The organism is Halobacterium sp. MBLA0001, assembly GCF_049705385.1.
GTDB classification, from domain to species: Archaea; Halobacteriota; Halobacteria; order Halobacteriales; family Halobacteriaceae; genus Halobacterium; species Halobacterium salinarum.
The window spans coordinates 1,604,069-1,656,234 of sequence record NZ_JBNAMQ010000007.1 but is presented as its reverse complement, the minus strand read 5'-3'; the positions used below and the strand labels follow the sequence as shown (position 1 = coordinate 1,656,234).

Genomic DNA, 52,166 nt, shown 5'->3' with positions numbered 1-52,166 from the left:
AGCTCCTCGTCGATCCGCATGAACTTCCCGCCCACCATCTTCAGCCCCTTCGTTTCCAGTCGGGTGACGATGTCGCCGATGAGCCCGCGCTGGACGCCGTCGGGCTTGACCATCACGAACGTGCGCTCGTCGTGATCGGTCATTGCGTCTCCTCGACTTCCTCCTCGTCGGTCCACTCGACGTCGCGTGGCTCCCGGCCGAGGTCGGCGTTCTTCTCGCACTTCGCCGAACAGAAGTGCACGGTGCTACCGTCGTTGTGGACGAACATCGTTCCCGTCCCGGGTTCGATGTCGTCGCCACAGTAGTCACAGCTTCGAGTCTGGACCATTACTGACCACCGATGGAGTCCGCTTCGCGGGCCGTTTCCTTGAGCTGGATGACGTCACCAACTCGGACGGGGCCCAGGACGTTCCGCGTGATGATGCGGCCCTGGTTGCCACCCTCCTGGATGCGACACTTCACCTGCATCGCCTCGCCGTGCATCCCGGTCTTTCCGACGACCTCGATGACCTCGGCGGGCGTGGCGCCCTCTTCGGATTCCTCTGCGCTCATGGCTGGTTATTGGAGGTCCTCGACTTTCGTCGAGATGTCCTCGATTTCGTCTTCGGCGTCGCCGGCGGCGACGACGGCGGCGGCCGCGGAGCCAACCTCGAGGCCGGCGGCGTTCCCGAGTTCGTCCTGTGTCTCCACGAAGACGACCTCGATGCCTTTCTCTGCGGCGAGCTCCGGGAGGTGCATGACGATCTCCTCGGGGGAGACGTCCTCGGCGACGAACACGATGTCGGCGTTGCCGCGCTCGATCGCTTTCGTCGTCTCGTTGGTACCTTTCTTCACGCTGCCGGTGTCGCGAGCGACCTCAAGGGATTCGAGGGCTCGCTCCTGGAGGTCTGCTGGAACGTCGTAGTCTACGTATACTGGCATTTGTGTTCACCTATCCCGCGGACGGGCTTGCGCTCTTGGCCGAGTAAAGACCTTGCGGCCGCAAGCATCATCGACCCCCGCAGGCTGTATCCCAACAGTGGGTCGCCCGCCCGTAAAAGCGCTTTCAATGCCGGGCGGCCGTGCCACGGCTGCACAGCCGCGGACGAAACGCCCTTTGGCGTGGTCGCCCAACCGCCGGCGCATGCACCTCTCGTCCGCGCGCGCCCTGCTGGCGGAAGCCGAGCGTGCCAACGAACGCCGCATGCTCGTGCTCGCCGGCGACCGTGCCGCGGGCGTTCGGACCGCCGACACGCTCCTCGACGGCCTCCCCATCCCGCTGTCCGAAACCACGCTCGTCGCCACCCAGGACGCGCTCGCCTGCGAGCACGTGCCCACGCGGAACGCCGACCGCCTGCTTGGCACCACCCAGCGCGCCGTCGTCGTCGATCTCCACGAGGACTGCCGGCCGAACGCGCTCGGGCGCGTCGTCGGTGCTGTCGACGGCGGCGGCCTGCTGGTTGTGCTCGCGCCCCCGCTGGCCGAGTGGCCGACCCGCGACGGCGCGTTCGCCGCGGGATTGGCCGTCCCGCCGTTCGACGCCGCCGACGTCACCGGCCGGTTCCGCCGCCGGCTCGCCGACACGATGCGCGCACACCCCGGGATCGCGATCTACGACGTGGACACCGACACCCTCAGCGACGACGGCCGCACTCGGCCCGCCCCCCGGCTCCCGGACCCCGACCCGGACCCACAACCGACGGCGGACGTTCCGGCGGCCGCCATCGACGCCTGCGTGACCCCCGACCAGGCCGCCGCACTCGCGTCGTTCGCCGCGCTCCGCGACCCCGGCCACGCCGTCGTCGCGGACGCCGACCGCGGCCGCGGCAAATCGAGCGTGGCCGGCCTCGCTGCGGCGTGTCTCGCCGCCGAGGGCCACGACGTGCTCGTGACAGCGCCCCGCCGCCGGAACACCACCGAGCTGTTCGCTCGCGCCGGCGCGTTGCTCGCCGACCTCGGCGCGCTCGCCAGCGACGGCGACACCGTCGAAACCGCCGCCGGCGGCCGCATCCGGTTCTCGAAGCCGCCGGCGGCCGCCGACCTCCCGGGCGACCCGGACGCCGTCTTCGCCGACGAGGCCGCCGCCATCCCCGTGCGCCTGCTGGAATCGCTGCTGGACTGCCAGCGGCTGGCGTTCACCACCACCGTCCACGGCTACGAGGGTGCGGGCCGCGGCTTCGACGTGCGGTTCCGGGACCGCCTCGCGGACGCCACGCAGACGGTCCACGAAACGTCGCTGACCGACCCCATCCGGTACGCCGGCACTGACCCCATCGAACCGTGGGCGTTCCGCGCGCTCCTGCTCGGCGCGCGGCCCGCCGTCGAGCCACTGGTCGCGGACGCCACGCCCGACACCGCCGCGTACGTCGCGCTCTCGGGGGCCGACCTCGCGGCCGACGAGCACCTGCTCCGGGAGGCCTTCGGGCTGCTCGTCTCCGCGCACTACCGGACCGAACCCAACGACCTGGCGCGCCTGCTGGACGCCCCGAACCTCACGATGCGCGCGCTGGTCGCGGACGGGCACGTCGCGTCCGTGGCGCTGCTCGCCCGCGAGGGCGGCCTCGCCGACGACCGCCGGGCAGCCATGTACGACGGGCAGCGCGTGAAGGGAAACATGATCCCGGACGTGCTCACCAGCCAACTCCGCGACGAAGCGGCCGCCACCACGGTCGGCTACCGCGTGCTGCGCATCGCAACCCACCCCGCAGTGCGCTCCCGGGGTCTCGGATCGCGGCTGCTTGGCGAACTCCGGGCGGAGTTCAACGGCCACGCCGACTGGCTCGGCGTCGGCTACGGCGCGACGCCGGCGTTGCTGTCGTTCTGGGCGGCCAACGGCTACAGCACGGTCCACCTCTCCACGACGCGCAACGACACCAGCGGCGAGTACTCCGCGATCATGCTCGACGCGCTCTCCGACGCCGGCCGCGCGCTCCACGACCGCCACGCCGGCTGGTTCGCCGACCGCATCGGCGGCGTGCTCTCGGACGCGCTTCGCGACCTCGACGCGGACGTTGCCCGCGGCGCGCTGCGGGCCTGTGCCACCACCCCCAGCCTCGCCCTCAGCGAGCGCGACTGGCGCACCGTCGCCGGTGCCGCCCACGGCCCCGGGATGTACAGCGTCGACCCCCGGCCGTTCCGCCGGCTCGCAGTCCACCACCTCGTCGCCGGCGACGCCGACCTGCTTTCGCCCGACGAGCAGCGCCTCCTCGTCGGCGCGCTCCTGCAAGCCCGGCCGTGGGACGGCCTCGCCGACGACCTCGGCTATCACTCCGCGAGCCAGGCGATGCGCGCGCTGGGCGACGCGCTCCAGGCGCTCGTGGCGGCCCACGGCACCGCGGCCGCCCGCGCGGAAGTCGCGCGGTTCACCGAAGACTGAAGCCGACAGCCGCCCCCACGGGCGTATGGACGCGCTCGTCGCCGCAGCGTTCGCCGCGCTCGTGCTCGGAGTCGCCGGCAGCCTGGTGCCGCTGCTCCCCAGCGGGCTGCTGTCGCTCGTCGGGGTGGGACTGTACTGGACGCAGACCGGGCGACCGAGTGTGCTCGTGGTGGGTGCCCTCGCCGGCCTGGCGACGCTTGCGATGCTCGTTGACTGGCTGGCGGGCGTCATCGGCGCGCGCGCCAGCGGCGTCGACACCCGGACCGCGGTGTTGGCGGGCGGCGTCGGATTCGCCGCGATGCTCGTCTCCGGGCCGGTGGGGCTGCTAGCCGGCGTGGCCGGCGTCGTGTTCGTCGTCGACCTCCGGGACAGCATGGACATCGCGGCGAGCGCGCGGCGCGCCGGCTACGCGACCGTCGGCGTCATCGGGTCGGCCGCCATGCAGGTGGTGTTGACGGTGGTCGTGCTCGTCGCCGTCGCCTGGGTACAGTTCGCCTGACAGCCGCGGACGGTCAGGGATGCGTGAAGTACGCGACCGACGCCCCGCCGTCGCGGTGGGCGTCGACGCGCGCGAACCCGACGCGCACGAACTGCACGATCTCGTCGGCGTCTCGATCCGCGAACCCGGGCTCGGCGTACCCCGTCACGTCGCCGTCCATGGTCCGCAGCCGGACGTCGACGTTGTGCTCGGCGGGCACCCACTGCACCACGTCGACGCCCTCCTCGCGCACGATGTCGATGTCGGCGTCGAGGAACGCGAAGCGCTCGCCGTCGTATCGCACCGGCCCGTAGCCCTTCAGCCAGACGCGGTCGCCGGCCGCGGGCAGATCGGTGGCCTCCACGAGCACGCGCTCCCCGACGGGGATCTCGCGGTCACCCCGGTCGGGGTGCTCGGGGTGGACCTGTGGTGTCGCCTCGTCCGGCCCGTCGTCGACCGGGACCTCGACAGCCTCGTGTGACTCCTCGGGTCCCTCGCCGCGCGCCTCGAAGCCGTCACGAACCAGGAACTGCCGGGGGGCCGTGTCGTCCACGAGATCACGGTTGTTCGCGTACACCGCCGACATCGCCAACTCGACGTCCGACGACGACGTGCCCAACTCCACCATCGCGTCCACGACGGCCGCCCCGCGGATGCCCCGGCGGCGGATGCTCTGCATGGTCGGCGCGCGCGGGTCATCCCACCCCTCAAGCTCGCCCGCGGCGATGCGCTCTTTGATCGTCGATGTGGACATCGCCACGTCGTAGGCGTCCAACTGCACGTGCCCCCAGTGCACGACCTCGGGGTACTCCCAGCCGAAATACTCGTAGAGGAACCGCTGGCGCTTCGCGGAGTCCTGGAGGTCGATGCCGCGAATGATGTGCGTGACGCCCGTGCGGTGGTCGTCAACGCCCGACTGGAAGTCCAGCATCGGCCAGCAGCGGTACTCGCTGGCTGCGTCCCGGGGATGGGGGGTGTCGACCATGCGGAACGCAACCCAGTCCCGGAGCGCGGGGTTCTTGTGCGTGATGTCGGTTTTCACGCGCAACACCATCTCCCCGGAGTTGTACTCGCCGTCGACCATCGCCTCGAACTCGTCGGCGACGGTCTCGGGGTCTTTGTCCCGGTGGGGACACGCCTCACCGCTGTTTTTCAGATCGGAGAACTCCGCGCCCGGGCAGCTACACGTGTACGCGCCGCCCATGCCGATGAGCCGGCGGGCGTGCTCGTAGTACGTCTCCACGCGGTCGCTGGCCGTCAGCACCTCGTCGGCCTCGAACCCGAGATACGAAAGGTCGTCGAGGATCTGGTCGTACGCGTCGAGGTCCGGGCGCTTCGTCTCGGGGTCCGTGTCGTCGAACCGAACGACGAACGAGCCGTCGTATCGCTGCTTGTACGTCCCGATGACCGACGGCATCCGGGCGTGGCCGACGTGCCACGGGCCGTTGGGGTTCGGCGCACACCGCATCCGCACCTCGTCGTACGCCTCGGCGTTCGGCAGGGCCGGCAGTGCGTGGTCGTCGCCCTCGTCTTCGCTGTCCAACTCCTCGACGTCCTCGGGGGCAAGTTCTGCGAGGCGCGCGCGCTGCTCGTCGTCGCTCATCCCGTTGACGTCCTCGATGACGGGCGCGATGACGCCGGGAATCTCGTCGCCGTGCGCTCTGAAATCGGGGTGCTCGCCCATCATCGGTCCCATGATGGCTCCGACCTGTGCGTCGCTGCCGTGTTTCAGCGCGTTGAACAGCGCGGCCCGCTCTGCCGCCCGGCGGACCCGCTCGCGGAGTTCGTCGTCCATACCACCGACTCCACGCTGCGGGGTGAAAATCCCGCTGGATTCGCCTGCATCGAAACCGCGGTGTCGACACGAGGCGGTGTTTCCCGGCGGTACCGCCCACACTTACCGGTGCCGGCTACTGGTTCTGTCTCGCCGTCGCGACGTACGCCACGTACAGTAGCGGCGCGAGCACCGGAAGTACGACCCAGAGACCGGGGTCACTGACGGCGTCCAGCACTGACTCGGCCGGCTGCTGGAGCACCGCCCACGCTAGCGCCGCGCCCAGAACCATGCCGACGAAGACGACCCCACCGAGGTACGGCCGTTGCTTCAGGAATTCATTGAACTCGTTCATCATGTGCGCCGCTGCTCTCGATAGCGTAATAGCTGCTGCGGGTCGGCCACCGCTGCCCGCGGCGACCCTGTGACGGATGGTCTAGTACCCGCGCTCGATGAGGTAGTCCGCGATCTGCTCCAGCCGGTGGCGGGCCTCGTTCTCGGGGAGCACCTCGAGGTGGGCTTTCCCCTCTTCGACGAGGTCCTCGGCGAGATCGCTCGCGTACTGGATGCTCCCGGCGTCCTGGAGCGCTTGGACGGCCGCTTGCACCGCCGCCTCGGTGACATCCGCCGGGTCCTCGGCGTCGAGCAGCCCATCGACGTCGACGCCGTGCTCGGCGGCGTGCAGCGTGATGATCGTCGTCTTGTCCTCAACCAGGTCGGACCCGCGTTGCTTGCCGAGTTCCGCCGACGGCACCGTGAGGTCCAACACGTCGTCCTGAATCTGGAAGGCCTGCCCGACGCGCAGCCCGTAGTTGTACAGCGCCTCAACCGTCTCCTCGTCGGCGGAGAGCAACAACCCCGGCAGGGTCGCGGCGGCCGCGTACAGGACGGCGGTCTTCAGCTCCACCATTTCCAAGTACTCATCGGTGACCACGTCACCCCGAGTCTCGAAGTCGATGTCCATCGCCTGCCCCTCACAGATGTGGGTGCACGTCTCCGCCAGCGTCCGCATCGCGCGAAGCCCACGCTCGGGCGGTGCGCCGGTCTCCAGCATGATCTCGAACGCCTTCGAGTACAGCGTGTCCCCGGCGAGAATCGCGGTCTCGGTGTCGTACTCGCGGTGGACAGCCGGCGACCCCCGGCGCAGGTCGTCGTCGTCCATGATGTCGTCGTGGATGAGCGTGAACGACTGGATCACCTCGATCGAGACCGCCGCCGACATCACGTCGACGTGGCCGCCGATGCAGTCCGGGAACTCCCGGTAGGGGGGCGTGTCGCTCGTGTCGGCGAGCGCCTCCGCGGTCAACAACAGGACCGCCGGCCGCAGCCGCTTCCCGCCGGCTTCGAGGATATACCGGGACGCCTCGTAGAGGCGCTCGGGCTCCGCAACCGGGAGGTCGTCGTCGATCGCGTCGTTGACCTGCTGGCGGCGCTCACGGACCGCCGCGAGCACTGCCCGTTCGCGCGCTTCCTGGGACATTACTCGACGAGCTGGATGGTGTTGCCGTTCTCTGTCATGTGCAGGTCGCGGCCGATCTTGTACCCCTGACTCTTCGCGAGCTTCGCGTACGGTGCCATCCCCTTCATGTCCTGGTGGGCCGGGATCAGGTGCTGGGGCTGCAACGCGTCCAGCATCTGGTAGTGGCCCTCCTCGCGGAGGTGGCCCGAGACGTGGATGTCGTCGTAGATGCGCGCGCCCTGCATGCGCAGCAGCTGCTCGCTTTGGTAGCGCTGGCCCTTGTTCGTCGGCTCGGGGATGACGCTCGCCGAGAAGATGATCTTGTCACCGTCCTCAATGTCGTACGGCGTCTCGCCGCGCCCCATGCGAGTCAGCATCGCCTGTGGCTCGCCCTGGTGGCCGGTGACGATCGGGAGGAAGTTCTCCTTGCCCTCGTTCATGACGCGCTTGAACGCGCGATCAACGGACTTCCGGTGGCCGAACATCCCGAGGTCGTCGGGGAAGTTCACGCGGCCCATGCGCTCGGCGGTGCCCGAGTACCGCTCCATCGAGCGCCCCAGCAGGATCGGCTCGCGGCCGATCTCCTTCGCGAACTCCACCAGCGAGGACACCCGCGAGATGTGACTGGAGAACGTCGTGGCGACGATCCCGCCGTCGTAGTCCGCGACGCTTGTCAGTACGTCTTTGAGGTGGCGACGGGCCGTGCTCTCGGATGGCGTCCGCCCCTTCTTGCCGGCGTTCGTGCAGTCCTCGATGTAACAGAGGACGCCCTCGCCCTCGCGGCCGATCTCGCGGAACCGCTCCATGTCGATCGGGTCCTCCAGGACCGGATCGTGGTCCATGCGCTTGTCCAGGCCGTAGACGACTGCACCTTCCGGCGTGTGGAGCACGGGGTTGATCGCGTCGATGATGGAGTGTGTGACGTGCACGAACTCGAGCTCGCAGCGGTCGCCGATCTCCATCGTGCCGCCGGCCTCCATCTTCACGAGGTCGTTCTCGACGCCGAACTTCTGCTCGCTCTCGATCTCGCCTTTCACGAGCTCGATCGTGAACGGGCTGCCCACGATGGGCGCGTCGTAGCGGTGTGCGAGCTTCGAGATCGCCCCGATGTGGTCGAGGTGGCCGTGTGTCGGCACGATCGCTTTCACGTCGCCTTCGAGGTCGGACATGACGCGGTCGTCCGGGATCGCGCCCATGTCGATCAGGTCGAGGCTGTGCATCTTCTCTGTCTCGACGTTGTCGTGAACCAGGACCTTCGAGAGGTTGAGGCCCATGTCGAAGATCACGATGTCGTCGCCCGCGCGCACGGCAGTCATCTGCCGCCCGACTTCCTCGTAGCCGCCGATTGTTGCAATTTCGATTTCCATGGTTCTGAAGCACTGAAACCCGCGTTTCGCGTGTCTCGAAACAGTCGCGCACTGGCTGCGTCCACCCGCGGCGTCTTGCAGCCGTCGGCTGCCACAGCATGCCCGCCCGCGACGTCTTGCTTGTGGCGGGTTACGCTCCACGCTGTTAAAAACAACGGGGATTGTCCGCCGACCCCAGGAGACGGCGTTACCGCCCGTGGAACGCTTGTGTCTGCCGCCTAGCCGTTGATCCGCGTTCCCACGTCGTCGCCGGCAACGAACGCCTCCATGCCCGCCGGCCCGAAGACGTACGCCGGCGACCCCAACGCGAGCAGCGCCCGCACCTTCCCCGCCATGCCGCCCGTCACGTCGGTGGCGTCGCTGCCTCCGAGCGCGCCGGCCGCATCGCTGAACGCCGTGATCGACGGGATCACCGTGCCGTCGTCGTCGAGGACGCCGGGCACCGTCGAGCACAGTCCGACGCGGTCGGCGTCGACCGCCCGCGCGAGATGGGTCACGATCTCGTCCCCGCTGAGGATGGTCGCGCCCGCGCCGGCGTGCGGGATGATGTCCCCGTGCAACACCGGCACGAACCCGTCGTCCAGGAGCGTCTCGATCGCCCCCGTCGGAAACTCCAGCGCGCCGTCAGCGGTCCGGTGCGCGACTGACGCCGGGTGCACGGGAACGGCTGCCACGCCGGCGTCCGCCAGCGCCCCGACGACCGCCGTGTTCAGCGCCTCCATCGTCCCCGCAATGTCGCGGATCGCGGCCGCATCCTGGACGCCATCGGTGGCCGACACGTCGTGTGCGGCCGCGCGCGGATGCCCGAAGCTGCCCGCACCGTGCACCACCACGAGGTCGTCGATGTCGCCGTCCGCGAGCGCGCCCGCAAGCCCCGCAAGCCGGTCGTCGGCGACCGTCTCGGGCTGGTCTTTCTCCGTGATCACGCTCCCACCGAGCTTGACAACGACGGTCATTCGACGCGCACGCCCTCCCGCGCGAGGTCCGCGCGAAACGCCGCCTCGCAGTCCGGCGTCAGCGACAGCGCCGTTTCAGCACCGCTGCCCGCGTCGAGGGCAACGATCGACCCGCCGCCGCCGGCGCCCGTGAGCTTCGCCCCGTCGGCGCCGCCGTCCCTGGCCGCCCACACCATCGCATCCAGTGTGCGACCGGAGACGCCGAGTCCGGACAGCAGCCCGTGGTTGATGTCCATCAACCGCCCCAGTGTCGCCACGTCGCCGTCCGCCAGCGCCGCCTCCCCACGGCGCACGAGGTCGCCGATCGCGGTGACCGTGTCCGCGACGAACCCGAACTCCTCGCGGAGCGCGCGCACCCCCGCCACGAGTTCGCCCGTGTCGTGGCTGGTGCCGTCGTAGCCGATCACGAACGGCAACGCCGGCGCGTCAAGCGTGGTGCAGTCGTCGCCGGACACGCGCACTACCCCGCCCATCGCCGAACAGAAGGTGTCCGCGCGCGACGCCTCGCCGTCCTGGACGGTGTGCTCGACCTGGTACGCCCGGTCGGCGACCTCGCGGGCGTCCAGTTCCACGCCGAGCTCTCGGGTTGCCGCGTCGATCCCGGCCACGACCACTGCGGCCGACGACCCGAGCCCCGCCCCCAGGGGGATCTCGCTGTCGATGGTCACGTCGAAGCCGGCCGTCGGCGCGTCCGCGGCCGCCCGCGCCTGCTCGACGGCGGCGTCGACGTACCCCATCGCCGCGTCAACGATCGGCGCGGGCACGTCCACGTCCGGCGTGCCGCCGGCGTCGCGGTCGCCGCTGTACTCCACGGTGAACCCGTCGATGGACAGATCGCCCGAACACACCCGAAGGCGGCTGTCCTCGCGCTCGGAGACCGTCACGTGTGCGCGGCGCTCGATCGCGCACGGAACCGCCGGCTCCCCGTACACGACGGCGTGCTCGCCGAACAGGTAGACCTTCCCCGGCGCACTCGAAGTCGTGGTCATACCCTGCGTGTGCACCGGGTGATTACAGGGCTTCCGGAACGCCGCCGAGTGACCACCCCGACGTGGGGCGGTTAGCCGCAGGCTTATCACCGCTTACCGTCTACGCGGGGACATGCGTCCGGTCATCGACCACGTCCCGTTCGCGGGTGCGTCGCTGGATGTGCTCGTCGAGCGGTTCGAAACTGCGGGCTTCGATCCCGAATACGGCGGCGAACACCCCGGCGTGGGCACGGAGATGTCGATGCTGGTCTTCCCGGACGGCTCGTATCTCCAACTCGTCGCCCCGGCCCGCGAGGACCCCGGCTGGTGGCGCGAGTTCTTCGCCAACGCCGACCCGATCGCCGGCCCCAGCGGCTGGTGTGTCGAAACCGGCAGCGTCCACGGCGAATGCCAGCGCGCCATCGACCACGACGTCGAAGTCCACGGGCCGCGTCGCGGGTTCCGCGACCGCCCCGACGGCGTCACCGTCGAATGGGACGCCGCCGCCCTGGGGCCCCGCGACCACCACCTGCTCCCGTTCCTCATCACCGACCGCACCCCACGCGAGTACCGCGTTCCCGACGCCACGAACTTCGGCGCGCCCATCTCCGGCGTCGACTGCATCGTGCTCGCAGTCCCGGATCTCAGCGACGCCATCGACTGTTTCACGCAACTCTATCGCCTCCCCACGCCGGACCACGACTACGACGACGACTTCGGCGAACTCGTGTCGTTCCCCGGCCAGGACGTCATCCTCGCCGAACCAACCACGGGCTGGGCTGCCGACCGCGTTGACACCTACGGACCGGTTCCAGCCGCTGTCTTCCTCACCGCCGACGTCGACGACGCCCGCCACCGCCACCCCCTCGACGGCGGCCGCGAGTGGTTCGGTCGCCGCGTCCGCATGATCGAGGGGTTCGACGGCTACCTCGGCGTCATCTCCCGATAACCAGCGCTCGCGCTACTGACAGCTCCACCGCGGCTCGCAGAAAAGTCACCCCGTGGGTGAGCGCGCTTACAGGCCGTCCTCGAAGTCGTCGAGGCCGTAGGTCGGCTCCGCACCGCGCCGATCGAGCGTCTCGTTGGCGAGCAGCCAGTACACCACGGACAGCGCGCGGCGGCCCTTGTTGTTCGTCGGCACGACCAGGTCCACGTTCCCGGTTTGGTTGTTGGAGTCGCACATCGCGATCACGGGAATGCCGACCGTGATCGCTTCTTTGACAGCCTGCGAGTCACCGATCGGGTCGGTGACCACGAGGACGTCCGGCTCGATGTAGCCGTCGTAGTCGGGGTTCGTCAGCGTCCCCGGGATGAAGCGCCCGGTGCGGGCGCGCGCACCGACGGCCTCCGCGAACTTCTCCGCGGGGAACCGCCCGTACTGGCGACTCGACGTCACCAGGATCTGCTCGGGGTCGTAGTTCGCCAGGAAGTCCGCCGCCGTCCGAACGCGGTCGTCGGTCCGCGACACGTCAAGGACGTACAGGCCGTCGGTTCGGACCCGGTGGATGAACCGGTCCATGTCGTTGGTCTTCTGCTGGGTCCCGATGTGAACGCCAGCGCCCAGGTAGTCCTCGACGGGGATCAGGAGGTCGGCCTCCTCATCGGACATCACGTCCTCGGTCGCCGTGGACTCCGGCGCGGGCTCGTCGGCCTCGGTATCGGGGGTCTGTTCGTCTGTCTGGGCCGTGCTCTCGGCGTCTGCCGCCGCTTCGTCGGGGGCGTTCTCCTCGAGTTCGGCCTCGGTGTCGGATTCGTTCTCGCTCATGCTTCGTCCGCGATGCGGATGAGTTCGTTTAGCTTGGCGGTTCGCTCGCCGCCGACCGCGCCGGTCTTGATGAACGGCGCGTCGGTTGCAACGGCGAGGTGTGCGATGGTCGTGTCCTCGGTCTCGCCGCTGCGGTGGGATACGACCGCGTCGTACCCGTTGCGCGTGGCGAGCTCGATTGCGTCGACGGCGTCGGTCAGCGTCCCGATCTGATTGGGCTTCACGAGGATGCTGTTGGCAGCCCCCGCGTCGATGCCGCGCTGCAGGCGCTCGGTGTTCGTCACGAACAGGTCGTCACCACACACGAGCGTCTCGTCGCCCACGCGATCGGTGAGCTCCGCGAACGCCTCGAAGTCGTTCTCGTCGAGGGGGTCCTCGACGTACGCGAGGTCGTACTCGGAAACCAGTCCTGCGACGTATTCGATCTGTGCCGCCGTCGACCGGCGGTCGTCACCGAACACGTACTCGTCTCCGTCGTATCGCTCGGCGGCCGCGAGATCAAGGCCCAACCGGACATCGAACCCGAACTCATCGGCGACCTCCGCGGCGGCACCTGCCACCACGTCGAAGGCGGTGGCGTCGTCGATCGACGGCGCCCACGCGCCCTCGTCGCCTTTCGCCGCCGGCACACCGTCGTCGTCCAGGCGGTCTTTGACGCGCTGATGGACGGCCGCGTTCGCGAACACGGCCTGCCGAACGCTCGGCGCGCCGGTCGCCGCGACCAGGAACTCCTGGATCGCGGTCGCGTCCGCGGCATGCGCGCCGCCGCCGAGGACGTTCCCCAACGGAACCGGGAAGTTCCGGCCGCGAAGCGCCCCACCCAAATGCTGGTAGGTGTGCACACCGAGGACGTCCGCCGCTGCCTTCGCAGCAGCCATGCTGGTCGCAACGGCGACGTTCGCGCCGACCGCCGAGAAGTCAGTGGTGTCGTCGGCGGCGTGCAGCGCCGCGTCGACGCCGCGCTGATCGCCCGCGAACTCACGCCCCTCCAATCGGGGCGCGATACGCTCGCGGCCGGCCGCGATCGCCTCCCCGACGGGAAGCTCGACGGCCTCGTGCTCGCCGGTGCTTGCGCCCGACGGCGCGGCCGCACGACCGAACCCACCGTCGTCGGTGGTCACCTCCGCCTCGACGGTCTTGTTCCCGCGTGAATCCAGGATCGGACGGTATCGGACAGCCTCGATGCGCGTCATCTCAGGTCCCCTCCCGCCGAACAGTGAACGGAAGCGCGTCCGCGTCGTACTCCTCGGCCGCGATGAGGATCGGCTCCGTCTGATCGGTGTCAACCAGCACGGGCGCGCCGTACGCCACCTGCAGGGCTCGCGCCCCGATGATGCGGGCTTTCTCGTACCGGCTGAAATGCTGTGAGTCGCTCATTATTACTGGTATGGGGAGACCACGTCGACGAGGTCCTGGTGGGCGATCAGCATCCGGCGACAGCAGTGCCGGTCGACGCCGAGGTCATCCAGCACGTCCGCCGGGTCCTCGTCGCCGTCGTGGGTTTCGGCACGCGCCTTGAACGCTTCCCAGTGTTCGCCGACGACAGTACCGCAACTGAAACACCGGACTGGTACCATCATGCTCTGGTCACCTCAGCGGTAGGACTTCTGGTAGCGCGCCCGAGCCCCGGGACCGCCCCACTTCTTGGACTCGCGCTGGCGCACGTCGTTCACCAGGAGGCTGCGGTCGAACTCGCGGAACGCGTCACGGAGTTCGGCGTCGCCGTAATGCTCGACGAGCCCGCGCGCGATGGCGGTCCGCACCGCGTCCGCCTGCCCCGCGAACCCGCCACCGGCGACGTCGATGTCGATGTCGACGTCCCCGCGGAGGTCGCTGCCCGAGATGCGGAACGGCTCCAGCATCTTCAGGCGCGCCATCTCCGGCTCGACGAGTTCGACGGGCTGGGAGTTGATTCGCACGCGACCCTCTCCGTCGCTCACGGTTGCGCGAGCGACAGCCGTCTTCTTCTTGCCTGACGTATTGGTTACCATGTGACGTTCGCCCCCAGTTCCTCGGACACTTCGCTGAGGGTGACGAAGCGGATTGTTGACAGTCGGTCCAGCGACGTGCCGTCAAGCACGTCGCCGTCCTCGTCCATCGGGTTCCCGACGTACACGCGGACGCTGTCGAGCGCCTCCCGACCGTCGTCCTGCTTGTACGGCAGCATGCCGCGGATGGCACGCTTGAAGATGCCGTCGGGGCGCTTCGGGTAGTACGGTCCGCGGTCGGACCCCAGGTTGGCGCGCGTGCGGTACGTGGAGAACACGTCGTCCTCCGTTCCCGTGATGACCGCCTGCTCGGCGTTCACGACGGCAACCCGGTCGCCGGCGAGCGCGCGCTCGGCGACGTTGCTCGCGACGCGACCCATGATGCAGTCGCGCGCGTCCACGACGACGTCGGCGTCGAATTCTGCGAGACTCATCGAATCACCCGCACATCGGTTCCGTCTGGGTTCTGTTCAACTGCCTGTTCCAAGTGGACGGCCTCACCGTCGGCGTGCTCGATCTTCGTCGCCGCGCTGCTGGAGAAATCCACGGCAGCGACGGTGACGGATTTTCGGAGCGCGCCGGACCCCAGGACCTTCCCGGGGACGATGACCGTCTCGTCTTCACTTGCGTACCGTTCGATACGACTCAGGTTCACCTCGGCGTGCGTGGATCGCGGCTTCTCCAGCCGGTCGGCCACGTCATGCCAGACATCCGCACCCGAATCGCGGGCGACGGATTTCAGTTCGGCGATGAGACTGCTGAGTCTCGGGCTTGTCTTGCTCATGCTCCTAACTCTCGGAAATTCTGGTGAGAAGTCGAATGCAGGGAGCAGGATTTGAACCTGCGAACCCCTACGGGACAGCGCCCTGAACGCTGCGCCTTTGGCCAAACTTGGCTATCCCTGCTCGGTCGCGTCGACCTTACACTTCTCTGTAGCCCCCGCCCCTTCTTACCGATTACGATTGCCGGACCCGTCGCTCCCGGGGCAGGAACGGACGCCGGCACGGTGTTGAGGGGGGAGACACGCATTATTGATTACAGTTGAACTGCCTGTTCGAGTTCGTCCGCGCGATCAACCAGGGTGTCGACCGCACGCAGCACCAGCTCTTCAACGGGCATCGAGCCGTCCGATTCGACGTGGAACACGAACGCACCGTCGACGTCCTCGATTTCGACCTCCTTGCCGGGATACCGGGTGGTCAGGTCGTTGTCGAAGTCGTCAGTCGGCACTAGTTCGTCGTCCTCCTCGATGACGCCTCGAAGCATCTGGGGGTCGTCGTCCGCGTACTCTGGGCTGTCACCGACCACGTGTACGCGCTGCAGGTGTCGGTAGCCCACCGCCACCCCGCCCTGGTGTTTGGCGTGGTCGCGGCCATGCCCCATCACGGCATCCGCCTCGAGCTCGAGGCGCTGGTCGTCTTTCAGCTCGATGATCGGGATGTTTTCGTCGGCCGCCTCGACCTCGGGGTCGTTGCTCACGAGGTCGCCGGAGTACGCGGTGCCCGGACCCTCGACGTCGAGGGCGAGCGTAACCGCTTCGCCCGCCGCGTAATCCTCGGGTGTCGTCAGTGGCACGAGCCCGAGCCGCAGGCCGAGTTGCTCGTCGAACATCACACTGGAGTTCTCCACGAACCGCACCGTGTCGATGGACAACGTCGGCACGTCCACGAGGATGGCGCGACGAATGCCGTTCGCGAACGCGGGCGTGATGTTCCGAACGACAAACCGGGCTTCCCGGTCGTCGCGGTCGACGAATTCGACGTCGAAGTCCTGGCTACTCATGATCTAGTACCCGCTGTTCTTCGGCGGTCGCGTCCCGTCGTGGGGGATGGGCGTGACGTCCTCGATGCGACCGATTTCGAGGCCGGCGCGGGCGAGCGCGCGGATCGCTGCCTGCGCGCCCGGACCCGGGCTTCGCTGGAGGTTCCCGCCCGGACCGCGGACCCGGACGTGGACCTTCTCGATGCCCTGATCGAGTACTTCCTCGGCGAGCTGTTCTGCCATCTGCATCGCGGCGTACGGCGACGCCTCGTCCCGGTTCTGCTTGACCACCGAGCCGCCACTGGACTTCGCGAGCGTTTCGGCGCCCGTCTGGTCCGTGACGGTCATGATGGTGTTGTTGAACGAGGCGTGAACGTGCGCGATGCCCCATTTGGTGTCGTCAGCCATACGTTATCACTCCTGAGCACCGGCGCGAGCCGGGTGCAGTTCGTCGGTGAGGTCGCTCGTTTCGTCGAACGCGAGGGTGTTCTCCTCGCTGACCGGGACCGTGTACGACGGCTCCGTGACGCGGCTGCCGTCGACGGTCACGTGGCCGTGGGAGACGAACTGACGGGCCTGCCCCATCGTGTTCGCCAGTCCCTCGCGGTAGACGACCGTCTGGAGGCGGCGCTCGAGGACGTCCGTCACTTCGAGCGACAGCACGTCGTCCAAGCGCTCCTCCTCGGAGAGGATGCCGATGCGCTGCAGGCGGGCGACGAACTCCTCGCCGGAGACCGTTCCGGTCTGTCCGAGGAGTCGCCGCGCCTCGCGGCGGTAGTCGCGCAGCTCGGACTGTGCCCGCCACAGCTCTTCTTTGTTCTTCAGACCGTAGCGCGAGAGGAGATCGGATTCCTCGGCGATGCGCTCGCCCTGATAAGGGTGATTCGGTGTCTCGTAGAACTTGGTGTTCTCGCCGGGCAGCGCCATTACTCCTCACCTCCGTCGGCTGCGTCGTCTTCTGCCTGTTCTTCCTTGATCGCCTCGACGTTGACGCCGATGGTGCCCTCGGTACGACCGGTGGACTTCGTGCGCTGACCGCGGACTTTCTGTCCGCGCTCGTGACGGATGCCCTTATACGAGCGGATCATCCGCATGCGGTTGATGTCCTGATCGCGGGTGAGCTCCACGTCGGTACCCGTGATGTGCTGGTTCTCGCCAGTGTAGAAGTCGTTCTGGCGGTTCGCCAGCCACGCCGGGGCGTGCTCGGTGAAGCTATCGACGGCGTCGGTGACGCTCTCGATGGCGTCGTCTTCGAGGCCGCCCATGGTCGCGGTTCGATCGACGCCGGCTTCGTCGGCGACGATTCGCGCGACTCGGCGACCAACGCCGCCGAGCTCCGCGAGAGCACGCTCGACGGTCTTCGTCCCGTCGAGGTCTGTCTGGCCAATGCGGACGAAGTACTGAATGTCTTCGTCCACGTCTTCTTGTTCTTCCGAACTCATGATTGGGTTGTCTGTGAAAGGCGTCGTGGCGGGGATTTGAACCCCGGAGGCTTACGCCACAGAGTTAGCAACCCTGCGCCTTGACCAGGCTAGGCTACCACGACAGGCTTTCGAGTGTATCTTCGCCCTCTCGGACTCGGGGCCTGGGCCCCTACAGTGACTGCACTCGTGGACAATCGGCCACACCACTTAAACACTACGAAGCGCCGATCCGCGATCGTGGGTGCGTGTCTCCCACTCATGCGGGCCGTGTGTGCCGACAGCACGCCACCGGTGATCGTCCGGGATCGTCGCTGACACAACCCTTATCGGACGCCCCACCCCTACGCCGATGCATGAACGACGACGACGTCATGGAGCTGCTTGCGTCTGTCACGGACCCGGCGCTCGGCGACGACATCGTCTCCCTGGGGCTGGTCAACGATCTCTCGGTCGACGACGGCACCGTCACCATCTCGCTGGCGCTCGGGGCCCCGTACTCCCCCGCCGAGACCGAGATCGCCGCACACGTGCGAGAAACACTTGAGGCCGAGGGGCTGGAAACGGATCTCACCGCGGCGATCCCCGACCGCTCCGAGACCGAGGTGCTGCCCGGCGTCAAGAACGTCGTTGCGGTCGCCTCCGGCAAAGGTGGGGTCGGCAAGTCCACGGTCGCGGTCAACCTCGCCGCGGCGCTGTCCGACCGCGGTGCCCGCGTCGGCCTCTTCGACGCTGACATCTACGGCCCCAACGTGCCCCGCATGGTCGACGCCGACGACCACCCACAGGCCACCGAAACCGAGACCATCGTGCCCCCGGAGAAACACGGCATGAAGCTCATGAGCATGGCGTTCATGGTGGGCGAGGACGACCCCGTGATCTGGCGCGGCCCCATGGTCCATAAGGTTCTCACGCAGCTCATCGAGGACGTCGAGTGGGGGTATCTGGACTACCTCGTCGTCGATCTCCCGCCGGGAACCGGGGACACCCAGCTCACGCTGTTACAGACGCTGCCGCTGACCGGCTCGGTCGTCGTCACCACGCCCGAGGACGTGGCCGTCGACGACGCCCGGAAGGGACTGCGCATGTTCGGCCGCCACGACACCACCGTGTTGGGCGTCGTCGAGAACATGTCGTCGTTCGTCTGCCCGGACTGCGGCGGGACCCACGACATCTTCGGCGCGGGCGGCGGCGAGGAGTTCGCCACCGCCAACGAACTCCCGTTCTTGGGGTCGATCCCGCTCGACCCCAGCGTGCGCGCTGGCGGCGACAACGGCCAACCCGTTGCACTCGACCCCGACAACGAGACGGGAGCGTCGTTCCGCACGTTCGCCGCGGAGACCGCGGACATGCTCGGGCTCGTGCAGCGACGGGGGGTTGGCGAATGACCGATCCCGACGACGCCGAGAAGCGCGCCGTGCTTCGCAGCGTCGCCGACGACCTGCGCGACGAGGACGGCGATCAGTCGACGGAGGCCGAGCGCATCGCCGCGCTCGTTCATCGAGTCAGTGACATCTACGATGACGACGCCGACGTGGACGCCCAACACGTATATCTCAACATGCGAAACATCCTCCAGATCTCCGAGCAGGGCGGCATCGACCGATAACGCCGCGGGGGTGTGGTCGCGTCCCTGCGGGCGCCCTCGGGCGGTCTTTCATCATTTTTCTGTGATAATGGATGGCAAACGATTTAGTGGCGACCACGCGTACGATGCCATATTGGTCCACGGCTGGGCCAGACCAGATTATGACTGACGACGAACTCATCTGGCGAATCGCAGGGGGTTCCGGAGACGGGATCGACTCGACAAGCCAGAATTTCGCCAAAGCGCTGATGCGCTCGGGCCTCGACGTCTTCACGCACCGCCACTACCCGTCGCGGATCCGCGGCGGCCACACGTACGTGGAGATCCGGGCGCGGGACGGTACCGTAACCTCCCGCGGTGACGGCTACAACTTCCTGCTCGCGCTCGGCGACTCGTTCGCCCGCAACCCGAGCGAGGAGGCCGTCTACGGCGACGAGGAAGTGAAGCCGCTCACTGAGAACCTCGACGACCTGCGCGCGGGCGGCGTCATCATCTACGACGAGGGGCTGCTCGACGACGAGGACGTCGGCGACCTCGAACAGCAGGCCGACGCCAACGACTGGCATCTCTACCCGCTTGACCTGCGCGGGCTCGCCAAGGAACACGGCCGCGAGGTCATGCGCAACACCGCGGGCGTCGGCGCCACCGCGGCGCTCATCGACATGGACCTCGACCACATCGAGGACCTGATGAGCGACGCCATGGGCGGCGACATCCTCGAACAGAACCTCACGGTGCTCCGCGACGCCTACGAGCAGGTGTCGGAAATGGAGCACACCCACGACCTATCGGTGCCGACCGGGAGCCACGACGAGCCACAAGTGCTCATGTCCGGGAGCCACGCGATCGCGTACGGCGCGATCGACGCCGGCTGCCGGTTCATCTCCGGGTATCCGATGACGCCGTGGACGGACGCGTTCACGATCATGACCCAGCTGTTGCCCGACATGGGCGGGGTCTCCGAGCAGGTCGAAGACGAGATCGCGGCGGCGGCGATGGCGGTGGGTGCAAGCCACGCCGGCGCGAAGGCGATGTCCGGCTCCTCCGGCGGCGGGTTCGCGTTGATGAGCGAGCCCCTGGGCCTCGCGGAGATGACCGAGACGCCCCTGGTGTTGCTGGAAGCCCAGCGCGCCGGGCCGTCCACGGGCATGCCGACGAAGCCCGAGCAGGCCGACCTGGAGCACGTGCTGTACACCAGCCAGGGGGACAGCCACCGCGTTGCGTTCGGCCCCAAAGACCCCAAGGAGTGTTACGAGCAGACCCGCACGGCGTTCGAGATCGCGTACGACTACCAGATCCCCGTGATCCTGCTGTACGATCAGAAGCTCTCCGGGGAGTACCGGAACGTCGACGCGTCGTTCTTCGACCGCGAGCCGGCGGCGGACCTCGGGACGACGCTCTCCGAGGACCAGATCCCCGACGCGCCACACGACCCGACGGGGAAGTACCACCGCTACCAGCACGACGTCGAGGACGGCGTCAGCCCCCGGACGATCCCGGGGCAGTCCGGCGGTCGGTATCTCGCCTCCGGCAACGAGCACTGGCCGAACGGCCACATCAGCGAGGACACCGACAACCGCGTGGCGCAGGTCGAGCGCCGCCTCCAGAAGCTGGCGGCGATCCGCGACGACCTCGACGAGCGCGACCAGCAGACCCACTACGGCGACGAGGACGCCGACATCGGCCTCATCGCGTGGGGCAGCCAGGAGGGCACCGTCGAGGAAGCGGTCCACCGGCTGAACGACGACGGCAACAGCGTGAAGGCGTTGGGGATCAGCGACCTCGCGCCGTTCCCCGTCGCGGAGACGCGGGCGTTCGTCGACAGCGTCGACGAAGCCATCGTCGTGGAGATGTCCTCCACCAAGCAGTTCCGTGGCCTCATCCAGAAGGAGGTCGGAGACATCGGCGGGAAGCTGTCGAGTCTCCTGAAATACAACGGCAACCCGTTCGAGCCCGCGGAGATCGTCGAGGCCGTTGAGATCGAACAGGCCGGCGACGGCGCGGAGCCGGCCGCCCAGACCACACTCGAACCCGCAGCAGGTGACTGATAATGAGTAAGGCATTCAGCGCGATTGATGAGGACCGCGAGGTCGACCGGGACGCGTTCACGCCCGGCGTCGAACCGCAGCCGACGTGGTGTCCTGGCTGTGGTGACTTCGGTGTCCTGAAGGCCCTGAAAGGGGCGATGGCGGAGCTCGGCAAGGACCCCGAGGAGATACTGCTTGCGACCGGGATCGGCTGTTCCGGGAAGCTCAACAGCTACTTCGACAGCTACGGCTTCCACACGATCCACGGGCGCTCCCTGCCCGTGGCCCGCGCCGCGAAGCTGGCCAACCACGACCTGGAGGTCGTGGCCGCCGGCGGTGACGGCGACGGCTACGGGATCGGCGGCAACCACTTCATGCACACCGCCCGGGAGAACCACGACATCACGTACATCGTGTTCAACAACGAAGTGTTCGGCCTGACGAAGGGCCAGACATCGCCGACGAGCCCCAAGGGGCACAAGTCCAAGACCCAGCCCCACGGCTCCGCGAAGTCCCCGATCCGACCGCTCTCGCTGAGCATGACCTCGGGGGCGTCGTACGTGGCGCGAACCGCGGCCGTGAACCCCAACCAGGCAAAGGACATCCTCGTGGAAGCCATCCAGCACGACGGCTTCGCGCACGTGGACTTCCTGACGCAGTGTCCGACCTGGAACAAGGACGCCAAGCAGTACGTCCCGTACGTGGACGTCCAGGAGTCCGACGAGTACGACTTCGACGTCACGGACCGGCGGGAGGCACAGGAGCTGATGACCGAGACCGAGGAAGCCCTCTACGACGGGACCGTGCTGACCGGCCGGTACTACCAGGACGAGCAGCGGCCGTCGTATCAGGCCGAAAAGCAGTCCCGCGGGGACATGCCCGAGGAACCGGTTGCAAAGCGGTACTTCGACGACGACTACGAGTGGGAGCGCTCGTTCGACGTCATCGACCGCCACAAGTAACGACACCGGGTCGTTTTGATTGTCGGCTACGTGTCGCAGTGTTGGCGGTAGCGCCGCTCCAACGGTGGTTCCGTGTCGTTCCGCTGTCGGTTGACGATTCGGAAGATATTTTTTCACACGAACCAAATATCCTGACGTGAGCACTGAATCGACAGAAGAGCGAATCCTCGCCGCGCTCGAAGAGGACGCGCAAGCGTCGTATGCGGCCATCGCGGAGCGTGCGGACGTCTCCAAGCCGACCGTCCGCAAATACATCGACCAACTCGAATCGGACGGCGTCATCGTCGGCTACTCCGCCGACGTCGACCCCAAGAAGCTGTCCGGGCAAAGCATCGCGATGGTCGGGATCGACGTGGCCTCCGAGCAGTACGTGGAGGCGACCCGCACACTCCAGGAACTCGACTCCGTGCAGGCGTTGTACTCTTCGAGTGGCGATCACATGCTGATGGCGGAGGTACGGGCCGCCGACGGGGATGCGCTCGGTGACGTGATCAGCGACGAGGTTTTGGCTATCGACGGCGTCACGGCCGCCCACCCCTCGTTCCTCCAGGAACGCCTCAAGTGAGCGTCGTGGCGCTGGCGAGCACAGCATCGATGCGAGCGACGGCTTCGCGCACAGCGTCGGTACTCACCGCAAACGACGCCCGCACGTACTCGGTTGCGTTCGCACCGAAATCCGGGCCGGGCGTCACCGCGACGCCCGCGGTTTCGAGGAGCGCGTCGGCAACAGCGGGCGCAGCACCCAGCCGCGACACATCCAACAGCATGTAGTACGCGCCCGCCGGCGTGTATCCGGGGTCGAACCCCCAGCGCTCGGCGGCAGCACACAGGATGTCGCGGCGCGTCCGGTAGTCGGCCCGCACGCCGTCGAGCCAGTCGGTCCCGTGTCGGATGGCCGCCTCAGCGCCGGCCTGAACGAACGACGGCGCGCAGATGAGTGTGTTTTGGGCGATCGCGTTGATCGTATCGACGTACCGGCGCGGGCACACCACCCAGCCCAGCCGCCACCCCGTCATGCCGTAGCGCTTGGAGACGCCGTCGATCACGAACGCGTCGTCGGTGTACTCCAGCACCGAGTGCGCGGCGGCGTCGAACGCCAGCCCGTGGTAGATCTCGTCGGAGACGACGGCGGTGTCGGTGCGGTCGGCGAGGGCCACGAGCGCCGACAGGCTCTCCCCGTCGATCACGGCTCCGGTGGGGTTGCCGGGGGAGTTCAGGAGCATGGCGGCGGTGTCATCGCCGATCGCCGCGTCGTAGTCACTGACGGCGGGCTGGAAGCCGGCGTCGGGCGCGGGACCAACGGTGCGCACGACCCCGTCGGCGAGCCGCACGAAGTTCGGGTAGCAGGCGTAATGTGGGTCACTGAGAACGACCGCCGAGCCGGGGTCGACAGTGGCCAACAGCACGGTCAGGAGCGCCGGCGAGGAGCCTGGCGTGACGACGATGCGCTCGGCCGGGACCGAAACGCCGTATTCGGCGGCGTAGTAGCCGCTGATCGCGTCACGAAGCGACCGCCTGCCGCGCGAGGTCGTGTAATCGTCGTCGCCGGCGCGCAGCGCGTCGACTGCTGCCTCGGTGGCCGCGGCTGGGGGTGCGAAGTCGGGTTCGCCCACTTCCATGTGGATCACGTCCGCACGGTCGGCGGCGCGTTCGAGGACATCCATCGCGGCGAACGGCGTGACCGCAGCCGCGCGCTCCGAAGGCATGCCAGCAGGATCGCGGCCATCCCTCATAATCGTTCCTGCGGGACGCGTGTGCTATCACGGCACAACCCGCGGGTCCCGAACCCCCTGAAGTTTTGCGCGCCTGGTGCGTAGCGGACGTATGCAGACGTTCAAGCGCGATCTGCGAGTGGACGCGCCCCTGGAGTCCGTGTGGGCGTTTCACTCCACCGTCGACGGGTTGCTGGCGCTGACGCCCGAGTGGGCGAACCTCACCGTCGAGGACGTGGTGTGGCCACAGGGACAGCGCGACGGCGACGAACTCGTGGCGGGGACGCGCATCAACATGGCCGTCGAGCCGTTCGGCGTCGGCCCCAGGCAGACCTGGACGTCCGTCATCACCGAGCGCGCGACCGAAGACGACCACGCGTACTTCGTCGACACCATGGAGAACGGTCCGTTTCCCGAGTGGGAGCACACCCACTCGTTTTACGCCGACGGCGACCAGACGGTGCTCCGGGATCGCGTCGCATACGAGCCGCCGCTTGGCGGCTTAGGCGCTGTCGGTGCGCCCCCCGTGCTCTGGGGCATGTTTCGCTTCCGGCACCGCCAAACCCGCGCCACCTTCGGCGAGGCGTAGTCGGCGCGCAGTCGCCGCCAGCCCCCTCGCACCGCCCCGTACGCCGACACGGTCACAGGTCACTGCGGTACAGCGGTGACGCCGGCGGCGTGGGATCACCACACACGCCGGCGTCCGCACCGGCCTCCTCGACCCCGCTTGCGAGCCGCTGGATCTCCCACTCGGCGTCGTGGCCGGCGTCCTCGTGGGCTGCGAGCACTCCCCGGGCGTCCCGGAGCCGATCGAACGCCGCTTCGAACCCACACGAACACGACACCAGTATCTCCCCCGTTGGCATACCCACCGGTTCGCGTTCGGACGGCATAACCGTCTCGGAGCCGGCACAGCCCAGCCCCGACGCATCGCTGTCGTTTCAGTGATGCAGAAGGATCCGACCGCGGACTTCCTGAAGCCGGTGGAGGGATTTGAACCCTCGGCCTATTCCTTACGAAGGAATCGCTCTACCGCTGAGCTACACCGGCGCGCCGCGACACACCGTCGCGTGACGACCACTCGTCGCACTCGTTGGTAGCCGCATGCGAGAAATAAGGCTTGCGAATCACCGCCGCGACAGCGACACGTCAAGCACCACGTTGAACTCGTGGGGGGCGTACGACCGCACCGTGTGGCGGGTCGCCACAGTCACGTCGTACGCCGGCCGGGCTGCCGCGCGGATCGCGGCCTCCCCGGCGTCGAACCGGCCGTCCTCGTGTTGGATGTCGTAGAAATGCAGCGTGCACTCGTCGCCGGCCAGCGCCACCGCCGTCTCGAGGAACTCGTCGGCAGTGTGTGGCAGGTTCATCACGATGCGGTCCGCCCAGCCGGTGTACTCGCCGGCGACCTCGCGCACGTCGCCGGCAACCCCCGTGACGCGGTCCGCGACGCCGTTGCGCGCGGCGTTCGCTTGGAGGTAGTCGATGGCGGTCTCGTTGACGTCCGTCGCAACCACCCTCGCGCCCGCCGACGCCATCGGCACCGCGTACGGGCCGACGCCGGCGAACATGTCGAAGACGTGCTCGCCGGCGGTGACCTGCTCGACGACGCGGTGGCGTTCGGTCGCCAGCCGCGGCGAGAAGTACACCGCCGCCACGTCCAGTGCGAAGGCGTGGCCGTACTCGCGGTGGACCGTCTCCGTGGAGTCCCCCGCGATCACGTCCCACTCCCGGACGCGCTGCTCGCCTTTGATCTTCGAGGCGCGGTTCAACACCGCCTCGACGGGGATGTCGGACTCCACGACCGCGTCCGCGATGGCGTGCGCGCGGTCGCTGTCGTCCTCGTCGACGATGACGATGTCGCCGAGGCGCGCGTACGACGGGTCGAACCCCAGGATGTCCGCGGGCGTCGTCTGCGTCCGCCGGGGCGGCGCGTCGAACGACACCACCGACAGCGCGTCCGGCACGGCGGCGGCGTCCGTGACGGGGATGTGCAGCGCGCCATCCGCGGCCGCGATGGCGTGCGTGTCGTCGATCAGGTCGGCGTCGGCGAGCCGCTGTCGGGTTGCTTCACCGTCGTCGACGGGCACGCGAACGCAGGGCACTGCCATGGTGCCACGTCGGCAAGCACGATGCTTACGGGTGTCGTTCTCGCGGCGACTCGAAACCCATACGACGCCGCCCGCCCAACTCGGGGCATGCTCACGTTCGTCGGGCTCGGCCTCTACGACGAGGCGTCGGTCACCGTCGCCGGCCGCGACGCCATCGCGGCGGCCGACCGCGTGTTCGCCGAGTTCTACACCAGCCGGCTGATCGGCACCGATGTCGCCGCCCTCGAAGCCCACCACGACACCACCATCGAGCGCCGGGACCGCGCGGGCGTCGAACAACACCCCGAGCCGATCCTGGACGCCGCCGCCGACGGCGACGCCGTGTTCCTCACGGCTGGCGACACGATGATCTCGACGACACACGTCGACCTCCGGATGCGCGCCGCGGACCGCGGCATCGACACGCGAGTGATCCACGCGCCGACCGCCGCGTCCGCCGCGGCAGGCCTCACCGGCCTCCAGAACTACCGCTTCGGCAAGGCCACGACGCTGCCGTTCCCGTGGGCGCACGGGGCCGACGGCGTTCCCGGATCGGTCACCGACACCATCGAGGCCAACCGCGAGCGCGGCCTGCACACGCTGGTCTACCTCGATATCAAGGTCGATCACCCCCGTGTCGACGGGGACGCCTACATGACCGCCAGCCAGGCGGCCGACCTGCTCGCGACCAACTGGGACGCGGACGCCCTCGGGGTCGTGGTCGCGCGCGCCGGGGCGCCGGACGCGACGGTGCGGGCCGACCGCCTGGGTGCGCTCGCGGACGCGGACTTCGGCAGCCCCCTGCATCTGCTCGTCGTTCCGGGGTCGCTGCACCACGTCGAGCGCGACGCGCTCCGCGAGCTCGCGGGCGCGCCGGCGGACGCGCTGTAGGTCAGTCCAGCGCCGGCTTCAGATCCAGGACCGGCGAGCCGTGCGCCATATCCACCCCCCGGATTGCGAGTGTTCCGTCCGCGGCGTCGACGGCCAGCAACTCACACGGCGTGATACACACCGGGTTGGGGCGGGCCGGCGACCGCGTGGTGAACACGCCCCGATCGCCGTCCCGGACCGCCAACACGTCCCGGTCGGCGTCGTCGGCCCACCACACAACCACCACCCGGTCGTCGGGTTCCAAACCCACAAGCCCCCCGCGAAACGACTCGTACACCTGTACGTTCGCCGCGTACGGCGTCTCGACGCCCTGTCGCGGGGCGTCCGCGGCTGTCTCGAAGCGGGTGTCGGCGTACCCGATGGGTGTCGCGTACATCACACCCACCCCTGGCGGCGTGTCCTCAGCCGGCGGCTCACAGTCCGCGGTGCGCCCATATTTGTGCGTGGAGCAGCCAGCCAACAAAAATACCCGGGGTCGCCGCGCCGGCCCGCTACGCCGACCGATCCATCGGCGACGACTCGGGGTTCAACACTTCGATCTCGTGGCCGTCGGGCGTCTTCGTGAACGCGTAGTTCATGTCGCAGGACGCCGGGTCCCGGTAGTCAGCCGTCTCCCGCTCCAGCAGCGTCGCCCAGTCGTCCTGGAGGGAGTCGGCGCGCACCGCGAGGTGCCCCCACCCGTCGCCGAACGTGTACGTGCGGTCGTCGTAGTTGTACGTCAGCTCCACCGCCATCGCGGCGTCGCTGGCCGCCGGCGGCTTCATGAAGTAGTTCGCGAAGCTGTCGGCCTCCCAGCGGCCCGTGTGCTCGTACCCGAAGACGCGCGTCCAGAACCCGAGGTGCTGGGTGGCGTCGGCGACCCGCACCATCGTGTGGTCGATGCTCCAGCGCTGACCGGCGTCGCCCGCCACGAGTTCGATCTCGTGGCCGTCGGGGTCTTTCACGAACGCGTAGCTGCCACCACAGGACTCGGGATCGCGGTAGTCCGCGACGCCACCAGCCAGCAGCTCCTCGTAGGCGTCGCTGACGTCGTCGACGCGCACCGCGATGTGTCCGAACGCGTCGCCGTTGTCGTAGTCGGCCGTGTCGTGGTTGTACGTCAGCTCCAGCAGCGCCGCGTCGTCGGCGGGGTCTTCGGGGCCGATGTAGACGTTGGTGAACGTGTCGGCCTCCCAGCGTGCGTGCTCGACGTAGCCCATGTGGTCGCCGTACCAGTCCAGGGACGCATCGAGGTCACCGACACGCATCATCACGTGATCGAGCGTGAACGCGGTCATGTCAGTGGGCAGGCGTGGCGCGACAAAAAACGCGTCGAACCCGACACGGTCACCGGCCGCGGCCGACCACCGCCACGTAGCCCGCGGCCAGCCAGAGCGCGCCCGCGCCCACCGGAACCCCGGTCAACGACGGCTGTGCCGTGACCGCCGCTGCAAGCGACACGACGCTGCCACCGGCGAACGCGAGCACGCCGGCGGTCACACGCCAGTCCACGTCCAGCGCGGCCGCGGCGACGCCGCCACCCCACAGCGCGACCGCGGTCGGCCACGCCCGGAGCGCCGGCGGCACCGTTCCGACCGACCGCAGGTACGTCGGCAGCCCGACGACCGTCATCGATTCCGGATACACGAACCCCACGGAAAACAGCGGATAGACGCCGTTCGACCAGTCGACGATGACCCACGGCACCACTCCCGCGGCCAGCGCCACCGCCACCACCCGGCGGCGCGCCGTCGGCATCGGCTAGCGCCGCGCAACCACGCGCAGGACGTCCTCGTCTTCGAGGACGTGATCGCGGCCCACCTGCTGGTCGTCGTGTTGGGCCGACGGCCCGGTGACCCGCGCGAACCGGAACCGCTCGTCGAGGGTGCCGCCCAGCTTCTGCACGGCGTCGTCCACGGTCTCGCCGCGCCGGATGATGAGCGGCTCCTCGCGGTCGACGCCCCGCCCCGGCTTGTCCATGTAGATCCGGATGAGCCCGAGCGCCCGCCACATCCGCTCTTTCAGCACGTCCAATCCCTTCTCCTCGGCGGCCGAAATGAAGATCGCGTCGTCGGGGCTGACGCCGTGATCGCGGAGGGCGTCCTTCATTGTCCCCGCGTACGACGGCTCGATGAGGTCGACCTTGTTGACGGTGACCAGCGACGGCATGTAGACGCGGTTGTCCATCACCCCGTCGATCAGCCGGTCGACAGACGGGTTGCCACGGATCGTCACGTTGGCGTTGATGAACCCGCGCTCGCGCAGGATTCCCTTGACCGTGTCGCTGTCCAACTCCAGCTCCCCGGACGTGTTCACGTCGATGCCGTCCTTGCCTTTCCGGCGCACGGTCACCGACGGTGGCTCGGCGTCGACCCGGATGTTGACGTTGTACAGCTCCTCGGCGAGGCGGTCGTACTGCTCGATCTCGAACGCCGACAGCACGAAGATCACCAGATCCGCCCCACGGATCACCGAGAGGATCTCTTTCCCGCCGCCGCGTCCCCCCGCCGCACCCTCGATGAGCCCCGGCACGTCCAGGAGTTGGATGTTCGCGCCGCGGTACTCCAACATCCCCGGGTTCACGTTGAGGGTGGTGAACTCGTAGGCGCCGACCTCGCTGTCGGCGTTGGTCATCGCGTTGATCAGCGACGACTTCCCCACGCTGGGGAATCCAACCAGGGCCACGGTCGCGTCGCCGTGCTGTTCGACTGCGTACCCGCCGCCACCGCCGCTGCCGGACTGCTGGGCTTCGAGCTTCTCCTTTTGCTCCGCGAGCTTCGCCTTCAAGCGGCCGATGTGGGCTTCTGTCGACTTGTTGTACGGCGTGTTCGCGATTTCTTCTTCGAGCGATTCGATGTCCTCCTCAAGCCCCATCACGTGCCCGTAGACAGCAAGCGCCGAAAAGCGCTTTCCTCCGCAGTCCGGTGGGGTCGTTTCGACACGTTAATACGCCGGGTGAAGCCATCGCATAGTGGTGGGTGACCCTGCTGCGTACCGCGACAGCACGCAGATCGTGCTCCCAGTGGGGACGCTGGAGGACATCGAGGTGGACCTCGAAGCCGAGTTCATGGTCTCAGTGTTCCGGCCGACCGACGCGGAGATCGTCCGCATCATCGGGAGTCCGGTCGTGATCAAGGAGGTCACCGAGTTCCTCACGCGCCACGGCGTCCACATGCCGTGAGCGATTCGATCCGCGGCGGCGACCGGGCCGCGCCCCGCTCGAAAGACAAGGGTTAAACCCGCGGCGGCGGTTTCTCGGAGTATGGCTGAGACGATCGAAGTGCTCGTTGCCGGTGGGCAGGCCGACCCTGGCCCGCCCCTCGGTCCCGAGCTCGGTCCCACGCCGGTCGACGTACAGGCGGTCGTCCAGGAGATCAACGACCAGACCGAAGCGTTCGACGGGACGGAGGTCCCGGTCACCATCGAATACGAGGACGACGGCTCGTTCTCCATCGAAGTCGGTGTTCCGCCGACGGCCGCGCTGGTGAAAGACGAAGCTGGCTTCGACACGGGCTCCGGAGAGCCCCAGGAGAACTTCGTCGCGGACCTCTCCATCGAACAGCTCAAAACCATCGCCGAGCAGAAGAAACCCGACCTCCTGGCGTACGACGCGCGGAACGCCGCCAAAGAGGTCGCGGGGACGTGTGCGTCCCTCGGCGTCACCATCGAAGGCGAGGACGCCCGCACGTTCAACGAGCGCGTCGACGACGGCGACTACGACGACGTGCTCGGCGACGAACTCGCGGCCGCGTAACGCCGCCCGAGGAGTTTCTGCGCCGTTCGGTTCGCGTACTCGATAGCGGCGTGTGTCCGCGGGTCGCGCTCCCACGCTTGCTTCGCTTCGACGCTTTTAAGCCCGGGATCACCGTCTGTAGAACCGAGACAGGCTTCGCCTGTTTCACTGACCCGTAGGAGATCCGACCTTCAGAGGGTCACCCACTACGGAGGTGAAAGATGGCAGACAACGATATAGAAGAGGCCGTAGCTCGCGCACTTGAGGATGCCCCACAGCGGAACTTCCGTGAGACGGTAGACCTCGCAGTCAACCTGCGCGACCTCGACCTCAACGACCCGTCGCAACGAGTCGACGAGGGCGTCGTGCTGCCGTCGGGCACCGGACAGGAGACGCAGATCGTGGTTTTCGCAGACGGCGAAACCGCGGTTCGCGCGGACGACGTCGCTGACGACGTCCTCGACGAGGACGACCTCAGCGACCTCGCAGACGACACCGACGCCGCGAAGGATCTCGCAGACGAGACGGACTTCTTCGTGGCGGAAGCACCCATGATGCAGGACATCGCGGGTGCGCTCGGTCAAGTGCTTGGTCCGCGCGGGAAAATGCCGACCCCGCTCCAGCCCGACGACGACGTCGTCGACACAGTCAACCGCATGAAAAACACCGTGCAGATCCGCAGCCGCGACCGCCGCACGTTCCACACGCGCGTCGGCGCGGAGGACATGTCCGCCGAGGACATCGCCAGCAACATCGACGTCATCATGCGTCGGCTGCACGCGAACCTCGAAAAAGGCCCGCTGAACGTGGACTCCGTCTACGTGAAGACAACGATGGGGCCTGCCGTGGAGGTTGCCTAGGATGTCCGCCGAAGAACAACGCACCACCGAGGAGGTTCCCGAGTGGAAGCGACAAGAGGTCGCCGAACTCGTCGACCTCCTGGAGACGTACGACAGCGTCGGCGTGGTGAACGTCACGGGCATTCCGAGCAAGCAGCTCCAGGACATGCGCCGCGGCCTGCACGGGCAGGCGGCGCTGCGCATGAGCCGGAACACCCTGTTGGTTCGCGCGCTCGAAGAAGCCGGAGACGGCCTCGACACGCTCACCGAGTACGTCGAGGGCGAAGTCGGCCTGGTCGCGACCAACGACAACCCCTTCGGGCTCTACCAGCAGCTTGAGAACTCGAAGACGCCGGCCCCGATCAACGCCGGCGAGGTCGCGCCCAACGACATCGTCGTGCCGGAAGGCGACACGGGCATCGACCCGGGGCCGTTCGTCGGCGAACTGCAGACCATCGGCGCGAACGCGCGCATCCAGGAGGGCTCCATTCAGGTGCTCGATGACTCCGTCGTCACCGAGGAAGGTGAGACGGTCTCCGACGACGTCTCCAACGTCCTCTCGGAGCTCGGCATCGAGCCCAAGGAGGTCGGCCTGGACCTGCGCGGCGTGTTCTCCGAGGGCGTGCTGTTCACGCCCGAGGAGCTGGAGATCGACGTCGACGAGTACCGCGCGGACATCCAGTCCGCGGCGGCGTCGGCGCGCAACCTCTCGGTCAACGCGGCGTACCCGACCGAGCGGACCGCACCGGACCTCATCGCGAAGGGCCGCGGCGAGGCGAAGAGCCTCGGCCTGCAGGCCAGCGTCGAGAGTCCGGACCTCGCGGACGATCTCGTGAGCAAGGCCGACGCCCAGGTGCGGGCGCTCGCCGCGCAGATCGACGACGAGGACGCCCTCCCGGAGGAACTGCAGGACGTCGACGCGCCTGCGGCGCCTGCCGGCGGCGAAGCGGACACCACTGCGGACGAACAGAGCGACGAAACACAAGCGTCCGAGGCTGACGACGCCGACGATTCCGACGACGATGACGACGACGACGACGGGAACGCTGGCGCCGAGGGCCTCGGGGAGATGTTCGGATAATAACAATGGAATACGTCTACGCAGCACTCATCCTGAACGAGGCTGACGAAGAGCTGACCGAAGACAACATCACCGGCGTCCTGGAGGCCGCCGGCGTCGACGTCGAGGAATCCCGCGCGAAGGCCCTCGTGGCCGCGCTGGAGGACGTCGACATCGAGGAGGCCGTCGAAGAGGCCGCCGCCGCGCCTGCCGCCGCACCTGCGGCGTCCAGTAGCGACGACGAGGCAGCCGCCGACGACGGCGACGACGACGAGGAAGCCGACGCTGACGAGGCCGCCGAGGCCGAGGACGCTGGCGACGACGACGACGAGGAGCCCAGCGGCGAAGGCCTGGGCGACCTCTTCGGGTAACCCGGTCGCGTCGCGCGCCGACAGCCACGATCACATCGTTTTTTAGCCGCGTGCCACTCGGGAAGCCACGGCGCTGCGCACGCGTAGATTGAAGACGGGGAGCGCGGGCAGCTGGGCGTGATGGATGTCGCTGGTGTGCGCGTGTTGGTGACGCCGATGGGCGCGCTTGCAGTGCTCGCTGCGGTCGCGGCCGGCGTGGCGCTGGGGACGTGTTCGGGGCTGGTGCCCGGCGTGCACGTGAACACGCTGGCGTTGCTGCTGGCTGCGGCCGCGCCGCTGGCCCCGGGACCGCCACATCTCGTCGGTGCGGCGCTGCTGGCGGCGGGTGTCACGCATTCCATCCTGGACGTGGTCCCGATGCTCGCGCTCGGGGTGCCGGACGCGGCGCTGGCGGTGAGCGCGCTGCCCGGCCATCGGCTGGTGCTTGGCGGTCGCGGCCGGGAGGCGCTGCGGGTGTCTGCCGTCGGGAGCGCGACCGCCGTCGTGGTCGCCGTCGCATTCGGGGTGCCGGCGACGTGGCTGGCGGTTCGGGCGGCACCAGTGGTGTACGCTCACCTCCCGGTCGTACTCGCCGTGCTTGTCGTGGTGCTCGTCGCGCGCGAGCGGTCCCGACGCGCGCGGTTCGGCGCGGTGCTCGCCGTGGCTGCCAGCGGCGCACTGGGCAGCGTCGCGCTGCCGATGCAGCCCGACGCTGTCGTACCGACCGGTGACGTGTTGTCGCCGCTGTTCGCGGGGTTGTTCGGTGCGCCCGTGTTGTTGGCGGCGTTCCGGGGGGATGGGATCCCCGAGCAGGCCGACGCGCGGATCGCGGTGCCGCCACGCGAGGTGGTGCGTCCGGGCGTGGCGGGCAGCCTCGCGGGCGCGGCGGTCGCCTACGTGCCAGGGGTGTCGGGCGCCATCGCCGCAGTGTTCGCGCTGGATCTGACGGGCGACGACAGCGGTGACCGTGCGTTCGTCGCGGCGCTCTCGGGGGTGAACACGGCCAACACCGTGTTCGCGTTGTTCGCGCTGTTCGCGATCGGTGACCCCCACACTGGCGTGCTCGTGGCCTTCGAGCGCGCACGCCTCCCGCGGACGCTGCCGGTGTTGGTGGCGAGCGTCGTGCTCGCGGCCGCCGTCACGGCGGCGATGGTTCCGGCTGTCGGGGACCGGTACTTCCGGGCGGTGCGTGCCGTCGACCACCGCCGACTGACGGCCGGCGTCTGCCTGCTGTTGGTGGTGGTGGCGTGGCTGTTCGGCGGCGGAACGGGCGTAGGATTGCTCGGCGCGGCGACCGCCGTGGGGGCGATCCCACCCGTGTTCGGCGCGCGGCGCGTCCACCTGATGGGCGTGCTGTTGGTGCCGATCGCGCTCGGAACGGCGTAGGTGGATCGCCTATGGGCCCGCGAGGACGGTGGCGGTCGTCGCCAGCGTGGCGAACTCGCCGCGGAGGTGGGCGAGCGCGGTCCGGTGCACTACGCTGGGGGGCAGTCGCTCGCCGTCCAGGGTGCGGTCGTGGGTCGCCGTCGCGTCCCGCACGAGCGTCACGTCGAACCCGCGGTTGTCGGCCATCCGAACGGTGGTCGAGACGCAGTGGTCAGTGGTCAGGCCACACACCACCAGCGAGCCGATGTCGCGGTCGCGCAGCCATCCTTCGAGGGCGGTGTCGACGAACGCGCCGTTGACGGACTTCACGAACTCGGGCTCGTCGGCCGCGGGCGCAAGCCCGTCGGTGTACGCGAACCCTGGCTCGCCCTGCCGGAGCGGCGACGTCGCCTCCGTGGAGTTGTGACGCACGTGCGCGACCGGGGCGGCGGCGTCGCGCCACGCCGCCAGCAGCTCCTCTGCGTGTGCCTCCGCGTCGGGGTTGTTGCGGTCGCCCCACGCCGGATCGGCGAACCCCTGCTGGAAGTCCACGAGCACGAGCGCGGCGCGCCGCTCAGTCATCCCCGGACGCCGGCGGCTGGCTGCCCACAACCGGGTCGATGCCAGCGGTCGCTTTCGGGTGTTCGCGCGTGAACGTCGCGGGGCACTCCGTGGGGGCCTGGGCGTCGTCCTCGCGGAACAGGTACTGCACCCACTCGCGGTCGCCGTCGACGCCGAGATCCCCGAGGTCGGCGTGCGGGCACTGACCGTCGTACTCCTCGATGCGGTTCTGGATGGCGGCGCGGGCGCGCTGGCCGGCGTCGGTGTCGGCGGTGATCCCCTCGAACAGTCCGGCCGGCTGGAACGTGATTTCGAGGCCGACCGGACAGTACCGCGAGTAGCGGTCGTGGGCGGCGTAGAAGGGCGCCCGGCACGTCGGGAACAGCGGCTCTCCCCCGAAGCAGAACTCCCACCCGGGGCTGTCGGTGTCGGTCGGCACGTCGGCGGGCCACGGCTCGGGATCGTGGACGTGCAGCACGCTCAGGATGTGCCACAACGCCTCGTGGTAGTCGGCTTCGCTGAACTCGTCTTCGGGGGGCTTCCAGAACGTCACGAACGAGACGCGGGCGTCCCGACTGCCGTACTCGCCGAGATACTCAAGCAGCGCGTCCCGGAACCCGAGCAGTGCGTCGGGATCCGTCAGCGACGGCACGACCGTGTACAGCGGCTCGCCGTTGGCGACCGATTCGGCCCCGAAGTGACACGGGAACGGCGTGCCGTCGCGGTCCCCGGTCACGCTCTCCGAGAACGTCTCCCAGTGGCTGCGCACCCAGTCGGGGTAGTCGCCGGCGGCGACACGGTCGGCAAGCGTCTGCTGATCGACGACCGCCTGGAGTTCCGGCTCGTTCATGTCTCCAGGTGGGGATGCTGTCCGATTAGGTGTTGTGATCGGTGGCGTGGTGGATCCGTCAGCGCCGAACCGTCGCGCCGTCGTCGGTGTCCTCGACGGACACGCCGAGGGCTTCGAGGCGGTCCCGGAGGTCGTCGGCGCGCTCGTAGTTGCCCGCCGTGCGCTCCTGTTCGCGCACGTCCAACACGAGGTCGATCACGTCGTCGGCCAGCGACACCGCGTCTTCGCCCGCGCCGTCGTCGAACTGGAGGCCGAGCACGTCCCCGCCAAGCGTTTCGAACGCGTCGACGGCGTCGTGGAGCCCCTGGTAGTCGTACGTGTCGGTGCCGTCCACGTGGCGGTTCACCGCCGACGCCAGTTCGAGCAGCGCGGACACCGCTGCCCGCGTGTTGAAGTCCGCGCGCATCGCGGCCGCGAAGTCCCCGCGCGCGTCGGCGACCGCCGTCCGGAGCGCGTCGTCGGCGGGCTTGGCGTGGGCGGCCACGCTGTCGATGGCGTCGGCCGCGCGCTCGTGGGCGCGCTGGAGGCGCTCCCAGCGCTGGGTGGCCTCGCTGACGGTGGCCTCGGAGTACGTCTGGCGCTGGGTGTACGACGTCGACACCAGCAGCATCCGGACCACGTTCGGGCCGCGCTCGGCCACCGCGTTCGACACGGTGAAGAAGTTCCCCAGGCTGGAGGACATCTTCTCGCCGTCGGTCTCCAGGAGTCGCACGTGCAGCCAGTGGTCGGCGAACCGCTCGCCGGACGCGGCCTCGCTTTGCGCGATCTCGTTTTCGTGGTGGGGGAACACCAGGTCCTGCCCGCCGACGTGGATGTCGATGTGGTCGTCCAGGTGGGTCATCGCCATCGCCGAGCACTCGATATGCCAGCCGGGCCGCCCCTCGCCCCACGGCGACGCCCACGTCTGGCCGCGCTCGCCGTCCAACGGGGGCAGTTCGTCGTCTCGGTGGGTGTTGGCGTCGCCGGGACTGACGCCGCCGGCCTTCCAGAGCGCGAAATCCGCCGGGTGGCGCTTCTCGGCCTGCTCGGCGTCCGGTCCCTGTGGGTCGAGTTCGTCGACCTGCTGGCCGGAGAGCGCGCCGTACTCCTCGAAGCGGCGCACGTCGAAGTAGACCGAGCCGCCGGCCTCGTAGGCGTAGCCCGCATCGACGAGGTCCCCGATGAGGTCGATGATCTCGGGGACGTGCTCGGAGACCCGTGGGTAGACGTCCGCCCGCGCGAGGTTCAGCGCGCGCATGTCGTCGATCACCGACTGCGTGTAATGGGCGGCCACTGCGGCCTCGGTGTCACCGAGCCCGTCAGCACCGACGCGCGCGACGATCTTCTCGTTGACGTCCGTGACGTTCTGCACGTGCCGCACGCCGTACCCGGCATGCGAGAGCCACCGCGTCATCACGTCCGACTGCACCCACAGCCGCGCGTGCCCGAGGTGGGCGTCGTCCGAAACCGTCAACCCACACGTGTACACGAGCACGTTCTCGGGGTCGTCTGGCTCGAACGCCTCCTGCTCGCCGGAGCGGGTGTTCGACACGTACTGCGTCATCCCCAGAACGTACGGCGGCCAGCGCTTCAAGGCGTCGGAATCGTCGCTCCCACGGGCGGCATCGGGACGCGATCCCGTCGCGGTCCGCGACGTTTCCGCCGTGCGGTTAGCGCCGTACCGCCGGTCGGTTTATTGCAGGACCTGCGACTGGCAAGCTGCGTTTAAATACCCTGCGTGCGAAACAGCGGTGTGAGCGAGGAGACTGATCCCACGGCGGTGCTCTCGATGCTCGACGACGAGCACGCGAGAGCCATCCTCGCCGCTGCAAGTAGGGACCCAATGTCTGCGACCCAGCTCAGCGAGACGTGTGACGCATCGACCGCGACGGTGTATCGCCGGATCGACGACCTCACCGAACTCGGACTGCTTGAGGAGTCGATCAACGTCCGGTCGGACGGCAACCACCACAGCGTCTACCGCGCCACGCTCACGCAGTTCACGCTTGAGCTGGACGACGGCGAGTTCACCACCGAAGTCGAGTGCGAGACCGAAGACGTCGCCGACCGATTCACACGCATGTGGGAGGGATTATGATCTGGTTTCCAGCAATCGTCATCGTCTCGATGGTGTCGACGCTCGTGGGGTTGTTCATTGGCTACCAAGCCTACCGGGGGTTCAGGCGCCACCAGAGCACGTCAATGCAGTATCTCTCCGTCGGCCTCATCCTCCTGACCGCCGTGACGAACACGGCGGCGTTCGTCGGCACGGGGCTGCTCCGGCTCGACGTCATCAACGGCGGCCTGCAGCAGCCACTCACGCTGACCGTGCGACTCCTCCAGTTCGCGGGGTTGGTGTGTATCGCGTACTCGCTGTACCGCCGGCCGTCGTAGCCGGTCGCTATCGGCAGGCGACCGCGGCGGCGCTGGCAAGCAACTGGCTCCGATTGAGGGCGCCCGAGGAGAGCCGATACTGTACGCCGCCGCAGGCCCACGACACCCGCCTGGTGTGCCCCGTCACCAGGTAGCTGGCGGGCTGCCCGGCCACCGTGACCTGTGCGCCGGCGTCGAGTGCCGGACCGCCCGGCGGGGCGGTGAACTTCGTCATCGTGGCCCGGTGTGCGCCGGGCGCGCTGTACTCGGCGGTCACCTGGCGGTGGGCAGCGCCCGACGTCCGCCCGGAGTCGAAGCTGTACGCGGCGGGCAACTCGGGGTCGGGGACCGACAGCCTGCTCGCGTCACGCAGCGCCGGCAGTGCGTCGAAGCGGCGGGTCGTAGTGTCGACGATCTCCGTCGTCGCGTCGGCCGGCGGCGTCCAGCTGAACGGCTTCGCGGACAGATCGGCGTTGAACGTGACGTTCTCCAGGTGCGACCGCAGGTGGTACGTGGTCGCGTTGCTGGTCACGGTCGTGACCGTCCGCAGCGGGTAGTAGTACCGGGCGTCGAGCCACAGCGTCTGTGTCATGTCCGCTGCTGCGTCGGTCGCGGGTGTCAACCGGAACCCGTGGGCGTTCCGGCCGGCGACGGTTCGCGCGCCCAGATACGAGACCGCGTAGCCGGGCACGTCGGTCGTGTTGTCCGTGGCGTCCGCGTCGGCTGCGGGGATCGCGGGCAGCGGCGACACGCCCTGGGATGGCACCGTGACCGTCGATCCGTCGTGGGCTGCCGCGACGACGCGCTCGTAGAAGCCCGCCTGATCGACGACTGATACCGCCGCGTCGTTGTGCGGCGCGCGTGTGACGCGGTTCCTGCTGGCGTCGTAGGCCATCGTGCCGTGCCCGGTCACCAGTGTCACGTCGCCGGCCGTGGCGTTCGGCTCGCGCACCCGGCTGAACCGTCGCAACGAGTCCCCCGCCAGCGAGATCCGGAGGGTGGTCGTCGTGTGGCTGCTCGTGTTCCCGAACCTGATGCCGGACACCTCCGTGGCCGACACCGATTCGATGTCGTTGAGTCCGGCCGCGACGGCGGTGCTCGGCGGTGCACCGGTGTGGTCGTCCGTGAGGACGAACACGCACCCACCGAGCACGACGAGGGCGAGGATCAGGCAGAGCCGAACGGACACCATTGCATCACATATCTGTGTCATGTGATTTAAAATAGGCGAAAGACCCCCGTTTTTGGGGCCAAACGCACCGTTCCCGAAGCCACTAAGGCTGTGTCGGCCATACGAACGAGCATGCAAGCGTTGGTCATCGTCGGACACGGATCACACCTCAACCCGGGCTCCTCGGAGCCCGCGTACACGCACGCCGACACCATCCGCGAGTCGGGCGCGTTCGACGAAGTCCGGGAGGCCTTCTGGAAGGAGGAGCCGTCCTTCCGGAACGTGTTACGGACACTGGAGTCCGACGAGGTGTACGTGGTCCCGCTGTTCATCTCCGAGGGGTATTTCACCGAACAAGTCATTCCGCGGGAGCTGCGACTCGACGACTTCGATCCCGACGACTGGGACTCCGACGGCACCGACGCCGACCACGTCACGCTCGAAGCCGACGACGTCGAGAAGACGATCCACTACTGTGGGCCGGTCGGAACGCACGACTCGATGAGCGAGGTCATCGTCCAGCGAGCCAGCTCCGTCACCGGCCGCGAGGAGTTCGGCGACGACTTCGGCCTCGCGGTCGTCGGACACGGCACCGAGCGAAACGAGAACTCCGCGAAAGCCATCTACTATCACGCCGACCAGATCCGGGAGATGGGCGTGTTCGGCGAGGTTCAGGCGGTGTTCATGGACGAGGACCCGGAGGTCGACGATGTCACCGACTTCTTCGACACCGACGACATCGTGGTCGTGCCGTTGTTCGTCTCCGACGGGTTCCACACCCAGGAGGACATCCCCGAGGACATGGGGCTGACCGACGACTACCGCACCGGCTACGACATCCCCACGGCGGTCGATGGCCACGACATCTGGTACTCGGGGGCGGTGGGCACCGAACCGTTGGCCGCCGACGTGGTCCTGGAGCGCGCCGCGGACGCCGGTGCCCCGGTCGGTGACGCCGTCGACGCCGTCCGCGAACAGACCCGGGGCGCGAACGCGGCTGCGGGGGACTGATGTCGGTCGCAGACGCACTCGTAGACGCTGCTGATGCCGACGGGATCGACTTCGACGGACTCACCGTCGCCGCGGGCGACGACGGCTACCAGTTCCGGACGCCGGACACGGACGCCGTCCTGACTGCGGCCGATCTCCGAGAGCACGCCGACTCCCCGTACGTGACCAACTGGTACTACTGGGAGCACGACATCGGCGGCCACGACACCCCGCGGCGGGCGTTTCTCCGGTGGCTGGAGGGCGGCGACGACCGCCCCGTCCCGGAGCGCTACGACGCCCTGGATTCGGGACACACCCGCCACTGGGGGGAGCTCGCGGTCACCGTCACCCACGGCGATGCGGCCGGCAGCCGGCGCTACGACGTTCGGCACGCCGACGACGTCGACGCGGACACCGACACGCTTGCGACGTACACGGATCCACGTGACGCGCGCGAACTCGTCAAGCACGACGACGACGACGGCTATCGCCCGCTTTCGACTGCGCCGTCGCTTCCCCACGGCTGGGCGTTCACCGACCTCGACGGCGGCGCGCTGGTCGACACCATCGACTACGTCTATCCGGCAACGGTCGCGAACTGGCACCGCGAGCGCGAGGGCAGCCTCGACGTCGATCACTGGGCCGACGTTGCCGACCGCCAGACCGGCATCTACGGGATCGTCTCCGACCTCGACGAGGACGCCCTCGAATGGGCGGCCGAAGCCTGCTGTGTCGACTCCCAGTGTCTCAAGCGCCGCGAGTGGGACCGCGACGAGGACGACGCCCTGGACGTGCCCCGCGGCGACGGCGAGTTCCCGTGTCGAGAGCCCTGCTCGCTGTTCGTCGCGGCCGCCCGCAAGTTCACCACGCTCGAACGCGAGGACACCCGAGAGTACACGTTCGAACTCACGCCCGCGGAGAAAGAACAGATCGAGGACATCATCGGCGCGGTCGCCGACGACCGCACCGACGACATCCGCGAAGCCGACGTGTACGAGGGCGCGAACCGCTACCGCACGCGGTTCCTGCGCGCCAAGCGCATGGACGACCACGGGCTCTCGGGCACGCCGACGTACCCCGAAGACCACGACGACGACGGTGACGACGGCGATCACCACTAGCCGGGGTCAGCGCAGCAGCTCGTAGGCACCGACGCCACAGCCCGCGAGCACGCCCGCAACGCCCACCACGACAGCGCCGGCGTCCGGCACCGCCACCGCGATCGCGCCGGCGGCCGCGACGACCGCCACGACGACTGCCACCGGGATCACGGCGTGGCGGAGCGACACACCCGTGTCGGGCTCGGGGCGGGACTGTTTTTCCGTGAGCGTGTCGTCGACGGCCACGTCCGGCCCGCCGTCTTTGCGCTCCTGGGTGATCGACACGGTCACGTTCTCCGACTCGGCCCCGTGTCCGGTGACCAGTCGGAGCGTGCCGTCGGCGGGCCCGGCGTCCCGGGGGGCCACCACGTCGACGGTGCGGGTCTCGTTCGCCGCGACGTACACCTGGGTCTCGCTGACGGTGGCGATGTCCGCGAGCCGCTCGTCGGGCTGTACGTGCACGTGGAGGGGTTGGCCGTGGTTGACGAACGAGAGGACGAACGACCGGTCGGTCTCCAGGGTCGTGGCTTCCGGAGCGAGATCGCGTGGCCGCTCGCGGTTCAGGTGGACCGACAGCGTGTCCGGCACGTGCCAGCGTCCGCCCTGCGGGCTGAAAAAGATTCCCCGGGTCAGGCCGACGCCGACTCGGCGTCGTCGCGCATGTCCGGCGGGAGCAGGTTCGGGATGCCGTCCTCGATCGGATACGTTTCACCGCAGTCCGTGCACGTCAGCGTCCCCGCCATCACTTCACCGTCCTCCGTGGCGTCCGCGTCAAGCGTCAGGTCGTGTTTGTCAAGCGGACAGCAGACGATGTCCAGCAGATCCTCTTTCATACGTGCATGCTGGCGCGCGGTCGGCAAAAGCGTGCGGGTTCCAGGCGTGGTTACTGGAAGGGGTTCTGCCGGACGATGGACTCCTCGCGGCCGGGACCGACGCCGAGCACGTACGCTGGCGTGTCGAGTTCGGCTTCGACGTACTCGACGTACGCTTGGGCGTTGTCGGGCAGCGCGCTGTAGCCGGCGTCGGCGACGACCGCCGGATCGAACGCCGACCAGCCGTCGAAGGACTTCATGACGGGTTCGCAGTCGCGCCATGCTTCGGTGGTCGCTGGGAGCGTGTGGATGCGCTCGCCGTCACGCTCGTAGGCGTGCCCGACGTTCACCTCGTCGAGCTCGGCGAGCACGTCGAGGTGGTTGATGGCGATGCCGGTGAAGCCGTTGGCGCGGGCGGCGTGGCGGAGCATCGGCATGTCCAGCCAGCCGACGCGGCGCGGGCGGCCCGTGACAGTGCCGTATTCGCCGCCCTCCTCGCGGATGTATTCGGCCTGGTCGCCGTCCAGCTCGGTGGGCATCGGGCCGCTGCCGACGCGGGAGAGGTAGGCTTTGATGATGCCGACGATCTCACCCTGGCCGACGGTGGTCGGGCCGAGACCCGACCCCGTGGCGGCGTAGCCCGCCGTCGGGTTCGAGGACGTGACGTACGGGAAGTTGCCGTGGTCGATGTCGAGGCTGGTGCCCTGTGCGCCCTCCAGCATCACGTTGTCGCCGTCGGCGATGCGGTCGGCGAGGTAGTCGCCGGCGTTCACGGCGAGGTCTTCGTCGCGGATGCGGTCGGCGTACGCCAGACACTGCTCGTGGATCGCGTCGATGTCGAACGCGCCGTCGGTCTCGCTGGCGTCGAAGCCGTAGACGTCCTCGTAGATGGCGCGCTTGGCGTCGACGAGGTATTCGAGGCGGTCACGGAGCGCGTCCTCGTTGAGGAGGTCGCCGACGCGGACGCCGCGGCGACCGATCTTGTCCTCGTAGGTCGGGCCGATGCCGCGGCCGGTGGTGCCGATCTCGCTGTCGGAGTCGGCTTTCGCGGCCTCCTCTGCGCCGTCGAGCTCGCGGTGGAACGGCAGGATGACGTGTGCGCGCTTGGCCAACCGAACGTCGGGGTCGAGGCCGCGCTCCCGGAGCGCGTCGACTTCCTCGAACAGCGTTTCGGGGTTGATCACGCAGCCGTTCCCGAGGACGCCGGTCTTCCCGCGCACGACCCCGGACGGAACCAGCGAGAGTTTGTACTCTTCGCCGCCGGCGACAACCGTGTGGCCGGCGTTGTCGCCGCCCTGGTAGCGAACGACGACGTCTGTGGCGTCTCCGAAGAGGTCGACGACCCCCCCTTTGCCTTCGTCCCCGAGCTGGGCGCCGACGATGGTGACGGTCATGCTCACGCCTTTCGCCACGGTCGTGATACCAGTTACGGTCTCACGGACTCGCTTGGACACGTTCGTGAATATTCGTGTGGAATCCGTCGTGTCAGACCACGTAGCAGAACCGTTAATTGTTACCACCGTCGTAGTACTGTGTGTCGCTGTCGGTTCTCCTGCCGTGACAACATTTAAAACCCCGCCATGACTAGTTAACAAATGCCATGATAGATCGACTTGAGAAAGAAGTTGATATGCTCGAACGCCATCTGGAAGTCCTCCGCATGGTCATCGAGAGCGAGCCCATCGGCATCGTAAAGATGTCCAACGAGACCGGCTACCCGCATCACAAGGTCCGCTACTCGCTTCGCGTCCTCGAAGAGGAGACCCTCATCGAGCCGTCGAGCCAGGGCGCAATCACCACCGACCGCACCCACGAATTCGTCGAGGAACTCGACGGCAAAGTCGACGAGATCATGGACAAAATGGAGTCCATGAAGATCGACGCGGCCGCAGAGGCCGAATAACACCTCCGTCTTCTCCGACTACAGCTCCGGCACCGTCAGGTGGAACGCGTCGTCCCGATCCTCCACGAGACACAGATGATAGCCGGCTTTCCGACCGACGTTCACGAAGCTCTCACGGTCGCTGCGCGACAACAACCCGCCACTGGCGGTTGCGTCCCCAGCGGTCTCAAGCGCCGCCGGCTCGAAGAACGACCCGGTGACGTACATCGCCGCCGCGAGGTGATCGGTCCCCTCCCTGATCGCGGTGGCGTCCGACACCAGCGCCGCCATCTCCTCGGCGGTCACCGGATCCCGGCCCGTGTTGATGTCCGCGACCACCAGCGCGTTGCCCATCCGATCCCGCAACACCACGTCGAACGTGCGGGAGATCGTCGTCTCGTCGTCCGGGCTCACCTCCACCGTTCCGCGCAGCTCCGCGCGGTCAACGCTGGGAAGCGCCGCGTACAGCTCGCTCAACCCGCTCTGGTGGCCGGACTCCCGGATCTCGTAGGGGAGCGCTCGCACCGTCCATGACACGAACGTGTACGCCGCGGAATCCGTCAGAAACGACTCGAAGGCAGTTCCATCGACCGTCGCCGCCGACGTGTCGAACTGCGTGTGGTGGTCGACGCGGAGGTTCCCGTTGACCGCGTCCGGATCCGTCGTGGCGTCGAGTTCGTCGAGCGTCGGCTTCCCCTTCGAATCGTAGCGCACGAACAGATCCGTCCCCGCGAGCGCGTCCTCGGCGCTCAACGTCACACCAGCAGTGCCGGCGTCCTCGGTTGCGTCGGCCGGCTCGCTTGCCGCCACCTCCTCCTCCAGGGACGACACCGTCTCCTCAAGCGAGGCGACCTCCGCCTGCAGCTCGTCGCGCTCGCGTTCGAGCGTCGAGACCGTCGATCGGAGGTCGTCACGTTCGTCTTTCAGCGTGTCGATCCGCTCGCTCGCCGCCTGCAGTTTCTGCTCGCGCTTCTTGACCGCGCGTTTGAGCTTCTCCAGCGTCGACTGCCGCCCGCCAGCCGCCGATGATGACGACGAGGTCGACGGTGCCGACGCGTTCGTCGTCGACGCTGACGCCCCGGACCGTCCGGCCGGCTGCTCACCCTCGCTGTCAGCCGGACTGATCGTCGGCACTGACGTGGTCTCCTGCCACGCCTGCTCCCCGTCCGCCGGCTGGCTGGCGCTCCCTGGCGCGCCCGAACCCTGCGCCGCCGTCGACGCGCCGCCGTCGGCGTCCGCGGCCCGCTCGGCGCTCGTGGGCGCTGTCGGCGACGCCTCGCTGGTGGCTGCCGCCGACGCCCCGCCGTCGCTGGCCGCCGACTGCACTCCGTCTTCGCCGGCCGGCGGTGACGCGTCCTCGGTCGTGGCCTCGCTGTCGGTCGACGCGTCGTCGGCGGCGGTGGTCGTGTGGGCAGCCGTTTCGGCCGGTGTGTCGTCGCCGTCGTCCGGGCGCTCGGGGAGTTCGGTCACGCTCACCGGGGCCTTCACGACCTCGTAGACGCCGACCTCGTCGTCCGCGCGCTCGAAGGCCTCGTCGCCGGTGTGGAGCTCCTCGCGGGTGCCGATGAACGCGGCGCTCATCGAGCGGCCGCCGTAGTAGACAACGTAGTAATCCCCGGAGAGGACGTTCTCCGAGAGCTCGATGTATCCCGTGAAGTTCGCGTCCGTGAGTGTCTGGCTGGCCTCGGACAGCGGCGTGTCGTTCGTGTAGTATTTCGCCTGCGTCTCGCCGTCCTGGTGGCGCATCGCGTACAGCAATGCGACTGACTCGTCGGGGGCTTCGTACACCGTCCCGTCGGCGTCAGCGACACGGTCCATGTCGCCGTCGAAAACGCCGATCACGCGGCCGTTCAGGAAGAACAGCCACGTCCCATCGGCGTCGACCGCGCCGGAAAAATCGGCGTCCGCGAGGTCGTGGAGCTGCCCGACGCCCCCGGAGAACGGCCGGGAGTCCCAGGACTCCACTCGCTCGACTGTGCGTGCCTGCATGTCCGGGAGAATGCGAGGGCTGCGTATAAGCCTTTTCGGGCCGACGAGCACCCCACTGTGTGCCCCTGTGGACCGGCCGGCTACAGCTGGTTCGAGGCGTCGTCCGCGAGCTCCTCCATTCGCTTGCTGATGCGGCCAGCACTGGAGAACTCGTCTTCGCTCATCGCGGCCGCCAGGGCGTTCCCGAGCAGGAACACCGCATGCTTGTGCTCGCTTTTCGATTTGTGTACGTGCGACGGTTCAACGTCCAGTTCCTCGTACGCGGCGAACGCGGTCTCGTCGACGTGGTCGAACCCGAGGAACTGGTCTTTGATGTTCACCATCTGTTCGTGGAGTTCGAGGAGCTCGTCTTTGTGCATGCTCTCAGCGTAAGGAAGTCGTGTGTTTAAGGGTTGTTCCAGAGTGGGTGCCACGTCAGAAGACGTATTCGTCGTCGTGGCCCATCATGCCGCCCTCGCTTTCGAGGCCAGCACCGTCTTCGTCCTCGCTGGGGCCGCTGGTCTTGTAGGCGCGAATACCCGAGGACAGCAGCTGTTCAATCGCCTCCTCCCGGCTCACGAACTCCCCCTGTTCAACGAGCTGGGCGATCTGCATCTCGATCTGGTCGGGGATGTTGACTTCGACTGTAGGCATCCTAACGACCGACGCTTCGACGCCTCCCTTGATAAGCTTGACGGGCACCGCTTTTCGTCGTCGGAACGTTCACCCTGCGGAGGCTGAACTCAGGTTCGTCTCGACCCATCTGAGTCTCCGGATTCCGGTAGGAATACGTGATGGCGACGACTACCCCGGTGTATGACCGTCGAGGACGTAACCGACCTCTACCAGGCGTTCGGGGACGACCGCATCCCCCCGGGCCAACGCGAAACCACCAAGTTCCCCGTGCTCTCGAAAGGCGACACCCCGAACTGGGACCGGGACACGTGGACGTTCACCGTGACCGGTGCTGTCGACACCGAGCTGTCGCTGTCCTACGACGAGTTCCGTGCGCTCGACACGGTCACACAACGCCAGGACTTCCACTGCGTGACCGGCTGGTCGAAACTCGACTGCGAGTTCACCGGCGTCCCGTTTCCCGAACTGGCCGCCGCAGCGGGTGTCACCGACGACGCGGTCCACGTGCTGTTCCACGCCCTCGACGGCTACACCACGAACCTCCCGCTGGCGGACTGCATGCGCGAGGAGGTGTTGTTCACGTGGGCGTTCGACGACGACCCGCTACCCCCCGAACACGGCGGCCCGCTGCGCGTCGTCACCCCACACAAGTACGCGTACAAGGGCGCAAAGTGGGTGGACGGCGTCGAGTTCCTCACGGAACCCCAGCGCGGCTACTGGGAGAAGCGCGGCTACTCGAACACCGCCGACCCGTGGGCCGAAGACCGCTACAGTTAGGCCGGGACAACAGGGTATTTCACCCAGCAGTGCAAACCGTTGATAATGAGTTCGCTTGCCGGGGAAACGACCGCTGACGGGCCGGTCGTTGCGACGAGCTGCCGGGTTGCGGACGTCTCCACGCGGGCGTTTCTCGCTGCCCACGCCGAACCGGGGTTCCACTGGGCCGACCCCGACGGACTCGAACTGTCCGGGGCTGGCACCGCCGCGTCGGTGACTGCAGCGGGCGGCGACCGGTTCGCGGCCGTCCGCGAGTGGTCGACGGGGCTGTTCGCCGATCTCACCCACGACGGCCCCGACGCCGCACGCCCGCGACTGTTCGGCGGGTTCTCGTTTTTCGACACCCACACCGCCGCCGGCGTCTGGCAGGGGTTTCCGCCCGCACGGTTCGTGCTGCCGGCGATCCAGCTCACCAGCGTCGGCGACGAGACGTGGCTGACCGCGATCGAAGCCGGCCCGGACGCCACGGTGGCGTCCGCGTCGGCATCGCTGGCCGACGCCCGCGACGCCGTCGACTCGCTGCCCGCGATGCAGGCCGCCGGACCACGCCCCGGCGTCACTGACACCACGCCGACGCCGGGCCGGGACGCCTGGACCGCCGGCGTCCAGGACGCCGTCGACCGCATCCAGTCGGGGCCACTCCGCAAGGTCGTGTTGGCGACCGCGCTGCGCGCGGACCTCGCCGAACCGGCGACGCCGTGCGCCCTCCTCGAACGGCTGCGCCAACGCTACCCCGCGTGTTTTCGCTTCCTCGTCGCCCCCGCCGACGGGGGGGTGTTCCTCGGCGCGACCCCCGAGCGCCTGGCGTCGCTGCGCGGCGGCCGCGTGGAGACGGTGGCGCTCGCCGGGTCGGTCGGCCGCGGCGACTCCCCCGCCGCCGACGCGCGGCTGGCCGACCGCCTCCGGGAGAGCGACAAGCTCCGCCACGAGCAGGGCGTCGTCGTCGACACGATCGCGCGCCGCCTGGAGGGGATCGGTGACGTGGCCGTCGGGGACCGCGACGTCCGACAGCTGTCCACCATCCAGCACCTCGAAACCCCGATCTCGGCCGCCGTGAGTGCCGACACCCACGTCCTGGACGTGATCGAGACGCTACACCCCACCCCGGCGGTCAACGGCCTGCCGCCGGCCGACGCGCTGGCGACGATCCGCGACACCGAGACGTTCGACCGCGGGTGGTACGCCGCCCCGATCGGCTGGATCGACGCCGACGGCGACGGCACCTTCGGCGTCGGGCTGCGCTCCGGTGTGGTCGACGACGACTCGGTGACGCTGTTCGCCGGCAACGGCATCGTCGGCGACAGCACCCCCGACGCGGAGTGGGAGGAAGTCCAGCTCAAATACCGCCCCGTCCTCGACGAGCTACAATGACGGCACCGAACCGGAACACGCTGTGGGCGCGCGCGATCGCCGACGAACTCGCCGCCGCGGGCGTCCACGCCGTCTGCGTCTGTCCGGGCAGCCGGTCGACGCCGCTGACGGTTGCCGTGGACGCCCACGACGACCTCACGGTGTACTCCCATCTCGACGAGCGCTCGGCGGCGTTTTTCGCGCTCGGCCGCGGGAAGCGCACGGGCGCGCCGACCGCCGTCCTCACAACGTCGGGCACTGCCACCGCGAACCTCCACCCGGCGGTGATGGAGGCCGCCCAGGCCCGCATCCCGCTGGTCGTGCTCACCGCCGACCGCCCGCCGGAGCTCCGCGGCTCGGGTGCCAACCAGACCGTCGACCAGGAGCAGCTCTACGGCAGCGCCGTCCGGTATTACGAGGACCTCCCGGAACCGGAAGTGACCGCCCGCAAGCTCCGGTCGCTGCGAACCAGTGTCTGTCGCGCCGTCGGCCACACCACGGGTCCGAAGCCCGGCCCGGTCCACCTCAACGTCCCGTTCCGGAAGCCCCTAGAGCCGGTGTCGGTGCCCGGTGACGTGCCGCCGTCGTTCGACGACGACCACCCGCTGGCGGCCGCCGGGCGCGGCGGCGACACGCCGTTCGTTTCGGTCCACGACGGCACCACAGAGCCGGCCGGCGAAACCGCCGCCGCGCTCGCTGCCGCGGCCACCACCGCCGCCCGTCCGCTCGTCGTCGCCGGCCCCGCCGACGGCGGTGCCGGGATCACCCCGGACGCCGCGGCCGCGCTCGCCGACGCCACCGGCGCCCCGATCTTCGCCGACCCGCTGTCGGGGCTCCGGTTCGGCCCCCACGTCGGCGATGCGCCGGTCGTCGGCGGCTACGACGGCTTCCTCGCTGCGGACGTGCCACACCCGGAGTTCGTCCTCCGGTTCGGCGCGTCCCCGACATCGAAACCCCTCCGCAAGTGGCTCGCCGCGAGCGACGCCCGCCAGGTCGTCGTCGACCCCGCCGGCGGGTGGCGGGAAGCCGAGTTCACCGCGACCGACGTGGTCGCTGCGGACCCCGCTGCGACCGCGCGCGCGATCGCGGCCCGGGCCGACGGGACGCGGTCGGCGTGGACTGACGACGTGCTCGACCTGGAGGCGCGCTACTGGGCGGCGGTCGATGACTTCCAGCCGGCCGCCACGCTCGAAGGCGAGATCGCGGCCACGGTCGCCGCCGGCGCGCCCGACCCTGCGACGGTGTTCGTCTCGAACAGCATGCCGATCCGGGATTTCGACCGGTTCGCAGCGCCCCGTGGGGCCGACCTCGCGGTGCTCGGGAACCGCGGGGCGTCGGGCATCGACGGCGTGATCTCGTCGGCGCTCGGCGCCGGCAGTGCGACCGCCGACCCCGTCGTCGGGCTGGTCGGTGATCTGGCGTACTTCCACGATTCGAACGGGCTGCTGGCGCTGGAGCGCTGCGGGGTCGACGCCACGATCGTGCTCGTGAACAACGACGGCGGCAGCATCTTCCACATGCTCCCCATCGAGCAGTTCGACCCGCCGTTCACGGGGCAGTTCAAGACCCCCCATGGCCTGGACTTCGCGCCCACCGCCGACACGTACGCGCTCTCGTTCGCCCGCACGGACACCGTGGGGGAGTTCCGAGCGGCCTACCGGGCGGCGCTGGGCGACGCCGGCACGCACGTCATCGAGGTGTCGACGGACGCCGAGGCCAGCCACCGCGAGCGCGAGCGCCTCGCCGACCGCGTCACCGGCCTGTCGGTCTGACCGCAGTGGCGTGTGCACGGCCCAGGGCCGCGTGTGAGAACGCTTTTGCGGCCGCCGGCCGCGTGGTTAGCCATGGTCTCGGAGACGTTCGACGACGCCGCGTGGACGGCGATCGAGGAGTTCTCGTTCGACGACATCACCTACCACCGTGGTGTCGAGGTGCCCGCCGTCCGGATCGCGTTCGACCGGCCGGCGGTGCGCAACGCGTTCCGCCCGGGCACCGTCGACGAGCTGTACACGGCCCTGGATCACGCCCGCAAGCAGGCCGACATCGGCTGCGTGTTGCTCACCGGGAACGGCCCGTCGCCGTCGGACGGCGGGTGGGCGTTCTGCGCCGGCGGCGACCAGTCGGTGCGCGGGGACTCGGGCTATGAGTACCACGGCGACGACGAAGCCGCCGCCGACGACGACCCGGCGGTCAAGCGCGCTGACGCCGGCCGCCTGCACATCCTCGAAGTCCAACGTCTCATTCGCACGATGCCCAAGCCGGTGGTGGCGGTCGTGCCGGGGTGGGCGGTCGGCGGCGGGCACAGCCTCCACGTGGTCTGTGACCTGACGCTTGCGAGCCGCGAACACGCCAAGTTCAAGCAGACCGACCCCGACGTTGCGAGCTTCGACGGCGGGTTCGGCTCGGCGTACCTCGCCAAGCAGGTCGGCCAGAAGACGGCCCGCGAGATCTTCTTCCTCGGGAAGACCTACGACGCCGAGGCGGCCGCCGACATGGGGATGGTCAACGAGGCGGTCCCCCACGACGACCTGGAGGCGACGGCCCTGGAGTGGGCCGACGAGATGACCGCGAAATCGCCCACAGCGATGCGCATGCTCAAGTACGCGTTCAACATGACCGACGACGGCATGGTCGGCCAGCAGACGTTCGCCGGGGAGGCCACTCGGCTGGCGTACATGACCGACGAAGCCCAGGAGGGACGGGACGCGTTCCTCGACGGCCGCGACCCGGACTTCGACGAGTACCCCTGGCATTACTAGGCGCACAGCGAGGCGGTTCCGTGTCGTTTTTCCGTGGGACGGTGTTTCGCCGCAGCCTGTAATGGGTGATCGCGCCAATGCAGCAGCGAGCCGCCAGGCTCGCCGCGCACGCGCTCCGCGTTGCTCGCACGGGACCGGTTCCAATGTCATCACGCGTCGCCAGTGGCGTCGATGAGTCGGCGCGTATGGTACCTCCTTGGCCTCGAAGACGCGACGTGGCCCGAGCGCGCGCTGTTCGCGGTGACGATGGCCGCGATGCTCGCGCTTGCGGTCGCGGGGTTCCGGCGGCCGACGCAGCTCAGCACCGTGTTGAACGGGGCCTTCGATTGGGTGTTGCGGTACTTCGGCTGGTGGTTCATCCTGCTTGGGTTCGTGTTGCTGGTGCTCGTGCTCGGGGTGACGTGGTCGCGGTACGGCCGCCTCCGGATCGGCGGCCCCGACGCCGAACCCGAGTTCGACACGTTCTCCTGGCTGTCGATGGTGTTCACCGTGGGGTTCGGCGCGTCCATCCTCATCTGGGGGGTTGGCGAACCGGTTTCGATCGTCCAGCAGCCGCCGCCGGAGCCGTGGCCGGTCGGCGGCGCGTCGGCGAAATCCCTGGCGCTCGCGTTCATGTTCGTTCACGAGGTGTTCCCCGGGCTGGCGATGTGGTATCTCCCCGTCGCCCTCGCGTTCGGGATCATCGTCTACACGCGCGGCATCGGCGAGTACAAGGTGTCGACGATGCTGGCCGGCATCATGCCCGCGGGCGACCACCCCGTCGTGCTCTGGGCGGTTGACGTCGCGGCCATCATCGCCACCATCGGCGGCATTGCGACGACGCTGGGGTTCAGCTCACAGACCATGGCGGCCATCCTCGGGGGTGTGTTCGGCCTGCAGTCGGCCTGGTTGACCTACGGGATCTTCGCCGCGATCGGCGCCATTTTCCTGGTCGACGTGTGGCTGGGGCTGCGCTCGGGCATCCGGAACGCCGCCCGCGCGACCATGCTGCTCATCGGGGTTGCGATGGCGGTCCTCGTCGTCGTCGGGCCGACGCTGTTCACGTTCCAACTCGGCCTCGACGCCACCGG

64 protein-coding genes and 3 tRNA genes (2 of these 67 running past the window's edge) are annotated in these 52,166 nt (G+C 68.6%); 26 read left to right on the top strand and 41 right to left on the bottom strand.

The window, feature by feature from the left end; all coding sequences use genetic code 11:
• The 4 genes in view from ndk to rpl7ae are tightly spaced (at most 6 nt apart) and all read right to left on the bottom strand, a layout consistent with a single transcriptional unit that may run on beyond the window.
• On the bottom strand, positions 1-143 hold the 5' end (the start) of the coding sequence (ndk, locus tag ACOZ32_RS09900) for a nucleoside-diphosphate kinase (protein ID WP_010902835.1). It extends 343 nt beyond the left edge of the window; the window shows 143 of its 486 coding nt (coding positions 1-143); the start codon lies at positions 141-143; the stop codon falls past the left edge of the window.
• A complete protein-coding gene (locus tag ACOZ32_RS09895) occupies positions 140-328 on the bottom strand; it encodes a 50S ribosomal protein L24e (protein WP_010902834.1) in 189 nt (62 codons plus the stop codon). Before ACOZ32_RS09895 ends, ndk begins: the two co-directional genes overlap by 4 nt.
• Positions 328-552 (bottom strand): 30S ribosomal protein S28e, encoded by a 225-nt coding sequence (locus ACOZ32_RS09890; protein ID WP_010902833.1) that lies wholly within the window; start codon positions 550-552, stop codon positions 328-330. Before ACOZ32_RS09890 ends, ACOZ32_RS09895 begins: the two co-directional genes overlap by 1 nt.
• A gap of 6 nt (positions 553-558) precedes the next feature.
• Positions 559-921 (bottom strand): 50S ribosomal protein L7Ae, encoded by a 363-nt coding sequence (rpl7ae, locus tag ACOZ32_RS09885; RefSeq protein WP_010902832.1) that lies wholly within the window; start codon positions 919-921, stop codon positions 559-561.
• Between the two features lie 202 nt (positions 922-1,123).
• On the opposite strand from rpl7ae, the gene tmcA reads away from it, so the two are divergent.
• Together tmcA and ACOZ32_RS09875 are read left to right on the top strand one after the other, a co-directional pair.
• Entirely contained in the window at positions 1,124-3,355 is a 2,232-nt protein-coding gene (tmcA, locus tag ACOZ32_RS09880) for a tRNA(Met) cytidine acetyltransferase TmcA (protein ID WP_424335184.1), read from the top strand.
• A 25-nt stretch (positions 3,356-3,380) separates the two neighbouring features.
• Positions 3,381-3,854 carry a DUF456 domain-containing protein gene (locus ACOZ32_RS09875; RefSeq protein WP_338416900.1) on the top strand — a complete coding sequence of 158 codons (474 nt, stop codon included), beginning with the start codon at positions 3,381-3,383 and terminating at the stop codon, positions 3,852-3,854.
• Positions 3,855-3,867: 13 nt separating this feature from the next.
• Here ACOZ32_RS09875 and ACOZ32_RS09870 read toward each other — a convergent pair whose 3' ends face one another.
• The 6 genes from ACOZ32_RS09870 to mvk form a co-directional block, all read right to left on the bottom strand.
• The gene (locus ACOZ32_RS09870; protein WP_285271116.1) at positions 3,868-5,628 is read right to left on the bottom strand and encodes a glutamate--tRNA ligase; all 1,761 of its coding nucleotides are present in this window, start codon (positions 5,626-5,628) and stop codon (positions 3,868-3,870) included.
• Between the two features lie 115 nt (positions 5,629-5,743).
• A complete protein-coding gene (locus tag ACOZ32_RS09865; RefSeq protein WP_231851033.1) occupies positions 5,744-5,962 on the bottom strand; it encodes a hypothetical protein in 219 nt (72 codons plus the stop codon).
• Positions 5,963-6,043: 81 nt separating this feature from the next.
• Entirely contained in the window at positions 6,044-7,087 is a 1,044-nt protein-coding gene (gene idsA3 / locus ACOZ32_RS09860; RefSeq protein WP_010902827.1) for a geranylfarnesyl diphosphate synthase, read from the bottom strand.
• On the bottom strand, positions 7,087-8,433 hold the full coding sequence (locus ACOZ32_RS09855; protein WP_010902826.1) for a ribonuclease J: 1,347 nt from the start codon (positions 8,431-8,433) through the stop codon (positions 7,087-7,089). Before ACOZ32_RS09855 ends, idsA3 begins: the two co-directional genes overlap by 1 nt.
• A gap of 218 nt (positions 8,434-8,651) precedes the next feature.
• Positions 8,652-9,389 (bottom strand): isopentenyl phosphate kinase, encoded by a 738-nt coding sequence (locus tag ACOZ32_RS09850; RefSeq protein ID WP_136361402.1) that lies wholly within the window; start codon positions 9,387-9,389, stop codon positions 8,652-8,654.
• A complete protein-coding gene (gene mvk, locus ACOZ32_RS09845) occupies positions 9,386-10,378 on the bottom strand; it encodes a mevalonate kinase (protein WP_010902824.1) in 993 nt (330 codons plus the stop codon). Before mvk ends, ACOZ32_RS09850 begins: the two co-directional genes overlap by 4 nt.
• Before the next feature lie 112 nt (positions 10,379-10,490).
• Between mvk and ACOZ32_RS09840 the strand changes: the two genes are divergently transcribed.
• Positions 10,491-11,306, top strand: a complete 816-nt coding sequence (locus ACOZ32_RS09840; RefSeq protein ID WP_227970933.1) for a VOC family protein — start codon at positions 10,491-10,493, stop codon at positions 11,304-11,306.
• A gap of 66 nt (positions 11,307-11,372) precedes the next feature.
• On the opposite strand, the gene rpsB is transcribed toward ACOZ32_RS09840, so the two are convergent.
• The 13 genes from rpsB to ACOZ32_RS09775 form a co-directional block, all read right to left on the bottom strand.
• The gene (rpsB, locus tag ACOZ32_RS09835; protein ID WP_010902822.1) at positions 11,373-12,122 is read right to left on the bottom strand and encodes a 30S ribosomal protein S2; all 750 of its coding nucleotides are present in this window, start codon (positions 12,120-12,122) and stop codon (positions 11,373-11,375) included.
• A complete protein-coding gene (gene eno / locus ACOZ32_RS09830; RefSeq protein WP_010902821.1) occupies positions 12,119-13,315 on the bottom strand; it encodes a phosphopyruvate hydratase in 1,197 nt (398 codons plus the stop codon). The genes rpsB and eno overlap by 4 nt, the downstream gene beginning before the upstream one ends.
• Position 13,316: 1 nt before the next feature.
• A complete protein-coding gene (locus tag ACOZ32_RS09825; protein ID WP_010902820.1) occupies positions 13,317-13,499 on the bottom strand; it encodes a DNA-directed RNA polymerase subunit K in 183 nt (60 codons plus the stop codon).
• Between the two features lie 2 nt (positions 13,500-13,501).
• On the bottom strand, positions 13,502-13,702 hold the full coding sequence (locus ACOZ32_RS09820) for a DNA-directed RNA polymerase subunit N (protein WP_010902819.1): 201 nt from the start codon (positions 13,700-13,702) through the stop codon (positions 13,502-13,504).
• Positions 13,703-13,714: 12 nt separating this feature from the next.
• Entirely contained in the window at positions 13,715-14,113 is a 399-nt protein-coding gene (locus ACOZ32_RS09815) for a 30S ribosomal protein S9 (RefSeq protein ID WP_010902818.1), read from the bottom strand.
• Entirely contained in the window at positions 14,107-14,544 is a 438-nt protein-coding gene (locus tag ACOZ32_RS09810) for a 50S ribosomal protein L13 (RefSeq protein WP_010902817.1), read from the bottom strand. Before ACOZ32_RS09810 ends, ACOZ32_RS09815 begins: the two co-directional genes overlap by 7 nt.
• On the bottom strand, positions 14,541-14,894 hold the full coding sequence (locus ACOZ32_RS09805; protein ID WP_010902816.1) for a 50S ribosomal protein L18e: 354 nt from the start codon (positions 14,892-14,894) through the stop codon (positions 14,541-14,543). The genes ACOZ32_RS09810 and ACOZ32_RS09805 overlap by 4 nt, the downstream gene beginning before the upstream one ends.
• A 36-nt stretch (positions 14,895-14,930) precedes the next feature.
• A tRNA-Leu gene (locus ACOZ32_RS09800) sits at positions 14,931-15,015 on the bottom strand.
• Between the two features lie 130 nt (positions 15,016-15,145).
• The gene (locus ACOZ32_RS09795) at positions 15,146-15,892 is read right to left on the bottom strand and encodes a DNA-directed RNA polymerase subunit D (protein ID WP_010902815.1); all 747 of its coding nucleotides are present in this window, start codon (positions 15,890-15,892) and stop codon (positions 15,146-15,148) included.
• A gap of 3 nt (positions 15,893-15,895) precedes the next feature.
• On the bottom strand, positions 15,896-16,279 hold the full coding sequence (locus ACOZ32_RS09790) for a 30S ribosomal protein S11 (protein ID WP_010902814.1): 384 nt from the start codon (positions 16,277-16,279) through the stop codon (positions 15,896-15,898).
• Positions 16,280-16,285: 6 nt separating this feature from the next.
• Positions 16,286-16,798, bottom strand: coding sequence for a 30S ribosomal protein S4 (locus ACOZ32_RS09785; RefSeq protein WP_010902813.1), 513 nt, complete (start codon positions 16,796-16,798; stop codon positions 16,286-16,288).
• The gene (locus tag ACOZ32_RS09780) at positions 16,798-17,313 is read right to left on the bottom strand and encodes a 30S ribosomal protein S13 (protein ID WP_010902812.1); all 516 of its coding nucleotides are present in this window, start codon (positions 17,311-17,313) and stop codon (positions 16,798-16,800) included. Before ACOZ32_RS09780 ends, ACOZ32_RS09785 begins: the two co-directional genes overlap by 1 nt.
• Before the next feature lie 21 nt (positions 17,314-17,334).
• Positions 17,335-17,417: transfer RNA gene (locus tag ACOZ32_RS09775), tRNA-Ser, on the bottom strand.
• Positions 17,418-17,648: 231 nt separating this feature from the next.
• Here ACOZ32_RS09775 and ACOZ32_RS09770 point away from each other — a divergent pair.
• The 5 genes from ACOZ32_RS09770 to lrpA1 all read left to right on the top strand — a co-directional run bounded on the left by ACOZ32_RS09770 (position 17,649) and on the right by lrpA1 (position 22,434).
• Positions 17,649-18,680, top strand: coding sequence for an Mrp/NBP35 family ATP-binding protein (locus tag ACOZ32_RS09770; protein ID WP_010902811.1), 1,032 nt, complete (start codon positions 17,649-17,651; stop codon positions 18,678-18,680).
• On the top strand, positions 18,677-18,901 hold the full coding sequence (locus ACOZ32_RS09765) for a hypothetical protein (protein WP_010902810.1): 225 nt from the start codon (positions 18,677-18,679) through the stop codon (positions 18,899-18,901). The genes ACOZ32_RS09770 and ACOZ32_RS09765 overlap by 4 nt, the downstream gene beginning before the upstream one ends.
• 140 nt (positions 18,902-19,041) lie before the next feature.
• The gene (locus ACOZ32_RS09760; protein WP_012289282.1) at positions 19,042-20,928 is read left to right on the top strand and encodes a 2-oxoacid:acceptor oxidoreductase subunit alpha; all 1,887 of its coding nucleotides are present in this window, start codon (positions 19,042-19,044) and stop codon (positions 20,926-20,928) included.
• A gap of 2 nt (positions 20,929-20,930) precedes the next feature.
• Positions 20,931-21,869 carry a thiamine pyrophosphate-dependent enzyme gene (locus ACOZ32_RS09755; RefSeq protein ID WP_010902808.1) on the top strand — a complete coding sequence of 313 codons (939 nt, stop codon included), beginning with the start codon at positions 20,931-20,933 and terminating at the stop codon, positions 21,867-21,869.
• A 136-nt stretch (positions 21,870-22,005) separates the two neighbouring features.
• A complete protein-coding gene (gene lrpA1, locus ACOZ32_RS09750; RefSeq protein ID WP_010902807.1) occupies positions 22,006-22,434 on the top strand; it encodes an HTH-type transcriptional regulator LrpA1 in 429 nt (142 codons plus the stop codon).
• Here lrpA1 and ACOZ32_RS09745 read toward each other — a convergent pair.
• Positions 22,427-23,575, bottom strand: a complete 1,149-nt coding sequence (locus ACOZ32_RS09745) for a pyridoxal phosphate-dependent aminotransferase (protein WP_285271115.1) — start codon at positions 23,573-23,575, stop codon at positions 22,427-22,429. The two genes, lrpA1 and ACOZ32_RS09745, sit on opposite strands and share 8 nt — an antisense overlap.
• Positions 23,576-23,693: 118 nt before the next feature.
• On the opposite strand from ACOZ32_RS09745, the gene ACOZ32_RS09740 reads away from it, so the two are divergent.
• Positions 23,694-24,170 (top strand): SRPBCC family protein, encoded by a 477-nt coding sequence (locus ACOZ32_RS09740; RefSeq protein WP_010902805.1) that lies wholly within the window; start codon positions 23,694-23,696, stop codon positions 24,168-24,170.
• A 52-nt stretch (positions 24,171-24,222) separates the two neighbouring features.
• Here ACOZ32_RS09740 and ACOZ32_RS09735 read toward each other — a convergent pair whose 3' ends face one another.
• The 3 genes from ACOZ32_RS09735 to ACOZ32_RS09725 all read right to left on the bottom strand — a co-directional run bounded on the left by ACOZ32_RS09735 (position 24,223) and on the right by ACOZ32_RS09725 (position 25,692).
• Complete coding sequence (locus ACOZ32_RS09735; RefSeq protein WP_229373421.1) at positions 24,223-24,447, bottom strand: DUF7542 family protein; 225 nt, start codon at positions 24,445-24,447, stop codon at positions 24,223-24,225.
• A 112-nt stretch (positions 24,448-24,559) separates the two neighbouring features.
• Positions 24,560-24,631: transfer RNA gene (locus ACOZ32_RS09730), tRNA-Thr, on the bottom strand.
• Positions 24,632-24,708: 77 nt separating this feature from the next.
• Positions 24,709-25,692 carry a class I SAM-dependent methyltransferase gene (locus ACOZ32_RS09725; protein ID WP_010902803.1) on the bottom strand — a complete coding sequence of 328 codons (984 nt, stop codon included), beginning with the start codon at positions 25,690-25,692 and terminating at the stop codon, positions 24,709-24,711.
• Between the two features lie 87 nt (positions 25,693-25,779).
• Here ACOZ32_RS09725 and dph5 point away from each other — a divergent pair, with 87 nt between their 5' ends.
• Positions 25,780-26,562: a diphthine synthase gene (gene dph5, locus ACOZ32_RS09720; protein ID WP_205251769.1), complete on the top strand. Its 783-nt coding sequence runs from the start codon at positions 25,780-25,782 to the stop codon at positions 26,560-26,562.
• A 1-nt stretch (position 26,563) separates the two neighbouring features.
• Here dph5 and ACOZ32_RS09715 read toward each other — a convergent pair whose 3' ends face one another.
• The 4 genes from ACOZ32_RS09715 to ACOZ32_RS09700 form a co-directional block, all read right to left on the bottom strand.
• On the bottom strand, positions 26,564-26,938 hold the full coding sequence (locus ACOZ32_RS09715; RefSeq protein WP_010902801.1) for a TrmO family methyltransferase domain-containing protein: 375 nt from the start codon (positions 26,936-26,938) through the stop codon (positions 26,564-26,566).
• A 115-nt stretch (positions 26,939-27,053) separates the two neighbouring features.
• Positions 27,054-27,839 (bottom strand): VOC family protein, encoded by a 786-nt coding sequence (locus ACOZ32_RS09710; RefSeq protein ID WP_010902800.1) that lies wholly within the window; start codon positions 27,837-27,839, stop codon positions 27,054-27,056.
• 49 nt (positions 27,840-27,888) lie between these two features.
• The gene (locus ACOZ32_RS09705) at positions 27,889-28,299 is read right to left on the bottom strand and encodes a TIGR04206 family protein (RefSeq protein ID WP_235158053.1); all 411 of its coding nucleotides are present in this window, start codon (positions 28,297-28,299) and stop codon (positions 27,889-27,891) included.
• Between the two features lie 3 nt (positions 28,300-28,302).
• A complete protein-coding gene (locus ACOZ32_RS09700) occupies positions 28,303-29,415 on the bottom strand; it encodes an OBG GTPase family GTP-binding protein (RefSeq protein ID WP_010902798.1) in 1,113 nt (370 codons plus the stop codon).
• Positions 29,416-29,515: 100 nt separating this feature from the next.
• On the opposite strand from ACOZ32_RS09700, the gene ACOZ32_RS09695 reads away from it, so the two are divergent.
• The 6 genes from ACOZ32_RS09695 to ACOZ32_RS09670 all read left to right on the top strand — a co-directional run bounded on the left by ACOZ32_RS09695 (position 29,516) and on the right by ACOZ32_RS09670 (position 33,909).
• A complete protein-coding gene (locus ACOZ32_RS09695; RefSeq protein WP_010902797.1) occupies positions 29,516-29,722 on the top strand; it encodes a hypothetical protein in 207 nt (68 codons plus the stop codon).
• Positions 29,723-29,803: 81 nt separating this feature from the next.
• The gene (locus ACOZ32_RS09690) at positions 29,804-30,295 is read left to right on the top strand and encodes a 50S ribosomal protein L11 (RefSeq protein ID WP_010902796.1); all 492 of its coding nucleotides are present in this window, start codon (positions 29,804-29,806) and stop codon (positions 30,293-30,295) included.
• 200 nt (positions 30,296-30,495) lie between these two features.
• Complete coding sequence (locus ACOZ32_RS09685; RefSeq protein ID WP_010902795.1) at positions 30,496-31,134, top strand: 50S ribosomal protein L1; 639 nt, start codon at positions 30,496-30,498, stop codon at positions 31,132-31,134.
• Position 31,135: 1 nt separating this feature from the next.
• Positions 31,136-32,194, top strand: a complete 1,059-nt coding sequence (locus tag ACOZ32_RS09680; RefSeq protein ID WP_010902794.1) for a 50S ribosomal protein L10 — start codon at positions 31,136-31,138, stop codon at positions 32,192-32,194.
• A 5-nt stretch (positions 32,195-32,199) separates the two neighbouring features.
• Complete coding sequence (gene rpl12p / locus ACOZ32_RS09675; RefSeq protein ID WP_424335183.1) at positions 32,200-32,544, top strand: 50S ribosomal protein P1; 345 nt, start codon at positions 32,200-32,202, stop codon at positions 32,542-32,544.
• Between the two features lie 120 nt (positions 32,545-32,664).
• Positions 32,665-33,909 carry a tripartite tricarboxylate transporter permease gene (locus tag ACOZ32_RS09670; RefSeq protein WP_235158054.1) on the top strand — a complete coding sequence of 415 codons (1,245 nt, stop codon included), beginning with the start codon at positions 32,665-32,667 and terminating at the stop codon, positions 33,907-33,909.
• 9 nt (positions 33,910-33,918) lie between these two features.
• Here ACOZ32_RS09670 and ACOZ32_RS09665 read toward each other — a convergent pair whose 3' ends face one another.
• The 3 genes from ACOZ32_RS09665 to cysS are packed head-to-tail and all read right to left on the bottom strand — an operon-like array spanning position 33,919 to position 36,842.
• Complete coding sequence (locus ACOZ32_RS09665) at positions 33,919-34,470, bottom strand: cysteine hydrolase family protein (protein WP_235158055.1); 552 nt, start codon at positions 34,468-34,470, stop codon at positions 33,919-33,921.
• Complete coding sequence (locus tag ACOZ32_RS09660) at positions 34,463-35,299, bottom strand: YqcI/YcgG family protein (protein ID WP_235158057.1); 837 nt, start codon at positions 35,297-35,299, stop codon at positions 34,463-34,465. The genes ACOZ32_RS09665 and ACOZ32_RS09660 overlap by 8 nt, the downstream gene beginning before the upstream one ends.
• A gap of 58 nt (positions 35,300-35,357) precedes the next feature.
• On the bottom strand, positions 35,358-36,842 hold the full coding sequence (gene cysS / locus ACOZ32_RS09655; protein ID WP_235158058.1) for a cysteine--tRNA ligase: 1,485 nt from the start codon (positions 36,840-36,842) through the stop codon (positions 35,358-35,360).
• 189 nt (positions 36,843-37,031) lie between these two features.
• Between cysS and ACOZ32_RS09650 the strand changes: the two genes are divergently transcribed.
• Positions 37,032-37,376, top strand: a complete 345-nt coding sequence (locus tag ACOZ32_RS09650) for a winged helix-turn-helix domain-containing protein (protein ID WP_049892503.1) — start codon at positions 37,032-37,034, stop codon at positions 37,374-37,376.
• Positions 37,373-37,672, top strand: a complete 300-nt coding sequence (locus tag ACOZ32_RS09645) for a DUF7521 family protein (RefSeq protein WP_012289278.1) — start codon at positions 37,373-37,375, stop codon at positions 37,670-37,672. The genes ACOZ32_RS09650 and ACOZ32_RS09645 overlap by 4 nt, the downstream gene beginning before the upstream one ends.
• A 7-nt stretch (positions 37,673-37,679) precedes the next feature.
• Here ACOZ32_RS09645 and ACOZ32_RS09640 read toward each other — a convergent pair whose 3' ends face one another.
• A complete protein-coding gene (locus ACOZ32_RS09640) occupies positions 37,680-38,843 on the bottom strand; it encodes a LolA family protein (RefSeq protein WP_235158060.1) in 1,164 nt (387 codons plus the stop codon).
• A gap of 111 nt (positions 38,844-38,954) precedes the next feature.
• On the opposite strand from ACOZ32_RS09640, the gene ACOZ32_RS09635 reads away from it, so the two are divergent.
• Positions 38,955-39,833 carry a CbiX/SirB N-terminal domain-containing protein gene (locus tag ACOZ32_RS09635; RefSeq protein WP_010902785.1) on the top strand — a complete coding sequence of 293 codons (879 nt, stop codon included), beginning with the start codon at positions 38,955-38,957 and terminating at the stop codon, positions 39,831-39,833.
• Complete coding sequence (locus ACOZ32_RS09630; protein ID WP_136361389.1) at positions 39,833-40,933, top strand: DR2241 family protein; 1,101 nt, start codon at positions 39,833-39,835, stop codon at positions 40,931-40,933. Before ACOZ32_RS09635 ends, ACOZ32_RS09630 begins: the two co-directional genes overlap by 1 nt.
• A 6-nt stretch (positions 40,934-40,939) precedes the next feature.
• Here the strand turns inward: ACOZ32_RS09630 and ACOZ32_RS09625 are convergent, their stop codons facing one another.
• Genes ACOZ32_RS09625 through ACOZ32_RS09615 form a run of 3 tightly spaced genes read right to left on the bottom strand, consistent with a single transcriptional unit; the run spans position 40,940 to position 43,118 of the window.
• A complete protein-coding gene (locus tag ACOZ32_RS09625) occupies positions 40,940-41,500 on the bottom strand; it encodes a DUF7524 family protein (protein ID WP_136361388.1) in 561 nt (186 codons plus the stop codon).
• Positions 41,501-41,541: 41 nt separating this feature from the next.
• Positions 41,542-41,745: a methytransferase partner Trm112 gene (locus tag ACOZ32_RS09620; protein ID WP_010902783.1), complete on the bottom strand. Its 204-nt coding sequence runs from the start codon at positions 41,743-41,745 to the stop codon at positions 41,542-41,544.
• 50 nt (positions 41,746-41,795) lie between these two features.
• A complete protein-coding gene (locus ACOZ32_RS09615; RefSeq protein ID WP_235158062.1) occupies positions 41,796-43,118 on the bottom strand; it encodes an adenylosuccinate synthase in 1,323 nt (440 codons plus the stop codon).
• 206 nt (positions 43,119-43,324) lie between these two features.
• Between ACOZ32_RS09615 and ACOZ32_RS09610 the strand changes: the two genes are divergently transcribed.
• On the top strand, positions 43,325-43,627 hold the full coding sequence (locus ACOZ32_RS09610; protein WP_012289276.1) for a hypothetical protein: 303 nt from the start codon (positions 43,325-43,327) through the stop codon (positions 43,625-43,627).
• A gap of 18 nt (positions 43,628-43,645) precedes the next feature.
• On the opposite strand, the gene ACOZ32_RS09605 is transcribed toward ACOZ32_RS09610, so the two are convergent.
• The 3 genes from ACOZ32_RS09605 to ACOZ32_RS09595 all read right to left on the bottom strand — a co-directional run bounded on the left by ACOZ32_RS09605 (position 43,646) and on the right by ACOZ32_RS09595 (position 46,228).
• Positions 43,646-45,595, bottom strand: coding sequence for a cell division protein ZapB (locus ACOZ32_RS09605; protein WP_235158063.1), 1,950 nt, complete (start codon positions 45,593-45,595; stop codon positions 43,646-43,648).
• An 80-nt stretch (positions 45,596-45,675) separates the two neighbouring features.
• Positions 45,676-45,954, bottom strand: coding sequence for a UPF0058 family protein (locus tag ACOZ32_RS09600; RefSeq protein ID WP_010902779.1), 279 nt, complete (start codon positions 45,952-45,954; stop codon positions 45,676-45,678).
• A gap of 55 nt (positions 45,955-46,009) precedes the next feature.
• Entirely contained in the window at positions 46,010-46,228 is a 219-nt protein-coding gene (locus ACOZ32_RS09595; RefSeq protein ID WP_010902778.1) for a DUF7120 family protein, read from the bottom strand.
• Positions 46,229-46,390: 162 nt separating this feature from the next.
• On the opposite strand from ACOZ32_RS09595, the gene ACOZ32_RS09590 reads away from it, so the two are divergent.
• The 5 genes from ACOZ32_RS09590 to ACOZ32_RS09570 all read left to right on the top strand — a co-directional run.
• Positions 46,391-46,987 carry a sulfite oxidase-like oxidoreductase gene (locus ACOZ32_RS09590; RefSeq protein ID WP_010902777.1) on the top strand — a complete coding sequence of 199 codons (597 nt, stop codon included), beginning with the start codon at positions 46,391-46,393 and terminating at the stop codon, positions 46,985-46,987.
• Between the two features lie 45 nt (positions 46,988-47,032).
• On the top strand, positions 47,033-48,358 hold the full coding sequence (locus tag ACOZ32_RS09585; RefSeq protein WP_010902776.1) for an isochorismate synthase: 1,326 nt from the start codon (positions 47,033-47,035) through the stop codon (positions 48,356-48,358).
• Entirely contained in the window at positions 48,355-50,109 is a 1,755-nt protein-coding gene (gene menD, locus ACOZ32_RS09580) for a 2-succinyl-5-enolpyruvyl-6-hydroxy-3-cyclohexene-1-carboxylic-acid synthase (RefSeq protein WP_235158065.1), read from the top strand. The genes ACOZ32_RS09585 and menD overlap by 4 nt, the downstream gene beginning before the upstream one ends.
• Positions 50,110-50,181: 72 nt before the next feature.
• Positions 50,182-51,096, top strand: a complete 915-nt coding sequence (locus ACOZ32_RS09575) for a 1,4-dihydroxy-2-naphthoyl-CoA synthase (protein ID WP_010902774.1) — start codon at positions 50,182-50,184, stop codon at positions 51,094-51,096.
• A gap of 171 nt (positions 51,097-51,267) precedes the next feature.
• Positions 51,268-52,166 carry the 5' portion of a BCCT family transporter gene (locus ACOZ32_RS09570; RefSeq protein ID WP_235158066.1) on the top strand. Its footprint extends 736 nt past the window's final position, so the window shows 899 of its 1,635 coding nt (coding positions 1-899); it begins with the start codon at positions 51,268-51,270; its stop codon lies off the right edge, out of view.

Bases quoted from the DNA above. Each gene is read 5' to 3' on its own strand.
- ACOZ32_RS09895 (WP_010902834.1), bottom strand. From the start codon at position 328: ATGGTCCAGACTCGAAGCTGTGACTACTGTGGCGACGACATCGAACCC.
- ACOZ32_RS09890 (WP_010902833.1), bottom strand. From the start codon at position 552: ATGAGCGCAGAGGAATCCGAAGAGGGCGCCACGCCCGCCGAGGTCATC.
- rpl7ae (WP_010902832.1), bottom strand. From the start codon at position 921: ATGCCAGTATACGTAGACTACGACGTTCCAGCAGACCTCCAGGAGCGA.
- tmcA (WP_424335184.1), top strand. From the start codon at position 1,124: ATGCACCTCTCGTCCGCGCGCGCCCTGCTGGCGGAAGCCGAGCGTGCC.
- ACOZ32_RS09875 (WP_338416900.1), top strand. From the start codon at position 3,381: ATGGACGCGCTCGTCGCCGCAGCGTTCGCCGCGCTCGTGCTCGGAGTC.
- ACOZ32_RS09870 (WP_285271116.1), bottom strand. From the start codon at position 5,628: ATGGACGACGAACTCCGCGAGCGGGTCCGCCGGGCGGCAGAGCGGGCC.
- ACOZ32_RS09865 (WP_231851033.1), bottom strand. From the start codon at position 5,962: ATGAACGAGTTCAATGAATTCCTGAAGCAACGGCCGTACCTCGGTGGG.
- idsA3 (WP_010902827.1), bottom strand. From the start codon at position 7,087: ATGTCCCAGGAAGCGCGCGAACGGGCAGTGCTCGCGGCGGTCCGTGAG.
- ACOZ32_RS09855 (WP_010902826.1), bottom strand. From the start codon at position 8,433: ATGGAAATCGAAATTGCAACAATCGGCGGCTACGAGGAAGTCGGGCGG.
- ACOZ32_RS09850 (WP_136361402.1), bottom strand. From the start codon at position 9,389: ATGACCGTCGTTGTCAAGCTCGGTGGGAGCGTGATCACGGAGAAAGAC.
- mvk (WP_010902824.1), bottom strand. From the start codon at position 10,378: ATGACCACGACTTCGAGTGCGCCGGGGAAGGTCTACCTGTTCGGCGAG.
- ACOZ32_RS09840 (WP_227970933.1), top strand. From the start codon at position 10,491: ATGCGTCCGGTCATCGACCACGTCCCGTTCGCGGGTGCGTCGCTGGAT.
- rpsB (WP_010902822.1), bottom strand. From the start codon at position 12,122: ATGAGCGAGAACGAATCCGACACCGAGGCCGAACTCGAGGAGAACGCC.
- eno (WP_010902821.1), bottom strand. From the start codon at position 13,315: ATGACGCGCATCGAGGCTGTCCGATACCGTCCGATCCTGGATTCACGC.
- ACOZ32_RS09825 (WP_010902820.1), bottom strand. From the start codon at position 13,499: ATGAGCGACTCACAGCATTTCAGCCGGTACGAGAAAGCCCGCATCATC.
- ACOZ32_RS09820 (WP_010902819.1), bottom strand. From the start codon at position 13,702: ATGATGGTACCAGTCCGGTGTTTCAGTTGCGGTACTGTCGTCGGCGAA.
- ACOZ32_RS09815 (WP_010902818.1), bottom strand. From the start codon at position 14,113: ATGGTAACCAATACGTCAGGCAAGAAGAAGACGGCTGTCGCTCGCGCA.
- ACOZ32_RS09810 (WP_010902817.1), bottom strand. From the start codon at position 14,544: ATGAGTCTCGCAGAATTCGACGCCGACGTCGTCGTGGACGCGCGCGAC.
- ACOZ32_RS09805 (WP_010902816.1), bottom strand. From the start codon at position 14,894: ATGAGCAAGACAAGCCCGAGACTCAGCAGTCTCATCGCCGAACTGAAA.
- ACOZ32_RS09795 (WP_010902815.1), bottom strand. From the start codon at position 15,892: ATGAGTAGCCAGGACTTCGACGTCGAATTCGTCGACCGCGACGACCGG.
- ACOZ32_RS09790 (WP_010902814.1), bottom strand. From the start codon at position 16,279: ATGGCTGACGACACCAAATGGGGCATCGCGCACGTTCACGCCTCGTTC.
- ACOZ32_RS09785 (WP_010902813.1), bottom strand. From the start codon at position 16,798: ATGGCGCTGCCCGGCGAGAACACCAAGTTCTACGAGACACCGAATCAC.
- ACOZ32_RS09780 (WP_010902812.1), bottom strand. From the start codon at position 17,313: ATGAGTTCGGAAGAACAAGAAGACGTGGACGAAGACATTCAGTACTTC.
- ACOZ32_RS09770 (WP_010902811.1), top strand. From the start codon at position 17,649: ATGAACGACGACGACGTCATGGAGCTGCTTGCGTCTGTCACGGACCCG.
- ACOZ32_RS09765 (WP_010902810.1), top strand. From the start codon at position 18,677: ATGACCGATCCCGACGACGCCGAGAAGCGCGCCGTGCTTCGCAGCGTC.
- ACOZ32_RS09760 (WP_012289282.1), top strand. From the start codon at position 19,042: ATGACTGACGACGAACTCATCTGGCGAATCGCAGGGGGTTCCGGAGAC.
- ACOZ32_RS09755 (WP_010902808.1), top strand. From the start codon at position 20,931: ATGAGTAAGGCATTCAGCGCGATTGATGAGGACCGCGAGGTCGACCGG.
- ACOZ32_RS09745 (WP_285271115.1), bottom strand. From the start codon at position 23,575: ATGCCTTCGGAGCGCGCGGCTGCGGTCACGCCGTTCGCCGCGATGGAT.
- ACOZ32_RS09740 (WP_010902805.1), top strand. From the start codon at position 23,694: ATGCAGACGTTCAAGCGCGATCTGCGAGTGGACGCGCCCCTGGAGTCC.
- ACOZ32_RS09735 (WP_229373421.1), bottom strand. From the start codon at position 24,447: ATGCCAACGGGGGAGATACTGGTGTCGTGTTCGTGTGGGTTCGAAGCG.
- ACOZ32_RS09725 (WP_010902803.1), bottom strand. From the start codon at position 25,692: ATGGCAGTGCCCTGCGTTCGCGTGCCCGTCGACGACGGTGAAGCAACC.
- dph5 (WP_205251769.1), top strand. From the start codon at position 25,780: ATGCTCACGTTCGTCGGGCTCGGCCTCTACGACGAGGCGTCGGTCACC.
- ACOZ32_RS09715 (WP_010902801.1), bottom strand. From the start codon at position 26,938: ATGTACGCGACACCCATCGGGTACGCCGACACCCGCTTCGAGACAGCC.
- ACOZ32_RS09710 (WP_010902800.1), bottom strand. From the start codon at position 27,839: ATGACCGCGTTCACGCTCGATCACGTGATGATGCGTGTCGGTGACCTC.
- ACOZ32_RS09705 (WP_235158053.1), bottom strand. From the start codon at position 28,299: ATGCCGACGGCGCGCCGCCGGGTGGTGGCGGTGGCGCTGGCCGCGGGA.
- ACOZ32_RS09700 (WP_010902798.1), bottom strand. From the start codon at position 29,415: ATGGGGCTTGAGGAGGACATCGAATCGCTCGAAGAAGAAATCGCGAAC.
- ACOZ32_RS09690 (WP_010902796.1), top strand. From the start codon at position 29,804: ATGGCTGAGACGATCGAAGTGCTCGTTGCCGGTGGGCAGGCCGACCCT.
- ACOZ32_RS09685 (WP_010902795.1), top strand. From the start codon at position 30,496: ATGGCAGACAACGATATAGAAGAGGCCGTAGCTCGCGCACTTGAGGAT.
- ACOZ32_RS09680 (WP_010902794.1), top strand. From the start codon at position 31,136: ATGTCCGCCGAAGAACAACGCACCACCGAGGAGGTTCCCGAGTGGAAG.
- rpl12p (WP_424335183.1), top strand. From the start codon at position 32,200: ATGGAATACGTCTACGCAGCACTCATCCTGAACGAGGCTGACGAAGAG.
- ACOZ32_RS09670 (WP_235158054.1), top strand. From the start codon at position 32,665: ATGGATGTCGCTGGTGTGCGCGTGTTGGTGACGCCGATGGGCGCGCTT.
- ACOZ32_RS09665 (WP_235158055.1), bottom strand. From the start codon at position 34,470: ATGACTGAGCGGCGCGCCGCGCTCGTGCTCGTGGACTTCCAGCAGGGG.
- ACOZ32_RS09660 (WP_235158057.1), bottom strand. From the start codon at position 35,299: ATGAACGAGCCGGAACTCCAGGCGGTCGTCGATCAGCAGACGCTTGCC.
- cysS (WP_235158058.1), bottom strand. From the start codon at position 36,842: ATGACGCAGTACGTGTCGAACACCCGCTCCGGCGAGCAGGAGGCGTTC.
- ACOZ32_RS09645 (WP_012289278.1), top strand. From the start codon at position 37,373: ATGATCTGGTTTCCAGCAATCGTCATCGTCTCGATGGTGTCGACGCTC.
- ACOZ32_RS09640 (WP_235158060.1), bottom strand. From the start codon at position 38,843: ATGGTGTCCGTTCGGCTCTGCCTGATCCTCGCCCTCGTCGTGCTCGGT.
- ACOZ32_RS09635 (WP_010902785.1), top strand. From the start codon at position 38,955: ATGCAAGCGTTGGTCATCGTCGGACACGGATCACACCTCAACCCGGGC.
- ACOZ32_RS09630 (WP_136361389.1), top strand. From the start codon at position 39,833: ATGTCGGTCGCAGACGCACTCGTAGACGCTGCTGATGCCGACGGGATC.
- ACOZ32_RS09620 (WP_010902783.1), bottom strand. From the start codon at position 41,745: ATGAAAGAGGATCTGCTGGACATCGTCTGCTGTCCGCTTGACAAACAC.
- ACOZ32_RS09615 (WP_235158062.1), bottom strand. From the start codon at position 43,118: ATGACCGTCACCATCGTCGGCGCCCAGCTCGGGGACGAAGGCAAAGGG.
- ACOZ32_RS09610 (WP_012289276.1), top strand. From the start codon at position 43,325: ATGATAGATCGACTTGAGAAAGAAGTTGATATGCTCGAACGCCATCTG.
- ACOZ32_RS09605 (WP_235158063.1), bottom strand. From the start codon at position 45,595: ATGCAGGCACGCACAGTCGAGCGAGTGGAGTCCTGGGACTCCCGGCCG.
- ACOZ32_RS09600 (WP_010902779.1), bottom strand. From the start codon at position 45,954: ATGCACAAAGACGAGCTCCTCGAACTCCACGAACAGATGGTGAACATC.
- ACOZ32_RS09595 (WP_010902778.1), bottom strand. From the start codon at position 46,228: ATGCCTACAGTCGAAGTCAACATCCCCGACCAGATCGAGATGCAGATC.
- ACOZ32_RS09590 (WP_010902777.1), top strand. From the start codon at position 46,391: ATGACCGTCGAGGACGTAACCGACCTCTACCAGGCGTTCGGGGACGAC.
- ACOZ32_RS09585 (WP_010902776.1), top strand. From the start codon at position 47,033: ATGAGTTCGCTTGCCGGGGAAACGACCGCTGACGGGCCGGTCGTTGCG.
- menD (WP_235158065.1), top strand. From the start codon at position 48,355: ATGACGGCACCGAACCGGAACACGCTGTGGGCGCGCGCGATCGCCGAC.
- ACOZ32_RS09575 (WP_010902774.1), top strand. From the start codon at position 50,182: ATGGTCTCGGAGACGTTCGACGACGCCGCGTGGACGGCGATCGAGGAG.